The sequence below is a fragment of the Sphingobium terrigena genome (genome assembly GCF_003591655.1).
In the GTDB taxonomy this organism is placed as follows: domain Bacteria; phylum Pseudomonadota; class Alphaproteobacteria; order Sphingomonadales; family Sphingomonadaceae; genus Sphingobium; species Sphingobium terrigena.
The window spans coordinates 1-56,922 of record NZ_QVRA01000016.1; the positions used below are offsets into that span (position 1 = coordinate 1).

The following is a 56,922-nucleotide window of genomic DNA, read 5'->3' on the forward strand; positions in this document are numbered from 1 at the left end:
ATTACTGGCAAGCGTGGGCGAACGGAGCGATCTTTCCAACGTCTTCCGCCCGGCGCGCGGCGATGGCGCGAAGAGTGGCGGCGGACCTGATCCCCGGGACCCGGACAGCAAATTGCTCGGTCGAAAAGCGCGTGAGATATACATCCCTGACCTGCGGCTGGGATCAGGCATCATGCCCGGGAAGCCGACCGAGGGCATCGAGGTGAAGCCAAGAAATTTTCGGTGAGAATGTCAACATCGACATCGGCTCAGACAAAAATCGGAGGGCGTGATAGAGCAGTTTTGCGAGATTTCTCGTCGCCAGATCTGCTTGATTAGCCTTTTGTAGCTGCCGACCCGCGCGATCTAATCAGAACCCGATACGGAAGCCTACCGGTGTCGACCCATGCCGGACGCTCAGCGCCCGATTTTCTATCTCCAGCAGCAGACGTTCCGCTTTTCCGACGGATGTCGACCAACATACGCCGTTCACTTATGCGGGACGCTGCGATCACGATCGCTCTCGACCATGAGGATCGCGTTGATTGTCCGTAGCTGCTCGGCCAGCACGCCGGCGCCATCAGCGAGCGCGTGATTATGGTGCGCGCAGTAGATGCGCTTGTTAACGCGGCGGCCACCCAATGCGGCGGGGAAGAGATGCTCGCGCGATCCGGCGGGCTCGGCACAGATGATGCATGTTCGTCGTGCCATGGTGTTCGCCTAGAGACAGCCCTCGACATATTCGATGCTGGGCGAACCAACTGAGATCCCACTGACTTTCCCGCCGTTTATCGAGAATTTGATGCCGCGTTCTCCGCCCGGTTCATAATAGAAGAGCTTTTTATCGGGCGGCTCGGAGTAGATGTCCGGCAGCTGCTTGAGCCCGGCATAGGCCTGGCGCACCGCCGCCTCAGAATCGCCGAGCTTCACTCCACGGTCAGTCATGAAGGTCGGTGCGGGAGGATCGAGATAGGCCTCGACCGTCGTCACCACCCCGCTTTCGACCAGCATCTGCAGATTCTTGGGTCCTCCGATTACCTCATAGGCAAGGCACGTCCCGTCGCCAGCCTCGGTGTAATGGCCATCGTCGCCGATTTTAAGGCCCGATGCCGCCTGCGCGCTGTCCGTCGTTACACCGGCCTCGATCCCGCCCCAGCCAAACGGCGTCAGCACTCGGCAAGTCATGCCTTTGCAGGCTGCGAGCGTCGTAGACGATGCCGACGGCGACGGCGCTGTCTTCGCAACTGGCGAGGGCGCGGGCTTGGGGAAGGCCGTTGGCGTGCTGGCGGTGGCTATGGGAGCCGGTGGCGCCTGTCGGTTCGCATAAGCGACAACCGTGATGACGGCTGCTATCGCCAATCCACCGATGAGCAAGCCCCGGTGCCGAGCCGAGGGCGGGTTCGGATTTGCCAAGGCCTCTCGAACCGGCGCGGTCTTTGGGGCTGCCGGCCCGAGCGTCTCGTCGTAGGCGCGGCGACGCTCAGCATCGCGCAAGGTGGCATAAGCTTCGTTGAGTTGCTTTGCGCGGCGCTCACCCTCGGCTTTCAGTCCGGTGAAGGTGTCAGGATGATATCGCCGCATCATCGCCCGGTAGGCGGCGTCGATGACCTCCTGCTCGGCGCTCCGATCGACCCCTAGAATCTCGTAATAGTTTGGCACGCGCACCCCCATTCAGGCAGATGAAACGAGAGGCACGGTCGAAGCAAGGCAAAGCTCAATCATGCGGTGCTATTCCGACCGAGAAGTCGATGACGCTAGCACCCGGCGCAGGCTTCTTGGGAGCCGCCGTTCCGGAACTGGCCCTTCGTAGTGATTCTGCGATGCCGTTCAGTAAGGCACTGGATGGCAGGATTGTCTCACTACACGGCGTTTGGCACTTAGGAAAACCGACCCATTCCGGCCACTCAGTCGCCGACTTTCCATACCCAGGTGCGGTCAGTCTGCTTTCCCATTCTGGACGCGCAAGACAGGCCTTTAGACGACTGTGTGGTAGGGGACGTAAGCCGAAGCTGCCGCTGGCTTTATTAAAAAGCCGGTGCCCGGTCATTAGCGCATTCGCCGATGCAGGGTCGCGTCGCCTTGAATGGTATCCTATGTGTCATGATCCAATCGAAATTCTATGCGTCATCGGTCGTCGGTTTGGTTGATCAGCGGCTGTCCGCGAGAACTCTGGACCCCTAGACGGCCTCGTTCGCTCCAAGCGTCGGTCTGCTCTCGGTCCTATGCGCCGTTCAGAACCGGCTTAGAGGAAGATTTCTCACGTTTGGCCGTCACCAGTTTATCAAGCAGATCGCCGACAGCTTGAAACGGACAAGGGTATTGGGCTACCGACGCCAGCGCTGGCTACAGATCATTATCCCCGAAGCCGATAGCGGGCACTTCGCGTTCAACCGGAACGGGACCATGCGCGAAGGGTTGTTGCCATAGACCGACAGGAGATGATCATGGTTGCACGACCCTATTGGAAAGGCCAGATCCGGCTCGCGCTCGTCTCCATCCCTGTCGAGATCTATTCCGCCACCAGAAGCGGTGCTACGATCGCTTTCAACCAGATCCATGAGCCTTCGGGTAAGCGTATTAAATATGAGAAGATCGTGCCTGGCATCGGGCCGATCGACCTGGACGACATCGTCAAAGGCTTTGAATATGCCAAAGGCGAATATGTGCTGCTGGACGAGAAAGAGATCGAAGGCGTCAAGCTGGAGAGCAAGAAGACGCTGGAGCTGACCCAGTTCGTCGATGCGCATGACATCGACATGATCTATTTCGAAAAGCCCTATTATGTCGTGCCCGCCGACGACCTGGCGGAGGAAGCCTTCATCGTCCTACGCGAAGCGTTGCGGCGCAGCCGGAAGGTTGGCCTTGGCCAACTCGCGATGCGCGGCCGGGAATATGTCGTCAGCATCAAGGCATGCGGGCGCGGCATGGTGATGGAGACGTTGCGGTATGCCGATGAAGTCAACAAAGCTGCGCGCTATTTCCACGAGATCGGCGATGGCGAGCCGGATGACGAATTGCTCGATCTCGCCACGACCTTGATCGACAAGAAGACCGGTAAGTTCCACGCGAGTGATTTTCACGATCGCTACGTCGATGCGCTGAAGGAGCTTATCGAGCATAAGAAGAAGGGCAAGACGCTTAACATCGACAGCGACGATGAAGGCGGTGCTGATCCACGTGGGAATAACGTCGTCGATCTGATGGCGGCACTCAAGAAATCCATCGGCCCGGCCAGCAAGGCCAAGGCGACGGCGAAGAAGCCAGCGGGCAAGGTAGCGGCCAAGAGCGACGCGAAGTCGGCAGGCAAGACATCCGCCAAAAAGCGGGCGTGACGGGGACGTCCCTGGATCATGAGTGACGCGACCAGGGATCAGACGCTGCGTGAAATGGCCGCCCATCGTGGTTTCAAGCTGGTAAAGTCCCGCAGGCGCAAGGTTGGTGCGGGTGATTATGGCAAATATGGGCTCACCGATGCGGGCGGGAAGCCTTTGCTCGGGGTTGGCGATGATGGGCTGACCGCCTCGCTGGAGGATATCGAAGCGTTTCTGCGCAAGGGCGCGACAAGCAGCTGGAAGGCATCGGCTCACGCCATGCCTGTATGTGCCGCACCGACAAGGAAAGCGACAACAGCGACGCATGAAAACGTCGAGCCCGCCCTCCGACCGCGCGCGAGGCGTTCCATCGGGCAGACGCCAACGCCCGCGAAGAAAATAGCGGCCAAGCCTGCGCCCACGCCCGAACCGGCCCCGCTCCGCATTCGCGCCGCCAAGCGGACCGATGCGGCAGGCATGGCGGTGCTGCTGCGCCAGCTTGCCCAAACGACCATCGATGAACACGGTGTCGCGCATAATCTTGAGCGGGTCAGGAAGGCTAGAGGCGGCGCGATCGTCGCTGTTCTGGAGGGGATCGTCGGTTGTTGCGGCTGGACGCTGATACCCACGCTTCACCATGGCCTGATCGGCCGGATTACTGTGTTGCTGGTGGATGGGGCGCATCGCCGCCGAGGCATCGCGACTGCCATGCTGGATGCTGCGACAACGGCGCTGCGCGAAGCAGGATGCACGCGGATCGAAGCGATGAGCGACATCGACATCAAAAATGCGCATAATTTCTTTCGGGCTTCGACGTTCGAGCAGACCAGCTACCGCTTCGCGCGCGCCATCGATGCGGAGGCGTGATCGTTTGCGATACCCCCGGAACGAGTTGGCACGCTTGCGGATTGAGGGGCAAAGCAACGGACCGAACCAACATGGCAAAGGCGCAGGACAAAAGCCCTAAAGACAGTCTCGACCTCTATCGGGCAAAGCGTGACTTCGCACGCACGGCCGAGCCTGCTGGTGCGGAGTTTCCGACGGCCGGCAACGGCTTTGTCGTCCAGAAACATGCAGCGTCGCGGTTGCATTATGACTTCCGGTTGGAACTGGACGGCGTGCTGGTTAGCTGGGCCGTCACCCGTGGGCCGAGCGCCAATCCCGACGACAAACGCCTGGCGGTGCGAACCGAGGATCACCCGCTTGATTATGCACGGTTCGAAGGCCTGATCCCCAAAGGGGAATATGGCGGCGGCACCGTCATGCTGTGGGACAATGGCACATGGGAACCGATAGCAGGTAAAGACCCGTGCAAGACACTGGCCGAAGGGCATCTCCATTTCATCCTGCATGGCCGCCGGATGCAGGGAGAGTGGGTCTTGTTCCGGCTCAAGCCACGCGGAAAGGAGCGCGGCGAAAACTGGATATTGCGCAAAGTCAGCGACGCTTTTGCCGGCGGGTCGGACGATCTGGTCAGTCACCATCTCACCAGCATCGACAGTGGCCGCACGATGGAGGAAATCGCCGCTGGCAAACCCATTTCCCAGCGCAAAGTCGCAAAGGCGAAGGCGACTGCGCGCGGGAATGCCAAGGGCGATGTCCCGCCGCCTTTTCAGCCTGTGCAACTGGCGACACTTGTCGACCATGTGCCTGCAGGCAGTCATTGGCTCCATGAGCTAAAATATGATGGCTATCGCACGTTGCTGGCCATCGGCGGCGGCAATGGCCGCGCCTATACACGATCCGGCCTCGACTGGTCCGATCGCTGTGCCGGGTTGATCGCCGACGCGACAAAGCTGGATGCATCAAGCGCCCTGATTGACGGCGAGGCCGTGGTGATCCTAGCCGATGGCCGCACCAGCTTTCAGGGTTTGCAGGCGGCGCTCAAGGACGATCCCGGAAAAATCGACTATATGGCCTTCGACTTGCTGGCATTGAATGGCGAGGATTTGACCGGGCGGCCCTTGCTTGAACGCAAGGCGATGCTCGCCACGCTGCTCGGCGATGGCGCGGGCCATATCCGCTATTCCGACCATATCATCGGGCGCGGCGAGCAGTTGTTCGAGCGCTTTTGCGGCGCGGGACTTGAAGGCGTCATCTCCAAGCGGGGGGATGCCCGCTATTCCGGATCGCGATCGAGCGGCTGGGTCAAGACCAAATGCACCCGCCGTCAGGAGTTCGTGATTGTGGGCTGGTTGCCCTCGGACAAGCAGCGCGGGTTCCGTTCGCTGCTGCTGGCCGTCCATGACAAAGGCACGCTTCGGTTCGCCGGGAAAGTCGGCACCGGCTTTTCAGCGGACGAGATGGAGCGGCTGCTGGCCTTGATGGCACCGCTAGCCCGGAAGACGCCGACGGTCGAGGCCCCGCGCGCGGCAGTACGCAACGCACACTGGATCAAACCGAAACTGGTCGCCGAGGTCGCCTTTGCGGAATTTACCGACGAAGGCGTGCTGCGCCATTCAAGCTATCTCGGATTACGCGAAGACAAGAAGCCGGAAGCGGTGGTGCTGGAGGTCGAAGCGCCCGTCGAACAGGCGACGCAGCCCGCCGCGACCAACGGCGTTAAGATCAGCAATCGCGACCGGGTAATCTTCCCGGAGGGCAAGCTCACCAAGGGCGAGCTAGCCGACTATTATGAAGCGGTAGCGGATATCATGCTGCCTTGGGCAGGCAGTCGGCCGATCAGCCTCGTGCGCTGCCCGCAAGGCCGCGACAAGAAATGCTTCTTCCAAAAACATGATGCTGGCAGTTTCGGCGACGACGTCAAACAGGTGGGCATCCTGGAAAAGGACGGCCATGAAGAACCCTATCTGTTCGTCGATACGCCCGCAGGGCTGCTGACCTGCGTTCAGATGGGGACGATCGAATTTCACGGCTGGGGTGCCCGGATCGAGGATGTCGAGAAGCCCGACCGGCTGGTGTTCGATCTTGATCCCGACGAGGGGCTGGCGTTCAAGGATGTGGTGTCGGCGGCCTTCCATCTGCAGGATATGCTGGTGCAGATGGGGCTCGTCACCTTTCCGATGATGACCGGTGGCAAGGGCGTGCATGTGATCGCGCCGCTGACCCCCAGCGCCGAGTGGCCGCAGGTCAAGGATTTCGCGCATCGTTTCGCCACCGCGCTGTCACAGGCCGACCCCGACCGATTTACGGCTGCGCTCGCCAAGGCGAAGCGGACGGGCAAGATCTTCATCGACTATCTGCGCAACCAGCGCGGCGCGACCGCCGTCATGCCCTATAGCGCACGGTCGCGGCCGTTCGCACCGATCGCGGTGCCGCTCAGCTGGGAGGAACTGCGCACGCTGGACGGCCCGGACCAATGGCATATCGGGGACGCAGGCGAAATGCTGAAGCGCGCCGCTTCCAAGGATCTGGCCCATTGGGGCAGAGCCGACCAGATCCTGCCCGATCTTTAGTCTGTTGCGGCCAAAGACGTCGTCATTCGGTGAACCGGGGCATGGCCAAGCCTAACGCAGGAACTGGCGGCCGGGGTGGCTCGTAATTCGACCTTCAGCCTTCGGAGCGACGGCGAAATGTCCGCTCGCCATTCATCAGCAAGGAGCCATCATGGCCGATCGCCTCACCCTGCAAGATCCACGCGACCAATATCCCAAACCGCCTTTCCCCAAGCAGCCCCAGCCAGCCCCAGGCATAGCGGCGCAGATGGACCCGACACCGGACCATGGCGAAGAGAGCTATGTGGGGTCGGGCAAGCTTAAGGGGCGCAAGGCGCTCGTCACGGGTGGCGATTCCGGCATTGGTCGGGCAGCGGCTATCGCTTACGCACGGGAAGGGGCCGATGTCGCCATTGCCTATCTGCCCAGCGAAGAGAGCGATGCGCAGGCCGTGATAGCTCTGATCGAAGCGGAGGGGCGCAAAGCCGTCGCGCTTCCCGGCGACGTGATGGATGAAGCCTGGTGCCGCCAGTTGGTCGACGATGCCGTCGCCGGTCTTGGCGGGTTGGACATATTGGTCATCAATGCGGGCCGTCAGCAGTTCCGGGACGATGTGCAGGTGCTGAGCTCAGATGATTTCGACCGCACGATGAAGACCAACCTCTATGCGTTGCACTGGATCGTGCAGGCGGCGGTGCCGCATCTGCCTGCCGGTGCCTCGGTCATCACGACCGCGTCGATCCAGGCCTATGATCCATCGGCCATCCTCCTCGACTATGCGACGACCAAGGCGGGGATAGTGGCCTATACCAAGGCGCTGGCCAAGCAACTGATCGAGAAAGGCATCCGCGCCAATGTCGTGGCGCCCGGCCCCTTCTGGACGGTTATGCAATCCACTGGGGGTCAGCCGCAGGAAAAGGTCACGAAATTCGGCGAGCAGAGCCAGTTCGGCCGCCCCGGCCAACCCGTCGAGATCGCGCCCATCTATGTGCTGCTGGCGTCGCAGGAGGGCAGTTATATCACCGNCGTCACCGGTGGTGCGGGTATTGCCTGAACGGTGCGGTGTTGCCGACGTGCCCAAATCACCAAACATTGTCTGACAGCTGGTTGGCCACCGGCGCGTGCGATCCGTGTTAACAGGTGATCTCTGCCCTCGACCCGAATCAGCCGTTTGGCGACCAAATTTCTCATCGCAACAGCAGACCGTCCGCAATTCTATTTGTAAGCTCGCAAACTGCTGCAAAGCCGGACTGGCAGCTGCTCCGATTCATGCTGCAACGAAGCTGCTTTCTGGCTGACATTGAACCAGCGGCATCTCACTACAATCTCGCAATCAAAGATATTTCAGCCACCAGATATCCTTGCGGCGCTGCTTGAGCCGGGCGAACCATCTCGTTGGAAAATAGAGAACCGGGATCAATATAAACACCCAGATCCATACCCACCTCAGATTATCGACACCGAACACGGCGCCCTTCGTCGGGCCGTAAAGCAGCATCGCGATATTGTAGAGCAGCTTGAGCGTGTAGAGATGGAGGATGTAGTAGAACATCGGCGCGCCGCCCAGCATGGCGAGCGTCGGCATCATCTTGCTATCCTCGAACTTCTCGCACAGCGCCAGCAACAGGCATCCGGTGCCCACGGTCAGCATCAGGAAGAGCAGCGATGGCGGATATTTGGTGAGCGCGAGGAAGCTCATGACGGTTCGCAACGACGTGTCCGCGATGAACCAGGGCTTGTCGCCATAGAAATTGAGCGTGCGGATGAGCAGGAAGCCGACAAGCAGGCCCAGGCCAAGCATAGCCAGCCGCTTGATCCTTGGCTTGGGATCGGTGCCCCGCGCGAACCACGGACCGCAGGCATAGCCTAACAGGATGATGCCGATCCAGGGCAGCGCCGGATACGTCGTCTTGAACAGGATCCCGGCGATCTCGAATTTGTCGCGCTGATGGAGCATCGCCCATGGAATGAAGAAGGGAGAATCCGGGCTCAAGCGAATCGGATCGAGCAGATTGTGAAGGCAGACGATCGCCAAACCCAGAGCGAACTGCGCAGGGCGCGGCAGATGGAGCAGCGCCGCCAGCGCGATCATGCTGATGCCGATCGTATAGATCACCTGGAACCAGATGGTGGGGGGCGGGAATGTGTTGGCCTGTGTTGGCCAAGCGTAGCAGACAATCGTGAATTCCAGGAAGATCAGAAAAAGCCCGCGCTTCAGCAGGAACTCAGACACCTGAGCCCGACTATGCGACTGGCCGTAGAGCCATGCCGAAAGGCCGGTCAGCGCGACGAAAGTCGGCGCGCAGAAGGTGGAGAGCAGGCGCGTGAAGAAGAGTCCCGGATCGGTTATATTCGCGTCAACGGGATCTGTGACCTGCAAATGCAGGAACCATGTTTCGCGGACATGATCGACCAGCATGAACAGCATCACCAAACCACGCAGCGCGTCGATGGCGATCAAACGCGTGCGCGCCTTTGCAGCGGCGACAGGCGATGTCATGCCGGGGTTTAGGGCTGTAAGGGGCGCCTGGCCCGCAATGCTGTTCATCTGATTATCCCTCGCCTGGCTCTTCACTCACCCTTGGGCAGGAAGAGATCCTTGTAGAAGCCGACCGTCTTGACGGTGACGGTGATCGGCGTTTCGCCCTTGTTGCGGAAATACCAGCCATGGGTGCCATCGAAGGGCGCAGTGAAGTCGCCCTGACCGCCGGTAAGTTCGAGTTCCTTCCAATAGTCGGTGAAGGAGCCGTCGGTGACGCCGGTTTTTTCGCCGTGCATTTCGGCCTTCACCGGACCACCTGTCGACTTCCACTGGAAGATGAAGCTGTCACCCTTGACCATGTGCGCCTTCACCTCTTGCCCGCTATGAGGTGCCAGAGTGATGGTCATCTCGTCCTGTCGCCATGCGGCCGACTTGGCGATGGTCGCCTTGGTCGGAATCGCGATGTCGGTTGGGCCGGCAGCTTCCGGCGCGGGCGCGGGGGCTGTTTCGGCCGCTTCGCCGGTGACCATGCCGTTGAGGCCAAGCGCCGTGCCGACGCCGGTGGGGTCGATGCCATATTCGGCCGGCAGCACGAACAAGGTGAGAATAGCAACGGCCGCGATGGCCGCGCCGCCGGTCGCCTTGGCAAGCGTGGAAGGCGAGGGCTTGATCGAGGTCGGAAGTGCGGAAGCAGTTTGCATGGTCATGTCAGGCACCCTGGGTAAAATAGCCGGCCAACTGGAAGCCGATGAGGACGAAGCCGGCGGTCATGAGCGCGGCGTTGGCGACGGTGGCCGTTCGGTTGAAACTGGACGACATGCGCCACAGGTTCATCAGCAGGAGGATCACGGTCAGCGCCATGAACTGGCCCATCTCAACGCCCACGTTGAAGCTGATGAGGTTGGGGATCAGCCCGTCCTTGGCCAGCGTCAGTTCCTGGATCTTGGTGGCCAGGCCAAAGCCATGGAAGAAACCAAAGATCAGCACCGCCGCCTTGGGATTGGGCGATACGCCGAACCAGGTCTTGAACCCGTCCAGATTATCGATCGCCTTGTAGACGACCGACAGGCCGATGATCGCGTCGATGATGTAAGGGTTGGCGCGAATGTCGAAGATCACGCCCAACAGCAGCGTGGTGCTGTGGCCGATCGCGAACAGCGTCACATAGGCGCCGACGTCCTTCAACCGATAGAGGAAGAAGATGACCCCGGCCAGGAACAGCAGATGGTCGTAGCCGGTGACCATGTGCTTGGCCCCCAGATACATATAGGGGATGATGTTGACGCCTGACGCACCTTCGATGAAGGCCTTGTCATTCTCGTTGACGCCATGCGCCCAGAGCGTCGCGCTCATGAACGCCATGGCCAAGCCCAAAAGCAGCAGCACGATCCGCCGCAATATCTGGGGTTGGAGCGGAAACCGGATCGCGCTGTGCATGTCGGCGCCTTTACTTGGTCTGGAACGTCGCGAAGATTTTCGCGCCGCTCTTGTCGATCAGGGCCACAACGAGTTTCGCGCCCTTGGCCGCCTTGAAGCCGGCAGCAGTCAGCTTGTTGCCCCCGGCAGGCTTGAGCGCCGCTTCGGTCTTGGCGCTCCCTGCCGTCTGGGTGAGCTTGGCGGTGTAACCGGCGGCAGGCACCGGCTCATCTTCTTCGCTCAGATAGACGTCGACACCCTTGGGGCCGGTCACCAGTTCGATCAGGGTTTCACCCGACATATGTACGAGGCCGCCATGTTGCGGCTTCATGCTGCCATGCGCGAAGGCGGAAGCGGGCAGCGCGGCAAGTGCCAGGGCAGCAAGCCCCGTGCGGAAAAGATCGATCTTCATAATGCATGTCTCCAATGGATTGGCCGAAAGGCTTATTCGGGCAGGTGAGGGAGGACGAAGGACAGCGAGGCGCGATATTCCTCATGATCGACCTTCTTGTCGGTCGCCTGGCCAACATAGATCGCCATCAGCACGTTGATGCCCTGGTTGCGCAGCTTGATCGTGGCGGTGCCATCAGCGCCGGTCTTGGCCGGGGCGACTTCGTCGGGATCGTTGACATAATCCTGCATCACGGTGGCACCGGCGACAGGCTTGCCCTTGTAATAGACGCGCACCTTCATCGGCTCGCCCATTTTCTAGGGAATGGCAAGGTCGGCGGGCACGACCTGAAGCGTGTGGCCCTCGAACAGCGGCACCGGCTTGGTCGGCACTTGCGTCAGATGGACCGCATATTTGAAATTATGCTCGGCAAGCGTCGCGTTGGGGACTTCGTCGCGGCCCTTGTTATGCCACTCTCCGTCCGGGGTCTTGCTCCAATAGCCATAATCCATGGTGGCCGCGACGGCCGCGACCGGTTCGTCGCTGTCGACGACCGGGATTGCACCGGCGGCGCGAAGAGAGGTGGTGACGGGTGCCCAATCGCTGTCATAGCCGGTGACCGTCTTGACCAATGGCAAGCGCTTGACGGCGTCCAGATCGTCGGCGCCAACGCCATAGACCAGCGCCAGTTGGCGCGCCCGCTGCGCGAACCAGATGCCGTGCGCACCGACCGGCGCGGTTGCCGCCAGCAACGTGCTTACACCCAGTGCGACGGATAATGTTCGAACCAGTCTCATACGAGTCTCCAACCTATTCAATTTTCCAATTCTTCAGCCATCATGCGGCACAAGGCCAAGTGATCACTGAAATGCGTTAGGTCATATTGGTAATGATGCGCGACTTTTAGGGCGTTTCCGCACGATTTTTCAAATGCCTGGGAAGTAGAAAGCCCCGGATATTTCTTATTGATCTTCTCCCATAGTCTCGCATTTGTTCGGTCTGCATAGGCACGACATTGCCCCCTGACTGCGTCCCGGTGCAGGCCGTAATAATAGCGAAGGCTATGCTGCGGGCCTCGTCGCTCGCGCACATGGCCTTCACCAGCCGTTTTCCAGCATGCCGCAAAGACGCTCTGAGCATGCGTTGTCGATCCAACGACGGGAGCAGCTTTCTCCTGTATCCCGCCACAACCGCTGATCATGAGCGCAGCGATCAACAGTCCCGCGGCTTGCAATCCGGGGCCATTGCGCCGCTGGTCACGTTGCGTTTCCATCTCGCGTGCAGCCATTGTCTTGGCTCCCCAAATTCGTATCGACATTGAGAGGCGTAGGATGTGGTTTGAATGCCATTTCGCGGAATAATCCTCCGAATTCCTCGCATATTCCGTATCAAATCGAATGTTTTCGGCGTTCGCTCACAGGCTTTGTAAAAGACATGGAATCGGGCGTTACAAGCGTCCGATTCCAGATCATTTTCACGGCTCAAGCGGCTGCGAACGGGCCTTTTTCCGAGAACTTCGCCACCTTGCCGCGAGCGCCGTTATTGCGGGAAGCACAAGCAATGTGAGCGCGGTCGAGGTGATAAGTCCGCCGATGACCACTGTCGCCAAGGGCCGCTGAACCTCCGCCCCCGTGCCGGTGGCGAGCGCCATCGGCACGAAGCCAAGACTGGCGACCAACGCCGTCATCAGGACCGGCCGGACACGCTCCATTGCCCCCCCGATAATGGCGTCATCCTCGCTTGCGCCATCTTCGCGATGCTTGCCGATGGCGCTCATCATGACCAGACCATTCAGCACCGCGACGCCGGACAGCGCGATGAAGCCGACCGCTGCCGTGATGGAGAAGGGGATGCCGCGCAGCAGAAGTGCGAACACCCCGCCCGCCAGCGCCATCGGCACCGCGCTGAACACGATCGCCGCCGGAATGAAGCCGCCCAGCGCCATATAAAGCAACGCATAGATGGCGAGGAAGCAGATCGGCACGACCAGCATCAACCGCAAACGCGCCGACTGCAGGCTTTCGAACGTCCCGCCCCATTCGGTATACATGCCTGACGGGAGTTGCATCTGGCCGATCGCCTTTTGGGCTTCCTCGACGAAGCCGCCAAGGTCGCGACCACGGACGTTGACCTGAACGACCACCATCCGTTTGCCATTTTCGCGGCTGATCTGGTTCAACCCCTGCGTATAGCTGAACCGGGCCACCTCCCTTAGCGGAATGGAGCCTGCCACCTGACCATCGGCCGCAGGCAGCATGACCGGGATCGATCCCAGCGTTTCGACATCGTCCCGCTGCGCATCGGGCAAGCGCACCACCACCGCGAAGCGGCGATCGCCCTCGAACAACAGCCCCGCTTCCCGGCCACCCAGCGCGGCAGAGACAGTGTTGGCCACTTCCTCCACCGAGAGGCCGTAACGTGCTGCAGCCTGCCGATCGATCTTGACATCGAACGTCGGCGCGCCGTCGGTCTGTTCGGCGCTGACATCGCCTGCGCCCGGAATCCCGCGCAGTACGCCAGCGATGCGACGAGCCTGCTCGCTCATCGCCTCCAGATCGTCACCATAAAGTTTGACCGCGACGTCGGCGCGCACGCCGGCGATCAGTTCGTTGAAACGCATCTGGATGGGTTGCTGGATCTCCGTCCGATTGCCGATGAGCGGCTTCATGCGCTCTTCGATACGTCGCAGGATATCTTCCTTCGACGTCACCTCGGCCGGCCATTCGCTTTCCGGCTTGGGAATGACATAGGTGTCCGACGAGTTTGGCGGCATCGGGTCGGTGCCAAGGTCGGCATTGCCGTTCTTGGAAAATACCAGTTCCACCTCGGGCAGCGTCTTGAGCGCATTCTCGATCTGAAGCTGCATTTGCGTCGATTGGTCGATCGAGGCGGATGGCACCCGGAAGTTGGTGACCGTGATGTCCTTCTCGTCGAGCTGGGGCATGAACTCCTCTCCCAGCAGGCCGAACGCCAGAACGGCAGCGAAGAAGATGCCCGCACCGGCCGCGACGAACGGCACCGGCCGCGCCACTGCCTTGTCGAGGAGCGGCGCATATTTCTCCTTAAACCAGCGGATCGGCTTGACTTCGGTTTCACTGACCTTGCCGCTGACGACGATCGCGATCATCGCCGGCACGAAGGTGATCGACAGGACGAACGCCGATGCAAGCGCCAGCATCAAGGTTGTCGCCATGGGCGCGAAGGTCTTGCCCTCCACCCCCTGGAAGGTCAGCAACGGCACGAAGACGAGAAAGATGATGAGCTGGCCAAAGACGGTAGGCCGGACCATTTCCTTGGCCGCATCGATCGTTTCGCTCATCCGCTCGTCCAGCGTCAGCAGACGACCTTCATGTTCCTGTCGCTCGGCCAGACGACGCAGCGCATTTTCCACGATGATGACCGCGCCATCGACGATAAGTCCGAAGTCGAGCGCGCCCAGGCTCATCAGATTACCCGATACGCCAAGGGCGTTCATGCCGGATGCCGTCATCAACATGGTGATCGGGATCACTGCAGCCGTGATCAGCGCCGCGCGGATATTGCCGAGCAGCAGAAACAGTATGACGATGACCAGAAGCGCGCCTTCGATCAGATTCTTTTCGACGGTGGCAATGGTGGCGTTGACCAGCTTGGACCGGTTGTAGACCGCCTCGGCAAAAACATCTGGCGGCAGCGATTTGTTGATATCGACCAATTTGTCGGCGACGCGGGTAGCCACGACCCGGCTGTTTTCGCCGACCAGCATCAAGATGGTGGAAATGACCGCTTCGGAACCCATGCGACTGCCCGACCCGGTGCGCACGGCGCCGCCGATCACGACGTCGCCTACATCGCGCACCCGCACCGGAACACCTGCCCGGGTGGCCACGACCGCGTCCTGAATATCCTCGATCGACTTCAGCCGCGCGTCGGCGCGGACGAGGAAACTTTCCCCGGCGCGGCGCACATAGTTGGAGCCAGCCGACACATTCGCCCGCTCCAAGGCGTCTGCCAGTTCGGTAATCGACAGACCATAGGTGGCAAGCGCGTTCAGCTTGGGCTCGACCAGATATTGTTTCACATAACCGCCGTTGGAATCGACGCCGGCAACGCCCAGAACATTGCGCATTTGCGGGCGAATGATCCAATCCTGCACCGTGCGCAGATAGGCGGCCTTGGCCAGTTCGGTCGTCAGCCGCTCGCCCTCGGGCGTCAGATAGCTGCCGTCCGACTGCCAGCCTGGTTTTCCATCTATGGCCTTTACGCCTTTGCCGTCGGGATGGCGGAAGGCGACCGAGTAGAAAAAGATCTCGCCAAGGCCGGTGCTGAGCGGCGCGAGGTTGGGTTGGACGCCGTCGGGCAGGCTGTCCTTGGCCTGGGCCAGGCGCTCTGTGACCTGCTGACGGGCAAAATAGACGTCGGTGCTGTCGGTGAATACAGCCGTGACTTGGCTGAAGCCGTTCCGCGAGAAGGACCGCGTCATTTCAAGGCCGGGAATGCCGGCCAATGCCGTTTCGACGGGGAAAGTGACCTGTTTCTCGACGTCGACCGGCCCCAGCGAGGGCACGAATGTACTGATCTGCACCTGTCGATTGGTGACGTCTGGCACGGCATCGATCGGCAGCTTAGTGATCTGCCATCCGCCAAAGGCCACGACCAGTAGCGTGAGAAACGCCACCAGCCATCGCATCCTGACGGACAGGCTGAGAATGCGCCCGATCATTCTGCCGTTTCCTTCTCAAGTTCGGCTTTGAGGAGGAAGGCATTGGTTGTGGCGATCGGCGTCCCCGCCTTGAGGCCCGCGGCGATCGACACCATGCCGCCGCTGCGACTGCCGATCTGGACCGGCTGCGCCTTGAACCCGGATCGGGTGCGGACGAAGACGACATCATGGTCGCCGATCGTCTGCACCGCGTCCTGCGGCACGGTGACCCCGCCGCCAGCGACGCCGACGTCGCCCGTGGCGAAGATGCGCGCCTGCACCAGTTGACCCGGCGCGACCATGCTTGCGCCACTGCCGGGCGTGATGATGATGGTGGCTTGCCGCGTCTGGGCGTCGACGACCCCGGTGGCCGACCGGACCCGGCCTTCAAGCGTGCGGCCATCATTGGTCGCCAATTCAACCCGATCGCCGGCCTTCACCCGGCCAGCATCGCTGGGCGGGACGCTTGCTTCGATCTGGATGCGCCGCGGATCGGCGACCCTGAACAATTCCGTCTCTGCCTGCACATAGGCCCCAAGGCTTGCAGGGGCCGATGTGATCGTGCCGGACACGGCGCTGACCACGGCGACGGATCGCCCGTCGCCGGTAACGCGCGCCGCACGCGCTGCGGCCTCTGCCTGGCGCGCCTCGGCTTGGGCAACGGCAAGATTGGCCTGGGCGGTTTCGAAGTCCGCACGCGGTGAAACGCCCTGGTTGAGCAGGGTTCGTTCGCGGGCGAGTTGACGGGACGCCAGCGTCACCCGGGCGGAGGCGGTTCCCCTGTCCGCCGCGATGGTCGATGCGTCCCGGCTTTCGACCAGGGCAATCGTCTCCCCCGCCTGGACGCTATCGCCGATCCGCTTGAAGATGCGGGTGATGGTGCCGGGCGCCCTTGCGGTCAGCACGGCTTCCGCATCGGGGGTCGCCTCTACCCTCGCGCTGGACATTATGATGCCTGACAGCGCCGTACCCGCTGCGGGCGCGATAGTGATGGCCGACATCCTGATCCCTGCCGCATCGATATCGACGGTATCGGCTGAAGCCTCAGGCGCTGCCGCCTGGGTCTGCACGACCGGCGCGTCGGGCGCGGTCATGCGCGCCAGCCCGAAGCCTGCAAGAGCGGCAAGGATAAGACCGACCGCGGCGCCGGCATAAAGTCTGTTGTCAGGCGTCATTGGATCGGATCTCCGGAAATGGTGCTGCCCGTCAGACGGGCAAGGCGCGCGCGCGCTTCGAAAGCGGCTAGGCGCGCGTCGAGGACGCCGCCGCGCGTGATCGCAAGACCATGGCGCGCGGCGAGCAGTTCGATGATCGACGACTTGCCGGCTTCATAGGCGATGCGGGCCAGTCGATAGGTCTCGTCGGCGGTCGCCTGCGCGCCCAGCGCGGCGGTCACGCGCGCCATGGCGGCATGGAATTGGGCAGCCGACGCCTGCGCTTCCGCCCGCGCATCATTCTGCGCCATGGCAAGCCGCGCCTGCGCGGCGTCGGCTTCCGCGCGGGAGGCCGCTATGTTGCCGCGATTGCGATCGAAGATCGGGAGCGGCAAGGACAGGCTGCCCAGCAGCGCCGTGGCATTATCATATTCGAGGCGACGAACGCCGATACTGGCGGTGACGTCCGGCACGGCCCGCCGCTGCTCGGCTTTCAGCCGTCGATTGGCGGCTTCGCGCTCCGCCTGCGCGGCCAGATAATAAGGGCTGGCAAGAGGATCGACCGGTCCGACGGCAGGTGTCTTTGCCCCCAAGTCCAGCACGGATTGGGCCAGGCTCGCAAAAGGGGTTTGCGACCCCGTCAGGGCGGACAGGCGGGCAAAGGCCGCGATGCGATTGGCGTTCGCAAGGTGCAGCGCGGCCTTGGCTTCGTTGAGTGAGGTTTCTGCCTGGAGCGCCCGAAGCCTGGCTTCCTTGCCGGCATCGACGAGCGCCCTTGCGGCGCCCAGATCGGCCTCGCCCTCTTCGACCTCGTCCTGGGCCAGTGCGTTTCGGCTGTCTGCGGCTTCGGCCGCCGCGTAGGCCAGGGCCAGATCATAGGCATAGGCAGCGCGGGCGTCCTGATCGCGCGCCTTCGACGCGGTCACACCCGCCTCGCCAGCCTCGATCCGGGCGCCACGTTTGCCCCCCAGTTCCAGCGTGTGATTATATTGCAGCGTCGTTTCGGCCCGATCAAAGCCACGATAGGGCGAGGACCCTGTGACATTCTCGGTCATCAAACTGACGCTGGGATTGGGCCGCGCCCGCGCTTGCTCCGACAAGCCTTCGGCGCGCCGGATTTCAGCTTCGCTGAGCGCAAGGCGCGGCGCGTCAGCGCTCTGCCGCAATAGCGTTGCATAGGGCGGCGCGACTTGCGCGCACGCCGTCCCGGCAGCCGCCAGAAGGCACGTCGCCACGACCACGCCGGATACCGCGCAATGCGGCAGCCGGCCTCTAAAGGCTTTCATCAAATATTCCCCTGAACGAATGCGTAAAAACGGGCGCGACGAAACGCGCTCGCAATTAGATTCGTGGGGGGCGAAGCAAGGATTGCGGCCTGACCGACCCGATGTCATCGACCGGGACCACGCCCCAGGACATCGCAGACGAAATCATGGCCTGCGCGACGACAGGCGCCGCAGGCACGGCAACGGTTTGAGCCACCACATGGGCGGCGACATGGACAAGGTCGGAGAAATCGTCCTGATCCGAAGAGGCGTGGTCATCCACGTCGTCATGGTCATGATGGTCGATACCGACGCTCACCGTCTGCGCTGAGGCATGAACATGCGGCAAGGCATCGTGCCAGGTCGACAATATGATCATGCCAAGCAGCGCCAGCACGCCCAGAAGCGCAAAGCTGCGCCTTGGGTTGTGGGGCGTTGCATAAGCACGCTGCCGGATTGGCGCGACCGTCATGCGGCAAGGAGTATAGGCAGCGCAGGCAGTTCACAAGATGCTGCGGCGGTCAGACGATATTTTCCCTTCATTGGCGGGGCCAATGCTGGTGCAGGTCGTCGATAATGAATATATGGTGGCGATCATCGCCATGCGCCTCTCGGACATGGGGATGATCGCGTTCAAGCTCGGGGTGATCGTGCGCCACAATGTCCGGATCGCCGGCAGGCCACAGGAAAACGGCTAATCCCGTTCCGACACTGGCGATCACCGCCATCATGAGAAAAGCGACACCCTGGCCCACATTGGCGCCAAGCTGCCCGACCAATGGATAGCATAAAAGCCAGCAGCAATGGCTCAGGGTAAATTGCGCGGCGAACAATGCAGGGCGGTCGCTGGCCGTTGCCGATCGCTTGAGCAATCGACCCGATGGGGTGATGCTCATCGCATAGGCGATCCCAAGCAGGAACCATCCGCCCAGGATGACCCACCAGAAGCCCGGCGCAGCGCCGTACCGGAAAGTCGCGACGGCCAGCAATGCGAGCAGCGACGCCATCGCCGTCCCTGCGCTCAGCATGATGGTGCGATCCGCGATCCGATCGAGCAGTCGGGGTAATGTCAGTGCTGCCAGAATAGACCCTGCGCCATAGGCGGCGAGGGTCAGCGCCACATCGCTCTGGGCAAGGCCCAGCCTGTCACGCACGATGACGATCGTGTTGACGATCACCATGGAACTGGCCGCCGCCGATGCCAGCGTGAGGGCAAGCAACCCGCGCAAACGCGGGGTCTTGAGATAGATGCGTGTGCCGCACGTGGTCCTGGCGTAGATATCGCGCTGTCCTGGCCCGGCGCTTGCCACCCTGGGCAGGACGGTCGTGGCGACAAGCATCGCCGATCCAAGGAAGCCGATCGCCGTTCCCGAGAACAGCCAGTGGAAATTGATGACCGAAAGCAGCGCAGCGGCAAGGATCGGGCTGGTCAGGCTTTCCATGTCGTAGGCGAGCCGCGATAGGGAGAGCGCGCGGGTATAGTCGCGTTCCTCGGGCAGGACATCGGGAATGGTCGCCTGGAAGGTCGGGGTGAAAGCCGCCGATGCCGATTGCAGGACGAATATCAGAATATAGATCTGCCACGTCTGATCGACGAATGGCAAGCAGAGGGCAACCGCGGCGCGCACGATATCCATCGCCACCAGAAAGGCGCGGCGCGGCAGGCGATCGGCAAAAGCGCCGACAATGGGCGCTACGCCGATATAGGCGATCATCTTGATCGCGAGCGCCGTCCCCAACACCGCCCCGGCATTGCCGCCGGCTATGTCATAGGCCAGCAGACCGAGCGCCACGGTCGCAAGGCCCGTGCCCACCAATGCGATGACCTGCGCACAGAAAAGATGGCGATAGGTGCGATTGGCGAGCACGGAAAGCAAGGGCGACTCCAGCGAATCCATATCCTCCAGGGGGGATATACAGATCGTTGCAATATCCTCCCCAGGGGGATAGGTAAAGGCTGTGACACTGAGGAATTTTCACGAGTGACCATCGAGCATCGGCATGACAGCCATCCCGCGATCGTAAAGCGGCTGAACCGTGCGGGTGGCCATCTGCGCAGCATCGTCGAGATGATCGAAAGCCAACGCCCCTGCGCAGACATCGCCCAGCAACTCCAGGCGGTCGAAAAGGCTATCGTCAGCGCCAAGAAGGCACTGATCCACGATCATCTCGACCATTGCCTCAGCCACACCCAGGCGACGGAAGGCATGGGTTCGGCCGTCGAAGAATTCCGCACGATCTCGAAATATCTATAGGCGCTGCCGACCTCAGCTGGCCCCGACCGCTATCGCCTGCGCATAGCGCCGGTCGGCCGCCTGCCAGTCGAGATTGCGGAACCAGGCGTCGATATATTTGGCGGCCTGCGTGCCATAATCCATGTGGAAACTATGCTCGTACATGTCGAGGGCGAGGATCGGGATGCCGGCGGCCGCACCATGCATATGGTCCCAGGCCCAATGATTGTGCAGCGAACGGGTATGGAGATTATAGGCGAGGATCACCCAGCCCGATCCGCCGGCCAGCGACAGGCCCGTGCGCCGGAAATCCTTCTCCCATGTCTCGAACGATCCCCAGGCTTTGGCGAGCGCCGCGCGAATGGAGCCAGCGGCCTCGCCATTACCGCCGAGTCCATCGAAATATATCTCATGGAGAATGACCGATCCGGTCCGGTGCAATTCCTCGCGCTTGAGGCCGCCATAGAGGACCGGCGGCATGTCCACATCGGCCAGCGCGGCGGCGAGCCGGGTTTCGACCATGTTGAGGGTTTTTACCGACCCGATATAATTATTCTCCCAATGCGACCGGATGAGGCGCTCCGACAGCCCGTCCAGCTTCGCCGGATCGAAGCGCAGCGGCTTGGGCTGGTGCGTGCCGGCAAAGGCTGGCGGCAAGGCGGCGGGCGGCGCGGCGACTTGTCCGCTTGCCGTATCGGTGGCGGCCATGGCCAGAGCGCCTGCTCCCAGGGTTTGAAAGGCGGTACGACGAGAGACATCAACCATTTTTACAGATCCTGTCAGACGGTAAGGGTGTAGATCGCGCCCAGCGTCGCGCAGCCGGCGAGAACCGTCAATACGCCCAGCTTGAACCTGAAGATGGCGACGGCGGCGGCGGCCGCCAGCACGACCGCTGCTATATTGATGGAAACGGGAATGGGAACGTCGAAGCTGCCGGTCGGCGAACGGACTGCCATCGTCTGGCCGAACAAGGTGTGGATCGCGAACCAGATGGCGAGGTTGAAGATGACGCCCACGACCGCTGCGGTGATGGCGGTCAGGGCCGCCGAGAGCGCCTTGTTGCCCCGCAGCCGCTCGATGAAGGGCGCGCCGGCGAAGATCCACAGGAAGCAGGGCACGAACGTCACCCAGGTCGTGAGGATCGCGCCCAGCGTCGCCGCCAGTAGGGGCGCCATCGTGCCCGCATCGCGAAAGGCGGCCAGAAATCCCACGAATTGCGTCACCATGATGAGCGGGCCAGGCGTCGTTTCCGCCATGCCCAGGCCATCGAGCATTTCGCCGGGGCGCAGCCAGCCGAACGTGCCGACCGCTTTCTGCGCCACATAAGCAAGAACGGCATAGGCGCCGCCAAAGGTCACGACCGCCATCTGGCTGAAGAAGGTGGCGATGTGGGTGAACACATTGTCCGGCCCCAGGATCAGGAACAGCCCGGCAACGGGCGCCAGCCAGAGGAATGACAGGATCGCGCATATCCGCAGCGACCACCCCAGATCGGGTCGCGCATGGTCGGGCAAGGCTTCACCCAGCGCGGTGTCCCGGTCATGGACGACCTCACCACCTGTTGAGCCATGACCGCCGCCGCCCTTGAACTGGGGCAGCCCGCTGCGCCCGCCGATATAGCCGCCGAGACCGGCCGCCAGTATGATCAGGGGAAAGGGTGCGTCGAGAAAGAAGATCGCGACAAAGGCTGCAACCGCGATGCCGCGCATGACATTATTCCTAAGCGCGCGTGATCCCACGCGCACGACCGCCTGGACCACCACGGCCAGCACAGCGGCCTTCAGCCCGAAGAATATGCCCTCGATCAGCGGCAACTGACCCAGCAGCACATAGAGGTAGCTCAAGGCCAATATGGCGAGAAAACCGGGCAGAACGAAGAGCGCGCCCGCGATCAGCCCACCGCGCGTCTTGTGCAGCAGCCAGCCGATATAGATGGCCAACTGCTGCGCCTCCGGGCCGGGCAGCAACATGCAATAGTTGAGCGCATGGAGAAACCGCTCCTCGCCGATCCAGCGTTTCTCCTCGACCAAAATGCGGTGCATCACCGCGATCTGGCCGGCCGGTCCGCCAAAACTCAATGCGGCGATGCGCGCCCAGATGCGGGTCGCCTCCCCAAGCGGGATGCCATGATCGCTCGCTTTCGGCCCAGATGGATCGGCGAGCATGGAGCCGGTTGCGGTCATCGGTCTGCCTTTCGGTTCGAAAAATAGGCGTGGAACTGGTTCAGCGCGTCGCTGGCCGTCGCGATGCGCTGCAGGTCGTCGTCGGTGGAGGCGCAGACGCCCGACAGCATCGCACCAAGGCCCGCCGTCTCGGGCCGCGCGAACTTGCCGTCGGCAATATCCAGGTCGTGAATAATCTCCGCTATGGCGATGAGCGCCGGATCATCGGTCAGGCCGCCGCGCGCGACCAGGGTTTCGAAGCTGCAATTCTCGCCCTCATGGGTGAATTCGGCATCCGCCATGTCGAAACGCAATTCGTCCTTTTGCGGCGCGTAGCTACGGCCATCGACGAAACGGAAGGTCGCATCCGGGTCTATGAAGCGGCGGATCAGCCAGGCGCAGGCGATACGATCGACATGGACGCCGCTGCGCGTCACCCATGTCCTGCCCCTCAGATCGCGCGGCAGGTCGGCGGCCGGTTCATCGCGACTGACATCGGGATGCTGATAGCGTTGCCTGTCGAGATCCGCCAACGCGGCTTGCGCTTGCTGCCGCCCGTGCGCGCCGAAAAAGTCGAGTTGGACGACATCCGCCATCCGCTTCTGGAGCTTGGCGATATCGGTGCCGCTGGCAGGGCCGGTGTCGATCAGCCGCCGCGCGGCCTGGGCTATGTCGTCATAGTCGGAGTCGCGTGCGGCGTCGAACATCGCGCGGATATCACCGTCGCTCTGGCCGCCCAGCATCCGGGCTTCGATGAGGGTCGCCTCGCCGCCGCCTTCGATGATCTCGGCCATCAGACCGCGAAACGCCGCTTCATGCTCGTCGCGGAGAGGCAGGACATGCACCGCATTTTTGAGCGGCACCGCACCGATCGCCTGCAGGCGACGCCAGATTTTCACGCGCAGATAGGGCGGCTTGACGGGAAGCTGGTGCAGCAGGGCCAGCCAGATGGAGGGTTCGCTTGTCGTCATGATAGAACATATATATCATCTGATTCGGATTAAAGGAATATATATATCTTATGCCGCTTGCGCCTGTCCGATTGTCTGCTGCCCTGACTTGCTGCCTCGCGCTCAGCCTGCCGTCCGTCGCAATGGCCGATGATGCGCCTGACGGTCTCACCGTGAGCGGGGCGATCCGCGTCCGCTACGAAGCGATCGAAAGACAGGCGCGCACGGGCTTCAACGCTAGCGACGACCTGCTCAATGTCCGCACAAACATTCTCGCCGAATATAGGACGGGCGATGTGCGGTTGGGGGTCGAACTCTATGACAGTCGCGTGTTCGGTGACGATGCCGGCACGCCTGTTACGGTTGGGGAGGTGAATGCGCTGGAGCCGGTCCAGGCCTATGTGGCGGCCGACATCCTGGCACCCTTCGGCAAGGGGTCGAAACTGACCCTGACGGCAGGGCGGATGATGCTGAACCTGGGATCGCGGCGTCTCGTCGCGGCCGATGATTATCGCAACACCACCAATGGCTATACGGGCGGGCGCGCCGATCTGGTCATGCCGAAGGGGATCAAGGCGACGCTGATCTACACCCTGCCGCAGGTCCGGCTGCCGGACGATCCAAAGGATCTTCGCGACGCCAGGGTCAAGCTCGACAGGGAGAGTTTCGATCTCGTCCTATGGGGAGGCCTGATGACGAAGAGCAATATCCTGGGATCGGCAACAGGCGAAATCAGCTATTATCATCTTGGCGAACGCGATGCGCCCGGGCGGCCGACGCGCGACCGATCGCTCGATACGTTCGGGGTTCGCATCATCGCAGAGCCGCGCGTTGGAAAATTCGATTATGAAATCGAAGCCCTTTTCCAGACCGGCGCCATCAGTGCGTCGCTTGCGTCTGCTGCATCGCGCCAGTCGGTCAGCGCCAACTTCATCCATGCCGATATCGGCTATAGTTTTGCAGCTGTATGGAAGCCCCGCCTCTCTGTGGAACTCGACCGCGCCAGCGGTGACCGGCGTGGCGGACGCTATGGGCGTTTCGACACACTATTCGGCATGCGCCGGGCGGATCTGGCTCCAGCGGGTCTTTACAATGCGATCGCTCGCACGAACATCATGACGCCTGGCATCAGGCTGGAGGTCACGCCCAGCAAGCGCCTCGACGCCTTTGCGGTGTATCGGGCGATGTGGCTGGCCGCCAGCGAGGACAGTTTTGCAGGGACCGGGGTGCGCGATGCATCGGGTCGGTCAGGGGATTTTGCCGGCCACCAACTGGAAGCACGGCTGCGTTACTGGCTCATCCCGGCGCGATTGCGCTTCGAATTTGACGGACTGCTGTTGGCCAAGGGCCGCTTCTTGCGCGACGCACCCAACGCGCCGGCGGGGCGCTGGACCAAATATGGTTCGTTCAATCTGACCGCCAGTTTCTGAGCTGCTCTGGCTCTAACTGATGGATGTTGCGAAGGCTGGCTGACGAGGGTCGACCCTTCTCGGGCATTCAACTATGCCACCTCCACATTCTAAAAGCGGACATTAGGTTAACGAACACGGGCTTCTGCCAGGCGTTGCATCAACCGGATTTGCGCTTGGTCCTGACCTTGGGAGCAGGTACTTCCTGAGAAGTGATACGAACGATCTCGGCAAGCCACTCACGGTCATCCCACTTTTCCGCGTCGATCAGGAGAAAGGGCTTTGCACCGGGATATGGAGGGGCTTCTTCCGCACCGGCAGCGAATGCCCGCCCTCCAATCGTGGGCTTTAAGAATAGGTGGTCGTCGCAGACCAATGCGACCATTTTCCCATCGCAATAAATGCCGAATTCGCCAAACATCGCCTTGGCTGAAACGGTACCGCCGCCTGCCATCTGCTCAACAAGGAATTCAACGGTTTTACGATCGGACGCCATAAGGCGATATTGCCAGTCCTGATGAAAAGGTCGAGGGTCAATCGACCCTTCCAAGACGTTCAGCCGCCGAATTTCGGTGCCCAAGTGCGGCCGGTCCGGTTTGATACCCTCTCAGAGAACGAGCGGCGCGAATTGAAGTTGTTTGGAACGCACTGCAGGGCCAAGCCGATGGCCGATCGACGCGGCGTTATGATGTCACTGCGCCACGATCTTCAGCGCATCCAACACTTCTGGTGTGATCGTTCCAGTCACCTTCAGATTGAAGTCACCCTGGAATTTCTCCAATGCGGTCCGGGTTTCCTTGCCGACAACGCCATCGATTACGCCCTGATAATAGCCGTAGGATTGGAGCCCAAGTTGCACCCTCTTGGTGATCGTAGTGAAGAGTTCCGTCCGACCGCTAAGCGGAATGGGAGCCTGAGAAGGCGGAGTGGCAGGTGCATCCAAGAGCGATGACGCCCCATTCGTCGTCGATCGAGAGCGCGATGGCGCCGGAGTAGGAGTGGGTGCCGAGGTGGGATAGCTTGGCGTATATATAGGCGCGCGATAAATGCTGCCGCCCGAACCAGACCTATGGCTGCTGTGAGACGAATGGCTGCGGTGGGATCTGTGGCTGGCCAAGGTGAATTTATGCTCTTGGCGAAATTGCTGGATCAGCGGTTGCTTGCCGGGCTCGTCGACCTTGAGGACCGCCTGCATGAATTGCGCCTGCGCGGCTTCTGCCGCGCCCAGTCCCGCAAAAGTCAGACCCGAGATAAGGAACCGCGATTTCTTCATAAGGGAACCACCTTGAGATCGGCATCCTTGGGATGCCATTCGAAAAATCCACCGCATTGGTCACGTTCATGGCATGGGGCACATGCTGGCGCATATCGCCGCTTCCAATCCGAGATCGACGCCATTGCGTGCCGCCGATATTCCTGTGGCACACTGCATCGTGGAATGTTGAAGAGGCGCACGTCGAGGCCCAAGAGTATCGCATGGTCAAGAGCCTGACCCAGGGGCGCGAAATCCTGCTGATGATCGACGTAGAGAGCATCCCAGCGGTTCTTGGCGAAGCCAGCGTTTTCGAGCTGCATTAACGACCAGTGCTCGATGAACGGCAGGCGCGTTGCCACATACCGCGCTAACCGCGGCAGATCATGATAGTTATCGGATAACATTACGGTCCGCAATTCGATGCGGGCACCCGCTGCCAGCAAATGGCAGAAGCTCTTTTCGAGACGAGCCAATGCCCCTTCTTTCGCCACGATCTGGTCGTGGGATATATGATCGGCTGAATAAACCGGAATTCCCCATTGCACCCGTTGGTAGCAGGGCTGCCGTAATCGTTCGACATCGTCTTGCTCGAAATGTTGCCCATTGGAGAGGATATGAAAAGCCAGATCCGGCCGCTTGCCGAGGACTGTTTCCAGCAACTCGAGCAGTTCAGCTTTGAACAATGTTGGCTCGCCGCCTGATATACCGATGACCGAACGTTCCGGAGCGAGCAAGCAGGCGTCTGTAAATGCGGCGAAGCGATCATCATGGGTCTTTTTGGGCGGCTGTGAACACATGATGCAGAGCTGGTCACATCGCTCGGTGACCAGGAGCGTGTTATGGTCGGATCCCGCGCGTATCAGGCGTTCGGCCCTGCCAGCGCATGGATCGACGAGGACTATGTCACCTTCAAGGTTTATGCCTTCCGGGCGATCGATGGTGAAAAGACCAACGTCGCCGCTGTAAAGCGCGATGCCACCTGCATCGCTCAACAGCCTCGCATCCCGATTATCGCCACCCCTTACCGCGCCTAGACGCGTTACGAATGGCGTGGCAGCATCCGATGTCGAAGGAAGAACGAGAGGGATCATTGCAAGTGCGCGCCAATCGGTCCGAGTAATCCGGGCAAGTCGAGCCAGCGGCGAACGGAATAATTGGTAGCCTCATCCTCCGAGAAGATCAGCGAGAATGCCAAATCGAATATGTGCAGGTGGCGCTGACAAAAGGCCGTCTCATGCCGTGGCATATCGACCCGACCATAACGTGAAAGATCATCAATGAGATCTCGACCGCAGAAAGGCTGATAGGCGCAACGCTGGCAGGCCGGATCGAAGCTATTGGTTGCATGAGCGTTCAGAGCATCACGCGCTCTGAGGTCCATCCCGGTTGAGACGTGACCAATGCCCAGATCAATCACCCTCGATCGGGTGAGCATGCGCGCCTCATCGGTCGGGTAGAGGCCGCCGTCATAATCCACGACGACATAGTCATGGCCAGCTGGATTAGGGTTGCGAAGATCGACATGGCGATCAAGTCCAGGCTTAAAGATGCGCCTTAAGCACAGGCTCAGATAGCTCTCCTCGACAACCTGGCTGCGATCTGACCAGTTTCGTCGAATAATTTCGCTGACAAAAGACTCATAGAATGTGCGCCATTGCTCGTCGAAGCTGCGCGAGCCTGGATGACGCTTGCGCGCAAAACCCTGGAAATTGACCGGGCGGAGGAAGATGCTGGTCAACCCAAAGTCGGTATATGCTTGTATCAGATCGGCGGGACCGGGCAGATCATTCGGGTCCAGCGTTGGCAACGCCGAAACTTTTCCGGGACCATAACGATCCGTTATTTCCGTCAAATTGGCATGGAAACGGTGGGTCGCCTCCGTACTCCTGGTGCGGTTCTTCCGATGCAGGTCTGACGGCCCGTCCAGAGACGTGCTGATCTGCACGTCAGGCCGGTCAATCAGTGCCCAGGAGGGCCCATCGAGGGTCATCAAATTCGTACAGATGACAAAGCTGGCTTCGGTGAACCGCGCGCATCGCTCGATGACTGCATGGATGAGATCGGGTCGGAGCAAAGGCTCTCCGCCCTGAAACTCAATTTTGATGCTCTGCGTGTCGAGCTTATCGATCATCGCGAGAACGGCTTCCAGCGTATCTTGAGACCAATCAAAGCCGGCTGCATGCTCAGGTGCGCGAGACACCTGGCAATAGCTGCAATCAAGGTTGCAACGCAGGGTCGGAACGAGGATGAGATAATCCAGCGGGCCAACTTTGGCCAAGCGCTGCGCTACCCCATAGGCGTGTGTAATCCACCCCAGATCGCCCCGATCTGAGGTAGCATGGCCTTCCTGAGCCAAAAATCGCATGTCAGCGTCGGTGAGCGCGTCGCTCTGCAAGCGGTCAAGAAATGCTGTTGGAGCCGAAAAGAAATGCCCCCCGTCTCCGACGAACGTCAAAGATTGTGACGACCGTGCGCGAGCGCGGAGTGGGAAGCGGATCATTGGAGCAGGAGATCCCATATCGCCTGCCGGTGAGCCGCCATTCTTGCATGCTCGACGCCGTTATAGGCGGCGACGGAGGCTCGGAGAGTATCGAACGCTTCGACGCTCGTCATTTGATCGCATCGTGCCCTATTGTCGCTCGGGATTCCATTGCCGGCGGCGGCTCGTGACAGCTCTTCAGTCCTCCCAGTCGCATCAGGTGCCAAACCTTCGGTCACAACGCTGCGCTGTCTGTGAGGGCATGAAAATCATCCAGCGTTGCTTCGAAATAATGCAGCCGAGGTGCATCGAAGGTTGCCATATAAAGTTGCCCCTTGATCAAGGCAGCCCGTGCCTCTCCCTTCCTTGGAAGATTGTCCGCATCGACATATTCATATGTAAAGCGGATACCATCCTGTCCCAAAAACCGGTCCGGTTTCGAGTTTGTAACGGAAAATGACCCGATCCCCTTCTCCGTCCGGTAAGTGCCTTCCAGCAGCTCGGGTATCTCAACCAGCAATGTGTCGCTGGTGAATTTGGGCAAGGGTTTATGCTTCTTGCTCGTTTCGCGAATCAACGGTTCGCCCGGCACTATACCGCCGTAAAAGGTGACGTCGTTTAGCTGTTCTCCGTCCAGCGTCCAGGTCTCGGCCTTTTTGCCCGGACGGATCGACAGGCTGTTCCAGTCACGAACGGGCGTGACCTTCATGGCCGATTTCGCGACTTCGACCTGCATATTCTTCTCGCGATAGCCGTTGGCGCAGGCCACCGACACCGACAGCATGGTGACTACGCCAACGAGAGCCGCACGTGTCCACATCGTTTTTTTCATCATTGCCCCCCGGCGGCGGGTGCCAGCATGTTGATCATGGCGGCATCCGATGCATTTGGTTTGAGTTCGAGATAGCGGCGCAAGGCGGCCTGCCCTTCCGTGCGACGGCCAGTCTTGAAAAGGGATAAGCCTAGTCCGCGCTGCGCTTCGGGTAGTCCGGCATCCATCTCGACCGCTTTGCCATAAAATTCTGCAGCTTGCGCCAGATCACGCGGGTTGCCGCGCGCCCGGTAAAGATCACCGCGAGCCACCAGGAGTGCTGCGGTCCAGCCATTTTGCGCCAGCGACGATATGATATAGTCGCTGGCGCCAAAATCATTCAGCTTGATCTGATCGTCCAGAAAGGTGGGTAGCCAGGGCGCCAAAGCTGCTGCGTAGCGTGCAACGCCATCGTCCCGTTCAGCGCCCGCCGGATCGGCGAACGCCGCCAGGGTAGCGGCGCGTTCGCCACTAGGAGGATGGGATGCAAAGAAGGCAACTTTATTGAAGTCAGGCTTCCTGACGCCCTTTGCCAGCGACGAGGCTTCCTGTTCTGCCATCAGATTTTGCCAGACCACAGATGCAGATTGAGGGCGCAAGGCGCTGTGATTGAGATAACCCAGTCCGAGCGCATCAGCCTCACGCTCCTGATCGCGGTTGAAATGAGAAAGGCGGCCATAAACCGACAGCTGCAAACTATCGAAATTGGAATATGACTGATATGTGTTGCCCAGCAGCGCCAGGACTGCCGCCCAGCTCAGCAGATCGGTGCTGGATCTTCGTGCTTTCCAATCGGTTAATGTGTGCCGTTCTTCGAAGTGACCAAACTCATGGCCTAACACCGTGGCGAGCTCGGCCTCGTTGCGGACGCGAAGCAGCAGGCCGCTATACACCCGCATCGTGCCATTGGGCGTCATCGACGCGTTGAACAGCGGAACCCGCAATATATAGAGACGGACGGATCGGCATCGATCGTCCCCAACAGTCGCGCACAGGACGCCTTTGACATAGGCGTTGAGCGCTTCGTCCCGAAGCAGGATCGGAGAATTGGCAAGGATGCGTTCGTCCTCATCTCCTTCGCCCCAGAGCCCTATCTCATCTACACCCTGCGGCTGATAGGCGCCCGCATAAGGGGGAGGGGGTGGCGCAATCTTGCTCTGCCCGATCGCCGCAGGTGCCATGAGCGCTGCAGCCATCGCAACCAACCCGGCCGGTCGTTGCATCATTGTTGCGCAGTCGCCAGCTTAGGCTGCGCGCTTCCTGGAAACTCCTCCAGCAACTGACCAACCCGCTTGTCGGCACCGTCTACTTCTCGCACATCCCCGCCCATCGCGCCGTCCGCATTAAGCCATAGAAGGTTGCCGGTCTTGAGATCTATAAGGCCTGCATAGCCGGCATGTTCGCCCGATTTAACTCCTACGCCTCCCAGCGCTGCGGCAAATTGCAGCATCTTCCGGCCGGTAGAGCCATAGGCATCCTTGTTATAGATGAACAAAGCATAGTCGGCGTCCTTGGCGCCGGGCAGCGCGCCAACGCCGCTGCCGAGCGACCATTCGAATATATCTGCCTTATTGTCGCGCTTTTTCGTGGGAAGACGATTGCCCACGAAAAACTGATACTGGATCACCGACTGTGAAACCGCCGCAAACAAGGCCGAATATTCTTCGACCAGTTGCGCATCCTCGCCATAGGAAACCGGCGCAGAAATCACCTCGTTGCCCAAGGCCTGCTGACGTTTCGCCAGAGCGTCGTCGATATTCTTACGCGCCTGATCCGTCCAGTCTGCGTTGGGCTCGAACATGCCGCCTGTGGATTGGGCGCCGACGCGTACCGTTGGGCGAAACACTAGGATGGTCTTGCCGCTGTGTGGCGCAAGACTGAATCCGCCCTTGGTTGCGGTGCGCTCTTGGCCTGCTGCTGGCGCGACTATATACGCTGCGATCAACAGAGCCGCGATTGCGCGACGTAAAAAATTCATATTTCCCCCCTGCTGATTCCCCGTAGCAGAAGGATAGTGCTAATCTTACCAACAACTTCTGACAAGCTGCGAAGGTCGTTGATTCATGTCGATTGCTGTCATCTTTTATGACAGCGATAGCCATTGGCCTGGCAAGTTGACCTTTGATGTAGGCTGAAAACATAATCGACACGGAGCAATATAGCGCCCCGTGTCGATCATGACGCTTTACCCTTAAGTCGGCTTCGCACCGGGTGAGCCGCACTTGGCGAACTTGCCCTTTGCATCCTTGCAACGCTTGGGAGCGACCTTCTTTTCAGGGCATTTGGTGAATTTGCCCTTGGCGTCCTTGCATGGGGCGGCGGTAGCGACAACGGGCAGGGCCGCGATCGAGGCGGCGGCCAGAAACGAGAACAGGATCTTCATCGGCTTCATCCCTTGAAACGGCTCTTACATGAGTCGCTAGCGCAGGATAAACGCCTGTCTCAGGCAGGCTCAATGCGTTTGACGTCCAGCATGTCGAATTCCGACCTCGTGCCCGAAACCCGGACGCGTCGTCCAAGCAGATGATGATAGCGGCCGCTCACATCGAGACGCCATTCCCCGCCATCATCCACGCGCAGAACAGGATAAGGCCCGTCACCGAGCAGAATGCCGGTCAGGTCATGCTGTGAGCCTCTAGGCACCTCATTTCGCCTTGGCAGCTATGGCGTTGGTGGGCTCGAACACCCAGTTGAGATAGGCAGCGATACGAATGCCGGCATGTTTGAGCCTGTCGTCCAGCTCGGCGCGATGCTGATAGGCATAGTCCCAGGAGAGATTGGGATCGGTCGGATAGATCGTCTTGCGCAAAGCGATGCTTTCATGGAGCCAGACTGAAGGATCACGGTCATTCCAAGCGATGACTTGAGCAGGCGTGATCGAACGCGAGAGCCAGCCTGCCAGTTCGGAATAGGACAGGGATCGCTGCTCGATCATCACAGAGTCCCACACCGAATGTAGATTGGTCGACCGGCCGAACCAGGTCACTTTCACATCGTTGCCACCCCGGTCATTGCCGCCGCCTGCATGGAGCGGCTGGTGCAGATCGCCAATGATATGGACGATAAAGCGGAAGGCGAGACGTTTGTCGTCGGGCGACGCTTTTGGATCGCGCAGAGTTGCCGTAAACCGCGTGAGGGCTGTCATCGCGTCGCCTTCGGCGTGCGCATCTGAACCCTTATAGTCATCCCCTTCGCGGACGGTCACATAATGCCAAGGGCTCGCCGTCTTCTGCCAGAAATTGGCGGGATCGGATTTCATGTCGTCTGGCCAGGTCGCCGCTTCAGCCAGATCTTCTGTCCCCAGCAGGATCTTCACATTGGCGCGGGCAACACCGCCGAGGTTCTCATCGGCGATGGCGCCGGTGACCCGGTGGCCTATTGGCCCCCAGGCTTGAGCCGTTGAGGTGACGGCCCCGAAACACAGGGCGATGGCGAGAGAGATTCCGATAGTCCGCATGGGCTCTCCATGGCCCGATTACATGGGTAAGTGAAGTCATGTTCGGTCATTCGGCCGGGTCAGGAATTGGTGAATATGCTATGGGGTGCGAGTCATCCTGATTTACAGTCAGGGTCAGACACATAGAGGTGAAAGGGGAAGCCGATATGCGATTATGGATAGGCACCATTCTTCTGGGCTGCACGGCCGCTCCTGCGATGGCGCAGAGCTTCCCCTGCAGCAACGCATCCGTGTCACCCTATCTAGCGCTTGTCACAACCGATCATGACCACCAGCGTGTCGCGCCGGCCGGCAGCAGCCTGACCAAAAGATTCACGGCTTATTACTCTTCATTCGATGACGGCAAAGACAGGAATGGAGAGGCCAGGCATATCCCGCGGCTCAATCCGCAATTTGTCGCCTATGAGCTTCGTGGCGTAGGTCCCGATACCAATGGCGACTATGCCGAGCCGCCGGTGTCGATCGGACGGCCCAATCGCTGGTATAGCTCGCCCGAGCTGGTGCCGCTGGTCGACAATATTCAGGGAGTGACGAACCGCCGCATCGATGACAGCTATCGGGGCGCGGGCGAGGTCTGGAACCGGGGCCATCTAGCGATGAGCGATCATGCCCAGCGGATCAACGCACAGGCGAGTTGCAACACGCACAATTTCTGGAATGCCTCCCCCCAGGCCAAGGACCTTAACCAGGGGCCATGGCAACATCTGGAAAATTACTCGGCCGCAGCCTCCAACAAATATCGCAGCATCTGGTTGATAACCGGTCCTATCTTCGACCCTGCCACTCGCGGACTGACGATCGGCGATCCTGGCGAGTTGCCGGTCGAGATACCCGACGCTTTCTTCAAGATCCTGATCCACGAGAGCCCATCAGGCATCGACACGCTGGCCTTCGTCTTCGAGCAACCCAACCAGCTGAACGAAGAGGGAGAGCCTGTTCCGGGCGCGGCCTGGGTCAACTGCAATCAGGCACGGGCTCGCGATCATATCTATGACCACCGGCCGCAACTTGTGTCGATCGCCCGGATCGAAGCGCGAACCGGTCTGCGCTTCTTTCCGGATAGGCCGGACAGAGACACCCTGATCAATGCGCAGGCCACCGCGCTCTGGCCGGTGGAAACCCGTTATTGGGATTCTGGTAACGCCGTTTGCGCGCGGCAGCGCAGCCATCCCTGAGCCAATTGGACGAAACTCTGAGAAAGGATGCCCTGCATGCCCAAAAGCATTGTCATCCTGCTCGACGGCACCTCGAACGAGATAGAGAGTGACCGGACCAATATCCTGCGTCTCTACGGGATATTGACCAAGGATGCCCAGCAGCTCGTCTATTATGATCCAGGCGTTGGCACATTTGGCGCTGAAGGCGCATGGTCGCGGGCCTGGCGCAAGGTGCATGAGATATGGGGGCTCGCCACCGGCTGGGGGCTCGATCACAATGTGAAGGAAGCCTATCGCTTTCTCGTTGAGAATTATGACGATAGAAAAGGACCAGGCGGAAGCGGCGAGCGCGACCGTATCTATATTTTCGGCTTCAGCCGCGGCGCCTATAGCGCCCGAGTTCTGGCAGGTTTCATCCATGCAGCAGGATTGATCGAGCGACGAAACCTCAATCTGCTGGATTATGTCTACCGGGCGTACAAGCGCATCGGAGAAGGCGCAAAGCAGGAAGCCTTTGCAGAAATGCGTCTCTACGAGCGCATCCTTGATACAGACCGTCCGCCGATCCGCATGCTGGGTCTTTTTGACACCGTTGCATCCGTTATCGAGAGCGGCGGTCTGGGCATCAGGCTCAAGTCCCATGCCTTCACCAGCCGCAACAGCAGCGTGGAAACGGTTGCGCACGCCGTCGCGATCGATGAGAGACGCACCATGTTCCGACCAAAGCTCTGGCCAGCCGATCAGGAATATTGGGGCAACTCATTTAACAAAGGGGCTGCCAGACCGCAGGACGTGAGCGAAGTCTGGTTTGCTGGCGGGCATGGCGATGTGGGCGGAGGTTATCGCGAGACGCAAAGCGCCTTCGGCAAGGTGCCGCTGGTCTGGATGATCGAGCAGGCGAGGCGCTGTGGCCTGAAGTTCAGGCAGCAAAGTATAAACTCGGTGGTGATGGGTGAGCCAGCCGGTTCCAAATATGTACGCCCCGATCCCCTTGGGCCAGCCCATGAAACGATGACCCTGGGGTGGGCGCTTCTGGAATTTATACCACGGCGCAAAGCGAAAAGCTCATCTCGTCCTTCCATTTTTGGGCTGAGCCTCCCACTATTTGAACGCCGCACCATTCCCGCGACAGCACGCCTGCATGGATCTGTCATCGAACGTCGTGACCGCCTGGGCCACTGGAGCAGGAACATACCTGCCGACTATCTCGTAGAAGAATGAGCGACTGCGCCAGTTAGATAGCGTCTTCAACCCTTTGTCGCCATTCAGCCATTAAGTTTCGAATCCTAGGTTCGGACGTTCCGTTTTAACATTGCGGACGCCCAAGTCGCGAAACACTCTGGTTACTCGGCTTGTGAGGGTCGGATCGGGATTAGCGCACGTATCGCTGAGGGCGCCGAAATAGACCAGGGGCACCGGATGGTCAGCCACCCTCAGCCTTTCCGGCAAGAGCTGTCGCTGCGGCCACGACATCCAGCCAGTGGCGGTGTTCGTCCAGAGCATCCGCGAGCGCGCGGTGTGTCGGCTCCCCCTCTTCGCGCCTGACGTCGACCAGGTTTAGCAGATCGTCGATCTCTATATGCAGACGTTCGGGCGAAACGACCGGCGCGAGTATCCGCCTGGCGGCTTCAGCGCGCGCCTCTTCGGGGTCGCGGATACGTAAGGCGTGGCGCGGGAGCTTGGCGGCACGAAGAAGGGCGCTCATCCATTTTCCGTCCCAGGACGGCGCGCTTGCAAAAAGGGTGTGACCGGACAACTGCTCAACCATGCGCCACGCAACGACGTCGTGCGGGAGGCCGTCTTCTTGCAGCATTTCTTGTGAAATGTGATGGACAGCCTCTGCTTCGACATCCCAGTCCGTCCATTGCTGCGCGGGCCGGATCAGGTAGGATTCGCTCCTGCCATCCTCAAACACCCAGGCAACTTCGATCGGGTAGCTCAGCTTGGAGAGGGATGACGCCTCGAAGTCGAGAAAGGCGAACATAGGGGAAGAAACGATGGACGGGGTGATAAGCTTCATCCTTCAGGAGCGGGAGAGGACGCCACGTGCGAACGCAATCGCGGCAGAAAGGCCGTCCGGCCCTACACTATGGCCGAGACCTGACGAAGCAAGAGTCTCCCAACGGCGGCGAGTGCCGAAGATGCCAACTCCATCGAACGGAATGGTACAACATCGTCTTGCGTGCCATGGATAAGCAGAACCGGAGGACGGCTGCGTATGTCTGCCTCCAGGCTTTCCGGGGCAACCAGCATGCCTGAGATACCGACAATACCCGCAACAGTCTCCGGCCGGCGAAGTCCGACATGGAGCGCCATCATCGTACCTTGACTGAACCCCACCAGCAGCAGGCGATCACTGGTCAGGCCGGCCTTCTTAAGTTCTACAGAGATAAAATCATCAAGGGCTGGCGCCGCGGCAGCTGCGCCAGCGGCGCGCTCGGCCATGGAGAAAGTCTCGATAGGCCACCATTGGTGGGCCGCTGCCATTTGAGGAAGCAGCGAAGGCGCATTGGGCGCCACGAAAACAGCGTATGGCAGCCAGGGCTGCATCATCGCTGCCAGCGAGATCAAATCCTCGCCATTCGAACCGTAGCCGTGGATCAGTTTGACCGTTGCTTCAGGTTTCGAGCCTGAAAGCGGATTCAGGCGTGGGCCTTCGAGCAAGAGTGCATCCTTATCGGTATGTTCTGCGGTAAAAATTCTCTCGCTGTTCCACCGATACTAGACGCGAATGCCAATCGGCGCCAACTCTCCACCTATTGGCGCAGAGCCGATCGCACTGATGCGACAATGGCGGGCAGTTTCAGCGGCATGTGAATCGACCCTTCGTCGCCATTCGCGCGCCAATTCTCATCCCTCCAGTCCAGACCGACAGCTTTCCTATCTCTAACGCCAAGGTCTGCGCAGTGAGCCGCCCAGCAAGTTCTGGGGACTAACCCGCCAAAAAGGGCATCGCGCAAAGCCTTAAAATAGCGGAAGCTAGCTGTAAGCGCCTAACAGCTAAAGCAGGGGATATGAGTCTTCGTTTTTATATCGACGATAGCGGGAAAAATGATCCACCGGTCTTCGTGCTCGGCGGCGTTGCGTTTCAAGCCGAACAGGTTGCGACCTTCGAAGCCGAATGGATAGCGGAACTGGCCTCACCGCCCGCGATCCCATTCTTAAAGATGAAGGACGCCAATGCCGGGCGCGGCGCTTTCAAGGGCGTTCCGCGCAGCGAGCGGGACGCCAAGCTTGCCCGGCTCGGAGAAATCCTCCGCACACACGCCACGGCCACTGTCGCGGTGATCGTCCGCCACGACGATTACGAACGCATCTTTGCGGGTAAGATGATGGCTTGGATGGACCGCCCGTACCAGATGATGTTCCACCTCACGATTGCCACCGCTTACAAACTGGTGGCGGAGCATGGGTTTGGTAAGACCGCAGAATTCGTGTTCGACCGCCAGATCGAGCACGAAACGGCGCTTCGGGAATCCTATCCCGCGCTGAGGCAGGGTATGGAACCGGCCCTTGCCGCATTCCTTCTCGAAAATCCGCGCCACGCCGACGATCAGATCGAGGTCGCATTGCAGGCAGCCGACATGATCGCCTGGCATGTTCGCAGGACGTGGCGTGACGGGACCGACGCAATGGCCCGCGCATCGGGCGCCGGTCCGTCGATCGTGGCTATTCCCGGCAAGCACGATCTTTTTACCGAGAAGACACTCGCGTTTCTGGCGAGCGTCGCGACCGGCACGGTTCGGCGCCTTAACACCGTCTTTCCCTATGAGGCGAAGCAGATTGGCGAGGATTTCGAGGCAATGGCGACCTACGCCAATCTTCAGCTGATCGCGGAGGCCCGTCCCCTTCAGCCGGTCGAGCTCATTTCCTTCCCGGCCACCGGAACCGGCACATATCAGCTTGTCCGTAGCTGTGCTGCGCTAGGCAGGCCCCATCTCCACAGGCAATCTGGAACGCGGTGCCTAGGAGAGGCGTCGGCGGCGTAACGCCATCGATCCGGGCGAGCACGATCGGGCCGCCGCAGCTCTTGCAGGCGACGCCGAGGTAGAGGCTTCCCGGCTTGAGGTCGAATTCGATCGCGCGCCCGATCGGCTCCATCACTCGACCACCGATATTTGATCCGGCTCGAGCAACTTGCGCTCGAGAAGCTCAGTCCGAGCGGCTGCTGGGTTGGGTGTGAACAGCAAGACACGCAGATCCTCCAGCGCACGGGAGAACGAGACATAGGCGAGTTTCCGCCCGCGCTCTCTTTGGCCGTCGGTGGGCTCTCCTGCGGTCGCGGGGGTGAGGATCTTGGTGAAATTGTAGTTGTTCCAGTTCGCCTCGACATCATCATAAACTACCAGCACCTTGGGATACTCCTCGCCCTTCACGCCGTGCTGGGTGCTGAACGCCGTATTGCGGGAGATGAAGGTCGCGTAAGGCGCGATCTGGTCCACGCCCATCTGGAAAAATGCATCGGCGAGCCAGTCACCCTTGTCGAGGCTATGGGCATCGGCGTCATACTCCTCGGCGCGCGGGGCTCGGGTGAGATGCTCGCGCAATTTGTCGGATGTGCGAATAATCTGCCTTTCGTGACAAAAGCGAAGGAGGTCGCCGAGCGTGCCAGTTGTCCAGAGGTCAGCCAGCTGACCAACCAGCGCATTGGAAGTGTCGATCATCATTTTCAGCGTGTTCGGCGCGTTCGGCCCGTCCGCTGCAAAGGCGGGACTATCGCGTCTCAAAATATCGATGATCGCACGGCTGTCGCCATCGCCCCGCGCTGTGATCAATGGCAGGATCGTTTGTGTGAGCGGAACAAGCAGAAAATGCTCGCCGGCTTCGAAGTCGTCTTCGGCGCGCGATGAGGCATACGAGCCGTTGAACAAGCGATTGAGCTCGGCAAACCCCATTCGACGCGCGATCATCTGTCGAACGAGGAAGAGCTTGATCACATCATCGCGATCCTGCCAGTCCCAGTCCGCAACCGCCGCATCCATCCGGACCAGCGCCCGTTCGATCTGAGCGTCAGAATATCGGTTTCTGGGAAGCTCAGGCACCTCAGACTGGACTAGCCTGAATTCTACACTGCCCTCCCGTCCTTTATTGTCACCCGCAGCATATTGTTCGACGTCACTTCGATATGCGTTGAGGAGCCGGATGACGCTCTCGGAGCACCGGAAATTTTCGGTTTTCGTGATCGTCTCAGCGCCTTCGGGCGGCGCGAAGGAATGGGCGGTTTCATCATAGATCTGCTGCCACGGATCGCCGAAATAGCCGACGATCGGCAGGCCCTCCCCGACACCAACGAGATTGAGGCCCGTGACAATGCCTTCGAACGTGTCTTGGGCTTCGTCAACGAAGATGTAGGGAAATCTGAGGCCAGTGATCCGCCGAAAGGTGGCATTATGAGCCAGAAGATACGATGCGATCGCGATCACATCGTCATGGCTCAAGCGGCCTTTCGGATAGTCGCTGAACCGGACATCCCGATACTGAAACTCCTTCACCTCATCGAGGCCGGCAAGTTCCCCGTCCAGACGCTCAGCCTTGGCACGCGCATCGCGCGCGGTTCGGCTATTGCCGCCATTGTCCTTGTCCCGCTCCTTCTGAATCAGGGCCGGCAGCCGGTCAAGGCGCAACGCATCCCGAATGTCGTCCTGAAAACGCCCAATCTGTTCCCAGAGAAATCCGTGCAGCGTAGAGACGAGATAGAGATCGTCGAAACCCAGCCGCGATTTGATCACCTCGACCGCACGCTTCGTGAACGTGATGCAGGCGATGCGTTGGCCATTCTGCCGTAGCGCGCGGCCTTCACGATCACGGACACGGTCCAATGCCTCGACTAGCGAACTCGTCTTGCCGGAGCCCGCGCCCGCAATCAGTGCGAAACTGCGGTGGCCATCGAGGCAATCGCGCACCCTGGCGTCGGCTTCGCTCTCGACCCATGTCGCCATCGTCAAACTCCCGCTGGGGCATTCGGTGCCGGCGCTGGCCCGCACAGGCGTGTTTCAAGCCAGCCGAGCCCCTCACCGATGTAGAGCGGCACCTTCCAGGCCGTGGCACCGGCCAACAGACTCATGGCAAAGTCGGTCTTCTTGAAATTGTCCGACCGGATGCGATCATAGATCGCCTGATAAGCGTCGGGAAGCACCTCTGGAATGTCGATGCCGACGGAAAGCGTGCCCGCGCGTAGGAGCGCGAAATTCTCGTAAGCTATCGCCTCCTCCAGCGTTCGGGGGCGCAATGCTTGCTGCACGGCGCCGTCGGTGACGGTGATATCCGTCTGGAAGGCGATACAGCGATCCTGCGCGACATTGATCTTGTCGGCGGATGCCATCCCCATCAGGCCGCCGATAGTTGTCTGCACGCAGAGCTTTTTCAGTGTTGCGTTCGATGTCCGTGCATCGGGCACGTCGGCTCTGCAAGCACTCGGATAACCGGTCGGCGCGACGGAATCGATGTCGGTCACGACCAGATATGGGATCCGCAAAAACGCCAGTAGCCCCTCGAAGCGGTGCGCGAACGCGCCGCCTACCTCCAGAACGGTCAGGTATGTCGCCCGCAGTCGGGACGCCGAGGCTTCGATCATCGACGGCATGAGCAATTTCTCGACGGCACCTTCCACGAGAATAGCGGCATCCGCGAAGAACAGATCGCAGTGAGTGAGGCGGAGATAGCGTTTCAGGAATGCCAGTGATTCAGCGGGTGATACGAGTATGCCGTCGATGACCTCTGCCTCGGGCTGAAAGGCCCGCAGGCTTCGAACGTCCGAAGCGTTGCGAATACCGCCATTGGCGACCTCACCGCTCAGATGGCAACGCTGGAAATAGCGAACTTTCTCGAAGTCGACCGCATCCAGAATGTGGGACGAGTGCGTTGTGACCACCAGTTGCGGTACGAGGTCTGCCTGCCCCGCCGCCTTCGCGGATTGATCGATCACGCTCCACACGTTCGCAATGAAGGTCTGCTGGACCTGAGCGTGGAGATGCACCTCGGGCTCCTCGATGAAGATGAGGTGACAGAGCGGGCGATTCTCGGCGGTAAGGAGCCACTGCGAGTGAAAATGTCTGGCCTGAATGGCCATATATATGAGGTTCTTGAACCCCAGCCCGTTGTAGAGTTCCGGCAGTTCATGCGCGCGGCCGGGATCGACGTAGAGCAACTCGGTATTGCCGCGTAGCGCGGTCTCCGGACTGAGCGACGATATGATTCGCAGCTCGCGATCGTTGATCGACGGCACGCCAAGATCTTTGATCAGGCTGATCAGCGGATCGAACTGCTTCGCGTAATGCTCGGTGAGCTTCTGATTGTTCTCGTCGATGACCCGATGCGCTTCCGCAGCATGGTCTGTCTGCTCCAGATTCTTTCGATAGTAAGAGGCGAAGGCGGACGAGAGCCGATTGCTACGGCTGCTGTCATCGTCATTGATATTCCGCTGCGCATCGACAAAATCGACTCGAATGAGATGCTTAAGTAGGCGACGGCCCTCGTCGGGATCCAGCTGGTTAGCATGCACCTCCAGTCCGCCGCCTTCGACGGCCCTTTCCTCCAGCGATGCATATCGCACGGCGGAATGTCGGCTCAGATTGTTATCAGTCGACAGATACTGGGAAAGCGTTTTCGCCCGACTCCCGTCGGCATCGGCGGGGTAAGCGGCGAAATATTGATCTCGCAGCTTTTTTGGCTCCTCGACGCCGTATGACAGCCGGATGCCGACCCGAGTGAAGTCCGACAATTTTGGAAGCAAAGTGAAAACCCGCCCGAAGGCGATCGTGTTCGGATCGATCGTGAACCAGAGGTCGAGTGATATTTCCGGCAGCGAGGTGGCTTCGTCATCAGCCCCGAAGGCGTCGAAATCCGCCATCCTAGCAACCGCGAAATCGTGGATTTTAAAGTCTCGGTCGCCGAGAAATGAGCGAAAGATCGCGGTCGCCGATGTCTTTCCGCTGTTGTTGGGTCCGACGAAGATAGTCTCCTTGTCCTCAATGTCGATTGCGACGGCTTCCAAGCGTCGGAAATTACGTATCGAAACGGCGCTCAGCTTCATAATCCCCCCGCGTGCTGCGCCCCGATATTAGCAGTTCGACCGCCTGTTAAACAGCGATCGCTCCTACCGGCCCGCGCCTAGATTGTTGCCCGCTTATCATTGTCTAACAAGGAGGCAAATGTCATCATTCTGGAGCTATCTGCGGTGAGTGTTAGTCTGATCTCCAATCGACAAGGCGATTAGCCGCCACGATACATATCTCCTTTTAACGACAGCCACCCTCAGCCGGGCTGTCTCCAATTGCCCGACGCTCTTCCTCAAAAATGCGCACGACGGGATCCCTGAACGGCAGCTTATTCCGATGGAGCGCTCCGAAGCGGACAGCCCGGAAAGTCCCAGTCCTTGCCGTCTAGCTGCTCAACAGGCGGGCCAGCGATTTACCTCACACCGTTCGCCTCGCAACGCGCCGCCACCTCGCCCACGGCTGCCCGGTAATGTCGACACACCCGCTCCTCGCGCATTCCAAAACGCCGTGATACTTCGGCCACGCTCATTTTTCGTCCGACGACAAGAATGAGTATGCCGCGCGTCAGCGGCTCCATTCCGGCGACAACTTGCCTGATCCGCGCAGCTTCCTCGCTGCCCCCAGGGCCAATCGGTTCGGCTATCATCTGCAGGTCAACAGTATCGAGATAGCGGTCGATCCGCGCGCAGCAACGGTCATCGTCCGCCAGGTTTTGAAGGCACAAAATCAATTTCGCCAATGCCTGGCGCAGGACAGTTAGATAGGTCACATCAGGACACTCCGCAAATCGGGTTCAGTCCCTCCAGGGACACCCAACCCACTCTCCCTCCCCTTCTAACCCCTGGAAATGCTGTTTCCCGTGCGGGAGGCATCACGCGTCCTGCCTGTCCCCTACCCTCTTTCTCCTCGCCACCTCCCAGCTTCACACCCCGCCCTCACCGCTGCGACAGCGATCACCGCCCGTAGGGCCGGGATCGGCGCAGCCGAGCCCGGTCGGCGCGGCGGCACGCCGTGCCGACACGAGCGCGATGCCCGCGCAGCGGGCAGTCGCCCACCCCCTGCTTCAGCTGCTAATTCGCTTCGTAAAAACGTCATAATGGGTTTCTTAGGGGGTTGCGCTGCCCCGCCAATCCGGCAAGGTAGCCCCGCTTCTGTTGAAAGCGCAGAAGTGGGGCTTAGTAACCCCTGCATATACAGCTCGGTCGCAGTTTCACTGGGGCCGGGTGGCATGCGCGTATGTCCAGCCGGCAACGGTAAAGGCGCATGCGCCTGTGTGTATGCCAGGTTACTAACATCCGGCTTTGGCCGTCGCCCCGAGAGGACATAGGTGCGACGAATGAGCCAGGGCAGAAGCGAGGATCGCCTGCGCGATCCGGTCATAACCAGAGATTCCGGCAGGTTCAGCTTCCCGGAATTCTACACAAGGGAGAAGCCCCGCCTCATGCGCTTCTTCGCGCGCCAGCTTGGCAATCAGGCCGATGCCGACGAACTCGCCCAGGAAAGCTTCACCCGATTCGTGCGCGCAGCGCCCGCACAAGCGCTTGCCAGCCCGCAGGCTTACCTCACGCGCATCGCGACGAACCTGCTGCGCGATTTCGTCGAGCGCGGATCGACCCTGTTGTCGAAACGCACCAAGCCGCTCGACGATGGCCTGCATGCAATTGCCCCATCCGACACCCATCGCGAGTTGCAGGCAAAGCAAGATCTGGCGCGCTGGACGCTGATCCTCAACCAACTTCCGCCACAAACGCTCGATATCTTCATGCGCAATCGGGTCGAAGGTCAGACCTATGTCGCGATTGCAGCGGAGCTCGATCTTCCGCTCTGGGTCGTGCAGAAACAGATGCTCAAAGCCATTCGCCATGTTACCGCCTATCGCGAGGCGAATGATGACTGACCTGCCTGCCGATCATGATCCCCACGAAGGATCGCGCGATGCCCATGAATGGGCCATGCTGATCATGGCCGACGCGGACGCTGTGCCAGATCCCAGGAATCTCGACAGGCTGGGTCCACATCAGCGTGCCTTCGACGTCTGGATCGCCGAAAACCCTTCCCGTAAGCTCGCCTATCTGCGCGTGGTAGACACCGTGCAGCAGGCAAGCCAAGCCGCCGTACAAACGCATTCGCGCAGGCCTCTCCTGCACCAGACGCGAAAAGTGGAAAGCCGTCCACCACGGCTTCTCCTCGCCGCATCAGTGGCGCTTTGCCTCCTTGCGGCAACGGGTCTGCTTTGGCGTTCAACCGATGCACCGCCCTCGCTGATCGGGCAGAGCGAGGCGCGCACGCCGCTGGAGACACGGGTCGGCGAGGTGCGCACGGAGCGCCTTGAAGATGGCAGCTCTATCTTATTGGATACCGACACGTTGGTTCTGATTGGATATACTGCCGAGCGCCGCACGATCGAACTCAAGCGTGGACGTGCCCGCTTCACCGTTGCCAGCCAGACGGCAAGACCCTTTTTGGTACATGGGGGCGGCATTGAGGTGACGGCAGGCGTCGGCCAGTTCGACATGACGATCCGTAAGGGCGCACGCGTTCATGCCATCGAGGGCGAGGTCAATGTCACACTACCCCGCACTGACCCGCGCCAGCTGCCCAAAGCCCTTACATTGCATTCCGGCCAGCTATTGACGCTCAAGGCTGGACAAATCCCGGATTTTTCCGTCAATCCTGCCAAACGGTCAGAGCAGCAATGGGTGAGCGGCGTGAAGAGCTATGATTATGTCCCGGTCAGCGACGTCATCGCCGAAGCAAACAGCTATAGCGAGACCAAGATCGTCCTGGCTCAGCCAATGCTAGGCGCGCGCGAGATTTTCGCTGACATCGAAATCCGCAATATTGAGCGCGTTGCCCAAGCCCTGAGCAGCTTTCTCAACCTCAAGATCGAACGAACCCAGAAAGACATATTGCTGCTCACCGCCGAAAAATAATGACGCATTGCAGCTTTAGATAGGCACGCGCCCGTCTTCCGTTCTGAGCCTCAATAAGAGGCCCTGCGGAACAAGGGGGCAATTTTCATGCGTATCGGTAAAATTGGGCTTCTCAGCGGCGTTGCACTGTCCATGTGCATTCTGGTTCCCCAGATCCATGCCCAGGAAGCACCCAAAAGCTACGATCTGCCTGAGCAGGATCTTGGCGATGCGCTGCGCGCCATAGCCAGGATGAGCGATTATCAACTCGTTGCCGATGGCCGGTCGCTCAAGGGTCGTCGCGCCCCGCCTCTTGCCGGGGCCTACACGCTCGAAGACGCCGTGGCTGCCCTCCTCGCGCCTTCGGGCCTCACCGCTGACATCAGGGAGCGCACCATCACCCTGCGGGGGCGAGAAGCGCCGTCGCGCGAGGCGGTAACAAGCGCGACGGACATCGAACTGTCGGTCACCGGATCCCGCATTCGCGGCGCGAAGCCAACATCTCCGGTAATATCGGCCAGCCGCGAAAAAATCGTCGAGCTCGGCCATAGCGACCTTGGATCATTCGCACGGAGCATCCCGCAAAATTATAATGGCGGCCAGAACCCCGGCGTGGTGTCCGCTCGGCAGAATGGTTCGGAAAATGTCACGTCGTCGTCCGCCCTTAACCTCAGAGGACTGGGCGCAGACGCTACGCTCACTTTGCTAAACGGACATCGGCTTGCCTATGACGCGGTGAGCCAGGGCATCGATATCTCGGCTATCCCGCTGGCAGCGGTCGAGCGGGTCGAAATTGTCGCTGACGGCGCATCGGCGCTTTATGGTTCCGATGCGGTCGGCGGCGTCGCCAACATCATCCTCCGCCGCGATTTCGACGGCCTCGAAACCAGCGCGAGAATTGGCGGCGCGACCGATGGCGGGGCGTTCCAGCAGCAATATAGCGGGGTGACGGGTCGCCGATGGAAGAGCGGCGGCATCATGATCGCTGCTGATTTCGCCAAGGCGACCGACGTCTCTGCCGGCCAGCGTTCCTACACGCATGGCGCCGTGAACCCTGAAATGACCATATTTCCGTCAAACAAGCAATTGAGCGCTGTAGTTGCAGGCCATCAATCCTTGGGCGACGTTATGGAGTTCGGGCTCGATGCCCATTATATCCGCCGTAAATCCAGTTTCTCACTGCCCAATGGCAGCGGCACCAATATTCAGTCCGGCGCCATCGCCTCCCCGGACGTCGAGAGCTGGTCCATCAGCCCGTCCCTCACCTTCCACCTGCCTACCGACTGGGAAATGACCGCCCGCTTCACGCGCGCTATCAGCGATAGCGGTGTCAAGGCGGAAGTCTTCTCAGGCAACAGCCGGTTGTTCGTCAACGATGTGCGCTACAAGAATGATCTTTGGTCAGCAGAGTTCAGCAGTGAAGGCCCTCTCATTTCCTTACCAGGTGGAGAGGCACGTGTCGCGCTGGGGGCCGGACTGCGTGCCAATGGCCTGGATGGCTCGATCTTCAGAACGACGTCCGCTGCAACCTTTGCCATCCAAAATTATACAGACTCGCAGACCGCTCTATTCGCTTATGGCGAGATGTTTCTGCCGCTCATCGCTGGCGCAAATGCATTGCCCCTCATTCACGCGCTGGAGATGACCGGCGCGTTGCGATATGAACGCTATGACCAGATGGGCAGCCTTGCGACACCCAAACTCGGCATTGCCTATCAGCCGATCGCCGATCTGACGCTCAAGGCTGCGTGGGGGAAATCATTCAAGGCGCCGACGCTCAGCCAATTGAATATCGCTCCGCAGGCAACGCTTTACGCTTCAAGCCGTTACCTGCCAGCGCCCCCAACCAACGAAAATGTTCTGCAGATCGACGGAAGCCGAAAAGCGCTGGAGCCTGAAAAGGCCAGGACCCTTACATTCACCGTCCAGTTGGAGCCTTCATCGATAGCTGGTCTGAAACTCGAGGCCAGTTTCTTCGACGTCCGTTACAAAAACCGCGTAACTTATCCCATAGCGTCCAGTTCGCAGGCATTCAGGGACGAATATGCCGACCTCATCATTCTCAATCCGACCCTCGATCAGGTATTGGCGGCAACTGCCAGCCTGCCGCTCGGCGTTCAAAATCTAAGTGGCACCGCTTATGATCCTGCAAACCTTGCTGCGATCGTCTACACCGGATATCAAAATGTCGCCCGTCAACATATTCAGGGGGTGGATAGTTCGATCGCCTATGCCTTCTTTTCCGGCAGCAGCGATTTTAAGCTTGAAGCCAATGCCAGCTACCTCAAAAGCGATCAGCAGCTAAGCGCGGGGCAACCCGTCTTCGAACAGGCCGGCACCCTATTCCGACCACCGCACTGGCGCGGGAGCGCGAACGCTAGCTGGAAGCGCGGCGAGATAAGTATGGCGATCGCCTATAATTATCTTGGCGGCACCGAAGACAGCCGAACCAGCACGACCTACCGGGTCAAAGCCTTTCATTCCGCTGACGCCACCCTCGGTTGGAAGCCTCAAGGTAGCGGCGTCTGGGATGGTTGGTCATTCCTGCTTGCGAGCCAGAACATCCTGAATCGGAAGCCGTCGCTTATTCGCACGACAAGCGTCGCCCTGCCCAATTATGATGCGACAAATTATCCCGCGATCGGGCGCACCATCAGTCTTACCCTTTCCAAGGCCTGGTGATGCTCATCTTCCTCGCGATGAGCCTTGCTGGCGCAGCTACGGTCGCCCTGCCGGTCGTAGCTGCGGATCTGGATTGCGCGAAGATGTTAGAGGTTCGCCGGCCAGCGGGAGCCACTCGCCCCATAGAGGCCACCGATCTCATCGAGACTCTGGATATCGGCTCCAATGGCGGGATGGAAAGCGATCCTGTTTTCACCCTCTCGCCCGATCGATCACGCCTCGCTGTGGCCGTGCGAAGGGCTGACGGGAAGTCGAACAGCTATTGCTCCGGCATCTATATCGTCAGCCAGGATGGGCAAGCATCGCTGATCGACGCGGGACCCGGCGTCGCCTTCTGGCGCTATGATAATTTCTTTGGCACGCGAGGATTTCCCACTGGCGTCACCAAGGTCATAACGCCCCTTTGGACTTCGAACGGCGAGAGCCTGGCTTTCCTGAAGCTCGTCAATGATCGGTTGCAATTGTGGCGTTGGGATGTGGGGGGCCATAGTCGCCCCGTCGCAGCACCAGAAGATGACATCGTTGATTTTCGCTTCGGGGCCGACGGCAAAAGCCTGGTGTACAAGCAGCGCGCGGATGGTCCGTCGACGGAAGAGCTGAACGAGGAAGCGCTGCGGGGCTATCGGCTCGATGAGCGCTTCTTTCCATTCGCGTCGCGCACGCCCTTTCCGCGCGGCGGCGCTGCCTATCGTTTTTACAGAGTGGATCTGGACGGCAGCGCTCGCGGGCCAGCAACTGAGGCGGAGATCGCCGCCTTCACCAACGATCGATCGGGGGCTCTGCGCAACGGCGCGACAATGGTCGATGTCAAAGCGGATGCCGAGGGTATGAGCCGGATCCATATGGTAATCGGGACGGCGGAGCAGTTTTGTCGCAGCGCCAGCTGCACCGACATCGAAGGTCAGCCATGGGTCACGCAGGCCGGACATATCCGGTTCGTACGGCGAGAAGGATGGGGCCGAAGCCTCGCTGCCATTTACGAATGGAAGGGCGGCGACACAGAGCCTGCCCGCCTTTTCCAGACGAGCGACCTGCTCAGGGGATGCGTACCCCTCGACGATGATGTCCTGTGCGTGCGCGAAAACGCGATCCGGCCCCGATATATAGACAGGATCTTTCTGCAGGACGGCAAGAGCAGAACTATCTTCGAGCCCAATCCCGATCATGCAAAGATCGTCCACGGCAGAGTTGAGCGCCTGCAATGGACCAATGCGATGGGAATCCGCAGCTTTGGCGATCTTGTCTATCCACCGACATTCCAGCCGGGCCGCTACTATCCGCTGATCATCACCCAATATGAAAGTCGGGGTTTTCTGCGTGGGGGCACTGGCGATGAATTCCCCATCCAGCTTTTCGCACAGGCAGGTTATCTGGTCCTCAACATCGAGCGCCCCCAATCGCCCGTCTCCGCCAAGCATCTTGCGCCACTTGAACGGCAGAGGCGCGAAAATGCCGACTTTTCCGCACGACGCAATATCCTATCGACCATAGAGACCAAGGTCTTGGAGCTGATCGACGCAGGCCTGGTCGATCCGGACAGGATCGGGATCACCGGGCTGAGTGACGGCTCGACAACAACGCAATTTGCGGCGCTGCACAGCCAAATGTTCAAGGCTGCATCGATCAGCGGCTGCTGCTGGGAGCCCTCCCAGACCTGGCTTCTGGGCACCGCCATCCAGCAACATTATCAAAGCATAGGCTGGCCCGCTTCGCCAGAAGCCGGTTCAGCCATCTGGTCACAAATGTCGCTTTCCCGCAATGCCAGCCGCGTTGCTTTCCCCATTCTCATGCAAGTGGCTGATGGTGAGCTTTACCCCACGCTGGAAGCTGTCCGCGCGCTGCGCGCTGCCAAGAGTCCGGTTGATGTCTATGTTTTCCCTGACGAACTCCATATCAAGCGCCAGCCAACCCACCGCCTGAATGTCTATCGCCGCAATCTACGATGGTTCGATTTTTGGCTGATGGACAAGATGCCCGCCGATGGCATCGAGAGTGAGGAAGCGTCGCGCTGGGCGCAGATGAGAAGAGATTGGAAACAAGGCCCGATACATTTGCCAATATCGGATTAGATGCTCAGCGCGCTACGTAGCTGCTACATCATCCGCGCCAATGTTCGATCCAGGCTTCTATGTCGAGCAGAGCCAGTAGCCGCATATAGCTCAGCTCGATCCCCGGATCGGACGCCAGGGCGACAGCGAGAGAATCGGCATCGACTAGGCCCCGCGCGACCAGCTGGCCGTCCATCAGGCGGTCGCGGACTTCCTTCCGTTTGCTGCGGAGAAGAGCGATTGCAAAACTGCTTGGACTGCCCTTGCGCCGTCGGTCCCGGATGATCGGCGGCAATGCATCATGATAGGCCTTGCGTGCGACGGCGCGGTCTCGGCCGCCCTCGACCATGTGCCAGCCTGGTATTGCAACCGCCAGTTCGACAATGGGCTGGGAGATGAGTGGATTTATAAGCGGCATGTCGAAGGCGCGCAGATAGCCCTCAAGGTGATTCTGGATGCGCAGCAGAAAAGCGATATGCCCTACCTTGCCCGCGCGCGAGGCATTCTGCGCTTCAAGCCACGGATGGGATAGCGGCCTGGACATTATGTCTTGCCGGGCCTCGCGCGTCATGAACTGGAGATTATACTGCCAGGCATAGGGGCGTGTTAGCTGACGATATTGACGCACGGCCTGCCACAAAACCGTCCATGCCGATATCTCCAATTTTCCGGCAATATCGCGCAATGTTCGCAAGGCGTCGGCACCAAGGCCTCGTGCTCTCATGCAATCAAGCAGCGGGCGCAGCGAATTACTATTATAAAAAACATTGTCGCCGCCACTGCCGGTGTAGATTGCGTCAGCTCCCACTACCCCTGCCACACGCATCGCGGCGGCGTGAAAAGCGGTTTCATGGATCAGACCGATCGGCTTGGGAAAATGTCTGGCAGTCGAAATGGACAGATCGATGTCAGCCAGATCATAGTCCTCCTCTATCAGAGAAGCACCGACAGCGCTGGCCATAGCATGGGCGTAGTCCCGTTCATTCCCAAGCCCATCCCCGGTGCTGATGGTGACGCAGCTAAAGGGCCTTTTGCTCGTTCCCAAAGCCGAGGCGACAATTGAAGAATCAAGGCCTCCCGAGAGGGTCAAAAGCGCCGAGCCTGTCGTTGACGCCCATGATGCAACGCAATGATCCACAGTCCGCTTTAGGCGCTCCTCGATCGCTGCCGCGCCACGCCGCTCTACCGGCGATATATGGTCCCAGGGTGACCAGAAGCTAGTTACACTGCTCCGCCCCTCCGTAAGGCGCTCATAAGTTCCCGGCAAAATTTCTCGAACATGTTGGATCGCCGTCGTTGCAGCGGGCAAATCTTTCGCGGCGAGATAGCGCGGTATTGCATCCCACGCGATTGTCGGCTTCAAAAGACCGGCAGACACGAAGAGAGATATGTCGGACGCCGCTGCCCAGCCACCCGATAGCGGGATAATATAGCAGGGCATCGCGCCGGAGGGATCCCGCATCATTGTCAAACCGCCGCCATCGGCAAGCATGGCGACATATCCACCCCAAAAGCGGTCACGCAGCGGGAAGATAGGGTCAGGTTGCGCCAAAGACTCGATCGCTAGCGCATCGTCTGGTGCTATTCTGCGGGCAGGCCCATATTTTGCAAACAGGGTGCCAAGGACATATCCACTGCCACCCGGTATGGTCAGAACATCCTCGATCGACCGGACAAGGATCGCGAGCCCTTGCTGCTGGATGGCGTGACGCAAACCGGTCGCGCTCTGCGCTCTTTGGATCAACCCTTCTAGCGCGACCTGAGCCGAACTCGAAAATATGAGAAACTGACGCAGCATCAGACGCAAAAAATTGGCTGGAAGGGTCGAATATTCTCAAGTCGGTCATTGAGGACGGTATCGCCCGACTGCACCCAGCAATGCGCAGAGAAAGGCTGGACACTTACGCCCATCACCAATGTCGCTTCCATGCCAGACGCACGGACCATATAGACATAGGCGATCGAACTTGAGAGGCAATGACGATGCCGGGGGCGCAACGGCGCGGTGGCAGCAAATGCCTGGCTAAAGCCTACCAAATCCTCCGCATGGCTGGCGGTAGTGGCCGGATGGCGCGTCCCAAGTCGGTTGATGATCGCCTCAAAACTGGACAGGCGCAGCCACACAATTGCACGAAGCTGGCAGAGGATGCTTCGCATCGCGTACCGAACAAAGGGCGATGACGGTTTAAGACTGAAATCCCTGGTTGCCCTATCGATAGCAGCCGGGCGGATTGGCGCGCAGGTGCCATCGCAGCGGATGAGAATGCGCGCGCGCTCCAGCTCCGCGAGTTCAGGCACGGGCTTTTCATCTTGCGAGAATTTTTGAAAGGCGCGGTCCCATTCCGGTTTGAGCGCGAAATAGCGGTCGCCGGGCACATCAAAGAATATCGTGCGGTTTTCGGACACGCAAAAATGTAGACCATCGCGAAGCCTGTAAGCCATGCTCGCACCTATTGCTGAGTGGCGAGAAGAAAGGCGCGCATCGCCAGGGATGCGCGCCTTTCCGCGATCAGTCGTCCGCAATGCCCATTTGCCGGATTTCGGTGCCCAGGCTGTCGGCGTTGCCGACGCCGGCACCCTTGGTCTCCACCGAGGCAGCGCCCAGATCGACGACCAGTTCGTCATGTTCGATGATGTTCGTCATGTTCATCTCCATCACAAAGCCGCACTATTTGCGGCGTCCATAATGGTAGGCGGCATTGGGCATATATCCGATCTTATAAGCTCCCATTCTGACAGCTTATAAGCTTGATTAGTCAATCGTCTCTCAGTCGTTTATTCTCCGGTTTGTTAAGTCGTTCATTTAGCGCCGCTGCTAAATGCTCACTGCTCTGGTGGCAGCCAATGAAATCTCATCAGCGTGTAACAGACGTCGACGGTGATATTGCCACATCGCGACACGCGTCGCATTTCTATTGCCCGAGCGGGTGACGTTCCAGAGGGTCGCGAGTTCTTCACCCTGCCGTCCGATCCCCCCCTCATGGAGCCGCAGGACGGCGAGTCGCTCTCCCGCCTGGATGATGGCGTCGAGATGCTCGCCATTGGGCGAACAGCCTGCCAGCAACGCGAAGAACTCGGCCGCAGCGTCGGCGATGGCAGCACCATCGGCGCTCTTGTTGACAAGGGCAACCGGCGGAGCGCCAATCTCCTCGAAACGGATCATCACCTTCACGATCAGGCGCACAATGTCGGCATGCCAACTATACAGATGAAAGGCGCTGCGCCGGGTTATGGTCGGAAGCGCGAAGCCGCCACCCCCCTGCATGTCGACAAGTCTCTCGCCGACCAGGCGGTTCAAGGCATCGCGGACCGGAGAAATACTGGTCCCGAACCTCTCGGCAAGGGTGTGGACGATCAATGGCAGGCCCGGCTGAAACTTGCCTGCCATGATCAGCTGCTTGATCTCCCGGTGAACCCGGGCGGCCGTATAGGCGTCAGGCGCCATGGCGCCACCTATGCTGCAGAGCCTGAGTCTGCCGGACCATTTTGCCCACCACCAGTCGGGCGGAGAAAGGTCCTCAAGCTCAGGTTGGATATAAATTCTATGCAGCGGGCTTCGAGTTCATACATGTCATCGAGAAAAAAATGGCGTGGAAAGTGCATATGATGCTCCAGAAACAGCATGGGAATGAGGAGATGCGCCGCCGAAAGGCCAAGGGCGTGCGTGCAGGCGACATGATCGTCGAAACGGGACTTCGGGTTGCCCGCTTCGATTTCGCGCAGCCAGCGCACGCCGATCCCGACGTCGGCTGCCAGTTGCTGTTGGGTTATACGATGGCGCCTGCGCCGTTCTTCAATGCGGCGACCAGAGATCGACTTGACCTCGGCCAGTATCGACGCCCCCTCTTCAAAGGCGCCACCTTGAGATGAGATCATCAGGTCCTCCCTGATCGCGTCTCAAAGCGTCCATGCACGTTCCAACGACCGCAGATTCGCGTGGATGACGCAATGCGTCAAATATATTCGTTTCCATTTTGAGACTATCGATTTCCCCCTTAGCGCCGTTGCGCTTGGGATAGGCAGACATGGCGTTCCAGTGCCGCAACTGTCCTGATCGGATCAGATCTTTCGTTGTCGTTCGACCCTGCTATTTCTTTGCGTTGCCCGCCTGCACGCGCTGCCACGCCTTTGCCAGCTCATGATCTTCACAGCTTTCCATCAGCGCGATCGCCAGATTGTGCAATGCTCCGACAGGAGGACGGACACCGATCAAATCCGATTCATCGAGCCGATTGAGGATGGATCCCGTCGCGCTATTGAGCACAGCGGTTGCCCCGACAAAATGCTCGCATTTGCCTGCCAGGCGCTTGAGCGATGGCATTGCCAGCTCTGCTACGAGCGCGTCGGTTTCCACCTTTTCCATGAGCATCACAGCAACGCCCAGGGTTGCGCCATAGGGAATGAAGCTCCTGGCGATCCGGGCGAGACGGTGGTGCTGGGCAAGGAACAGGTCTGTCCCCTCTTGCGACAAGCGCAGCCGGTACGTCCGCGAACGATGCCCTGTCATGCCCCAAGCCCTTTGCGATTCGCGTGTATGCCCCCCTGATCAAGACGACCGAGCATGAATTTGAAGTCGCTCACGGCCGATTTTTTCTGAAGTCAGCGCAAAAAGCGGCACTGAGATGCCGATTTCGGCACTTCAGTGCCGCTTTCGGCATCTCAGTGCCCTCCCCATTGCGACCCTTAAAAAGCTGACGCAACTGATTGCCATCGCGATGCGGACGACGAATTTCAGGCTGCTGCGGCAGAGAAAAGCCCAAGCCTGGCCGTCATCTTGCGCCGCACCGGAGGGCTAAACGCCTTCGCAACAGGAGACCTATATGAGACTGGCAATTGGGCCTGCCGTTGCGGCAGGGATGGTATCGGCTGCCTTGCTGGCACCATCAATAGGATGGTCACGCCCGGCGAAAATGCCGGTGACCCTTACGCCCCTGGCGCAACTCGATATCAGAGAGGCGAACGGGCAATTTGTGATCCGTCCCATACCGGCTGCATCCCAAACCTCGTCTAATCTTCTGCCGATCGGCGCATCGATCAGGATCGATGCACGCCTCCTTCGGGCCCAGGCCCGGCGTTACGGGGAACTGGCGCGATGAGATACGCCCCTGCGCTCACCGCCCTCGCCTCCATTTTCGCGCTTGCCGGTCCCAGCCAAGCGGAGGACGCGACGTCGGAACCCAGCCTTGCCATTGTTGCAGAAGCCGCTGAGAAACAGCTGCGCCAGACCTTCACCAATCTCCAGTTCGAGGATTTCGGGCCATCGCCGGTCGCAGGGCCGATTTATCAGGCAAGTGCCGGTGGCCGGCTTATCTATTATGCCCCGCAAAGCGAGCATATCCTCTTTGCGACCATCTATGATCGCAATGGTCTCAACCTCACTGCGCTGGATCAGGAAAACCGGGCGCGCAAGCAATTATCCGCGATCGATCCGGCGCAGGCGCTGGCGATCGGCCCGGAGAATGCGCCCACTATCATCGAGTTTACCGATCCCGACTGTCCCTATTGCCGCGCGCTCGACCGCTTTTGGGCGACGAAGGCTGCCGAAGGGAAGCCGGTGCGCCGCCTCATCTTCTTCGTGTCGGGCATTCACCCGGACGCCGCATCAAAGGCCGAGCATATCCTTTGCTCGCCTGAACCGGCAGCTGCGTTCAAAGCCCTATATGATGGCGCGAAACCGGCAAAGCTGGAGACCTGTCCCAAAGGACGCGCGAAGGTTGAAGCCGATAGCGCGCTGGTCCGCAAGATCGGCGTGAGCGGAACCCCCACCCTGATCGCCAATGGCACGATCATTTCGGGGTTCCAGCAGGCGCAGCTGGAGGCGTTTCTCGATACGCCACAAAGTAGGCCACTGGGAAAGCCCCCTTCGAAGGCATTGCCCGATGCACACCGGTGATGCCTCTCATCCTGCCATGGCTCCCTTGTCTCCTGCACGTGCGGGAACAGGCGGACCGGAATGCCGGCGGTCGCGCGCTCATGGAGCTGTCCCATGCGACCTTCGGCATGCCAGCGAGATCATTCGCGGGCGAGGCATAGCTGCGGACGGCTCCCTTTTCGATGGAGACCAAAGATGATGACCCTAACGCGCAACCGCGCGCTTGCCCTTGCCGACCATGGCACCACTGCCCTTGTGGCGCTGCTCGCCATGACCGGTATCGCCCATGCTTTTTCCGCGCCCGCCGCCGGCGACCTTGGCTACGATATCTACGACATCGTGGTGAACCAGGGCGTCAAGGGACCGCTGGGCTTTGTTGGCGGCGTTGCGGCATTCCTGTTTGGCGTGTCCCGCCTGTTTTCCAATATCATGATCGGTATCCCGACCATCGTGGCGGCGGTCTGCCTTATCAAGGCCGACAGCATCCTCCAGTCCTTCGGGATGACCATCTGACCTGATTGGCACGGATTTCGGGCGTCCGCCCGAACGCCATGCCTTCCGAGCTGGAAAGCCAATGGTGGCTTTTCAGAACGCCCCGCCGTGCGGGTAGCGAAGCCTGAGGAGAAGGGTATCATGGACGAACGTCTACCCCAGTATCTGCATCGGCCTGTCCAGATTCTATGGTTTGGGTCGGACGAGTTCATACTGGTCATGTCGACCATCTTCGTCGGACTAATCGTTGGCGGACTGATCGGCTGGTCGCTCGTTGGTGCCCTTCTCCTTTTCATCCCCTGGAAGCGGTCCAAACCCCGCGGCTTCCTGCCGCATCTCGCCTGGCGCTGGGGACTGCTGGCCTTTCCCCATTATCCAGGGCCCACCCAGACCCGCTTCTACGAGTGAGGGAGAAGGCAAATGTCGCTCTTTAGCCGCAAGGCCGGTGCTCCGGCCGATCCGCTGATCGGCAAGCCTGCCAGCTTTGGCATTCACCGCTATCTACAGGGTTCCTCGAACCTCTTTGAAGAAAACCGCCTGCTCAAATTTGCGATTGTCGGCTTGTTCGGTATCACCGCGGTATTGGGCGCAGTTGTCTATTCCAGCGACCAGAACAGGCGCACGGTCGTCGTGCCCTTCGGTGCCAGCGGCGATCTCTATGTAACCGGTTCCACGCCATCGAGCGGCTATTTGCGGGCGATGACGCGTAACATCGTCACTCTGTCGGGCACCTATTCGGCCTATTCCGCTGATCGCCAGTTCCAGGAACTGCTCTCGATCGTGCACCCGTCCGCCTATGAAAGCATGCGCGACACGCTGAACGGTGTGCTCGACGAACTTTCGACCAATCCGACCCTGTCGATCGCCACCTATATCCGGCCCGACCAGCCCGTCAGCTGGACCGACAGCCAGATCATGGTCCCGGTCGAGA

At 60.0% G+C, this 56,922-nt stretch carries 56 protein-coding genes (1 of these 56 only partly in view); 18 read left to right on the forward strand and 38 right to left on the reverse strand.

Translation table 11 applies throughout. The annotated features are described in order from the left end of the window. Positions 1-226, forward strand: a 226-nt coding sequence (locus D0Z70_RS25205; protein ID WP_220475657.1) for a hypothetical protein, incomplete at its 5' end; no start/stop codon positions are given. A gap of 242 nt (positions 227-468) precedes the next feature. On the opposite strand, the gene D0Z70_RS16210 is transcribed toward D0Z70_RS25205, so the two are convergent. Then, the gene (locus D0Z70_RS16210; RefSeq protein ID WP_043150372.1) at positions 469-690 is read right to left on the reverse strand and encodes a hypothetical protein; all 222 of its coding nucleotides are present in this window, start codon (positions 688-690) and stop codon (positions 469-471) included. Positions 691-699: 9 nt separating this feature from the next. Further along, a complete protein-coding gene (locus D0Z70_RS16215; RefSeq protein ID WP_051519885.1) occupies positions 700-1,650 on the reverse strand; it encodes a DnaJ domain-containing protein in 951 nt (316 codons plus the stop codon). A 773-nt stretch (positions 1,651-2,423) separates the two neighbouring features. Here D0Z70_RS16215 and ku point away from each other — a divergent pair. The 4 genes from ku to D0Z70_RS16235 all read left to right on the forward strand — a co-directional run bounded on the left by ku (position 2,424) and on the right by D0Z70_RS16235 (position 7,739). Beyond that, entirely contained in the window at positions 2,424-3,311 is an 888-nt protein-coding gene (gene ku, locus D0Z70_RS16220) for a non-homologous end joining protein Ku (RefSeq protein WP_043150451.1), read from the forward strand. An 18-nt stretch (positions 3,312-3,329) separates the two neighbouring features. Then, complete coding sequence (locus tag D0Z70_RS16225) at positions 3,330-4,157, forward strand: GNAT family N-acetyltransferase (protein WP_086486053.1); 828 nt, start codon at positions 3,330-3,332, stop codon at positions 4,155-4,157. A 71-nt stretch (positions 4,158-4,228) separates the two neighbouring features. Continuing rightward, a complete protein-coding gene (gene ligD / locus D0Z70_RS16230) occupies positions 4,229-6,706 on the forward strand; it encodes a DNA ligase D (RefSeq protein ID WP_086486054.1) in 2,478 nt (825 codons plus the stop codon). Between the two features lie 151 nt (positions 6,707-6,857). Beyond that, on the forward strand, positions 6,858-7,739 hold the full coding sequence (locus tag D0Z70_RS16235; protein WP_119748302.1) for an SDR family oxidoreductase: 882 nt from the start codon (positions 6,858-6,860) through the stop codon (positions 7,737-7,739). Between the two features lie 279 nt (positions 7,740-8,018). Here the strand turns inward: D0Z70_RS16235 and D0Z70_RS16240 are convergent, their stop codons facing one another. From D0Z70_RS16240 to D0Z70_RS16285, 12 genes are all read right to left on the reverse strand, one after another. Further along, positions 8,019-9,185: an acetyltransferase domain-containing protein gene (locus D0Z70_RS16240; protein ID WP_051519896.1), complete on the reverse strand. Its 1,167-nt coding sequence runs from the start codon at positions 9,183-9,185 to the stop codon at positions 8,019-8,021. Between the two features lie 71 nt (positions 9,186-9,256). Continuing rightward, positions 9,257-9,874, reverse strand: coding sequence for a hypothetical protein (locus D0Z70_RS16245; RefSeq protein ID WP_043150366.1), 618 nt, complete (start codon positions 9,872-9,874; stop codon positions 9,257-9,259). Position 9,875: 1 nt separating this feature from the next. Further along, positions 9,876-10,604, reverse strand: coding sequence for a HupE/UreJ family protein (locus D0Z70_RS16250; protein ID WP_043150364.1), 729 nt, complete (start codon positions 10,602-10,604; stop codon positions 9,876-9,878). A gap of 10 nt (positions 10,605-10,614) precedes the next feature. Then, entirely contained in the window at positions 10,615-10,995 is a 381-nt protein-coding gene (locus D0Z70_RS16255) for a hypothetical protein (RefSeq protein ID WP_043150362.1), read from the reverse strand. 32 nt (positions 10,996-11,027) lie between these two features. Then, positions 11,028-11,288 (reverse strand): DUF4198 domain-containing protein, encoded by a 261-nt coding sequence (locus tag D0Z70_RS25440; protein ID WP_239018956.1) that lies wholly within the window; start codon positions 11,286-11,288, stop codon positions 11,028-11,030. Positions 11,289-11,291: 3 nt separating this feature from the next. Continuing rightward, positions 11,292-11,771: a hypothetical protein gene (locus tag D0Z70_RS25445; protein WP_239018957.1), complete on the reverse strand. Its 480-nt coding sequence runs from the start codon at positions 11,769-11,771 to the stop codon at positions 11,292-11,294. Between the two features lie 17 nt (positions 11,772-11,788). Beyond that, the gene (locus tag D0Z70_RS24655) at positions 11,789-12,262 is read right to left on the reverse strand and encodes a hypothetical protein (RefSeq protein WP_130752820.1); all 474 of its coding nucleotides are present in this window, start codon (positions 12,260-12,262) and stop codon (positions 11,789-11,791) included. A 186-nt stretch (positions 12,263-12,448) separates the two neighbouring features. Then, on the reverse strand, positions 12,449-15,676 hold the full coding sequence (locus D0Z70_RS16265) for an efflux RND transporter permease subunit (RefSeq protein WP_086486056.1): 3,228 nt from the start codon (positions 15,674-15,676) through the stop codon (positions 12,449-12,451). Continuing rightward, positions 15,673-16,830, reverse strand: a complete 1,158-nt coding sequence (locus tag D0Z70_RS16270) for an efflux RND transporter periplasmic adaptor subunit (protein WP_043150359.1) — start codon at positions 16,828-16,830, stop codon at positions 15,673-15,675. The genes D0Z70_RS16265 and D0Z70_RS16270 overlap by 4 nt, the downstream gene beginning before the upstream one ends. Then, entirely contained in the window at positions 16,827-18,095 is a 1,269-nt protein-coding gene (locus D0Z70_RS16275; RefSeq protein WP_086486057.1) for a TolC family protein, read from the reverse strand. Before D0Z70_RS16275 ends, D0Z70_RS16270 begins: the two co-directional genes overlap by 4 nt. Before the next feature lie 55 nt (positions 18,096-18,150). Continuing rightward, a complete protein-coding gene (locus tag D0Z70_RS16280) occupies positions 18,151-18,546 on the reverse strand; it encodes a hypothetical protein (RefSeq protein ID WP_043150358.1) in 396 nt (131 codons plus the stop codon). A gap of 67 nt (positions 18,547-18,613) precedes the next feature. Beyond that, complete coding sequence (locus D0Z70_RS16285) at positions 18,614-19,972, reverse strand: MFS transporter (RefSeq protein ID WP_441347669.1); 1,359 nt, start codon at positions 19,970-19,972, stop codon at positions 18,614-18,616. A gap of 84 nt (positions 19,973-20,056) precedes the next feature. On the opposite strand from D0Z70_RS16285, the gene D0Z70_RS16290 reads away from it, so the two are divergent. Continuing rightward, positions 20,057-20,329 (forward strand): metal-sensing transcriptional repressor, encoded by a 273-nt coding sequence (locus D0Z70_RS16290; protein ID WP_130752821.1) that lies wholly within the window; start codon positions 20,057-20,059, stop codon positions 20,327-20,329. Between the two features lie 12 nt (positions 20,330-20,341). Here D0Z70_RS16290 and D0Z70_RS16295 read toward each other — a convergent pair whose 3' ends face one another. The 3 genes from D0Z70_RS16295 to D0Z70_RS16305 form a co-directional block, all read right to left on the reverse strand. Beyond that, positions 20,342-21,016, reverse strand: a complete 675-nt coding sequence (locus tag D0Z70_RS16295) for a superoxide dismutase (protein WP_043150357.1) — start codon at positions 21,014-21,016, stop codon at positions 20,342-20,344. 71 nt (positions 21,017-21,087) lie between these two features. After that, on the reverse strand, positions 21,088-22,491 hold the full coding sequence (gene chrA / locus D0Z70_RS16300) for a chromate efflux transporter (protein ID WP_174827277.1): 1,404 nt from the start codon (positions 22,489-22,491) through the stop codon (positions 21,088-21,090). After that, positions 22,488-23,441 (reverse strand): chromate resistance protein ChrB domain-containing protein, encoded by a 954-nt coding sequence (locus D0Z70_RS16305; RefSeq protein ID WP_081764061.1) that lies wholly within the window; start codon positions 23,439-23,441, stop codon positions 22,488-22,490. The genes chrA and D0Z70_RS16305 overlap by 4 nt, the downstream gene beginning before the upstream one ends. 122 nt (positions 23,442-23,563) lie before the next feature. Here D0Z70_RS16305 and D0Z70_RS16310 point away from each other — a divergent pair, with 122 nt between their 5' ends. After that, complete coding sequence (locus tag D0Z70_RS16310; RefSeq protein ID WP_414711431.1) at positions 23,564-24,850, forward strand: alginate export family protein; 1,287 nt, start codon at positions 23,564-23,566, stop codon at positions 24,848-24,850. A gap of 139 nt (positions 24,851-24,989) precedes the next feature. Here the strand turns inward: D0Z70_RS16310 and D0Z70_RS16315 are convergent, their stop codons facing one another. From D0Z70_RS16315 to D0Z70_RS16360, 10 genes are all read right to left on the reverse strand, one after another. Continuing rightward, positions 24,990-25,409, reverse strand: coding sequence for a TfoX/Sxy family protein (locus D0Z70_RS16315; RefSeq protein ID WP_235209612.1), 420 nt, complete (start codon positions 25,407-25,409; stop codon positions 24,990-24,992). 111 nt (positions 25,410-25,520) lie between these two features. Next, the gene (hxsA, locus tag D0Z70_RS16320; protein ID WP_165418739.1) at positions 25,521-26,102 is read right to left on the reverse strand and encodes a His-Xaa-Ser repeat protein HxsA; all 582 of its coding nucleotides are present in this window, start codon (positions 26,100-26,102) and stop codon (positions 25,521-25,523) included. Further along, on the reverse strand, positions 26,099-27,076 hold the full coding sequence (gene hxsC, locus D0Z70_RS16325) for a His-Xaa-Ser system radical SAM maturase HxsC (RefSeq protein ID WP_239018959.1): 978 nt from the start codon (positions 27,074-27,076) through the stop codon (positions 26,099-26,101). Before hxsC ends, hxsA begins: the two co-directional genes overlap by 4 nt. Positions 27,077-27,171: 95 nt before the next feature. Next, positions 27,172-28,602: a His-Xaa-Ser system radical SAM maturase HxsB gene (gene hxsB, locus D0Z70_RS16330; RefSeq protein ID WP_338054908.1), complete on the reverse strand. Its 1,431-nt coding sequence runs from the start codon at positions 28,600-28,602 to the stop codon at positions 27,172-27,174. A gap of 196 nt (positions 28,603-28,798) precedes the next feature. Then, on the reverse strand, positions 28,799-29,383 hold the full coding sequence (locus D0Z70_RS16335) for a hypothetical protein (protein ID WP_239018961.1): 585 nt from the start codon (positions 29,381-29,383) through the stop codon (positions 28,799-28,801). 11 nt (positions 29,384-29,394) lie between these two features. Further along, on the reverse strand, positions 29,395-30,600 hold the full coding sequence (locus D0Z70_RS16340) for a M48 family metallopeptidase (protein WP_086486066.1): 1,206 nt from the start codon (positions 30,598-30,600) through the stop codon (positions 29,395-29,397). Then, positions 30,597-31,352, reverse strand: coding sequence for a hypothetical protein (locus tag D0Z70_RS16345; protein ID WP_086486067.1), 756 nt, complete (start codon positions 31,350-31,352; stop codon positions 30,597-30,599). Before D0Z70_RS16345 ends, D0Z70_RS16340 begins: the two co-directional genes overlap by 4 nt. 213 nt (positions 31,353-31,565) lie before the next feature. Further along, on the reverse strand, positions 31,566-31,757 hold the full coding sequence (locus tag D0Z70_RS16350; protein WP_086486399.1) for a hypothetical protein: 192 nt from the start codon (positions 31,755-31,757) through the stop codon (positions 31,566-31,568). Positions 31,758-31,816: 59 nt separating this feature from the next. After that, positions 31,817-32,017, reverse strand: a complete 201-nt coding sequence (locus D0Z70_RS16355; protein ID WP_086486068.1) for a DUF5818 domain-containing protein — start codon at positions 32,015-32,017, stop codon at positions 31,817-31,819. 1 nt (position 32,018) lies between these two features. Continuing rightward, positions 32,019-32,831, reverse strand: coding sequence for a S1/P1 nuclease (locus D0Z70_RS16360; protein WP_086486069.1), 813 nt, complete (start codon positions 32,829-32,831; stop codon positions 32,019-32,021). Between the two features lie 146 nt (positions 32,832-32,977). On the opposite strand from D0Z70_RS16360, the gene D0Z70_RS16365 reads away from it, so the two are divergent. Then, positions 32,978-34,006 carry a DNA/RNA non-specific endonuclease gene (locus D0Z70_RS16365; protein WP_130752822.1) on the forward strand — a complete coding sequence of 343 codons (1,029 nt, stop codon included), beginning with the start codon at positions 32,978-32,980 and terminating at the stop codon, positions 34,004-34,006. A gap of 36 nt (positions 34,007-34,042) precedes the next feature. Continuing rightward, entirely contained in the window at positions 34,043-35,209 is a 1,167-nt protein-coding gene (locus D0Z70_RS16370) for a DUF2235 domain-containing protein (protein ID WP_086486071.1), read from the forward strand. A 202-nt stretch (positions 35,210-35,411) separates the two neighbouring features. On the opposite strand, the gene D0Z70_RS16375 is transcribed toward D0Z70_RS16370, so the two are convergent. Continuing rightward, positions 35,412-36,008, reverse strand: coding sequence for a 3'-5' exonuclease (locus D0Z70_RS16375; protein WP_239018962.1), 597 nt, complete (start codon positions 36,006-36,008; stop codon positions 35,412-35,414). 62 nt (positions 36,009-36,070) lie between these two features. Continuing rightward, positions 36,071-36,652, reverse strand: a complete 582-nt coding sequence (locus tag D0Z70_RS16380; protein ID WP_239018963.1) for an alpha/beta hydrolase — start codon at positions 36,650-36,652, stop codon at positions 36,071-36,073. 350 nt (positions 36,653-37,002) lie between these two features. Here D0Z70_RS16380 and D0Z70_RS16385 point away from each other — a divergent pair, with 350 nt between their 5' ends. Then, complete coding sequence (locus D0Z70_RS16385; RefSeq protein WP_086486072.1) at positions 37,003-37,977, forward strand: DUF3800 domain-containing protein; 975 nt, start codon at positions 37,003-37,005, stop codon at positions 37,975-37,977. A gap of 111 nt (positions 37,978-38,088) precedes the next feature. Here D0Z70_RS16385 and D0Z70_RS16390 read toward each other — a convergent pair whose 3' ends face one another. The 3 genes from D0Z70_RS16390 to D0Z70_RS16400 form a co-directional block, all read right to left on the reverse strand. Beyond that, positions 38,089-39,927: a UvrD-helicase domain-containing protein gene (locus D0Z70_RS16390; RefSeq protein ID WP_086486073.1), complete on the reverse strand. Its 1,839-nt coding sequence runs from the start codon at positions 39,925-39,927 to the stop codon at positions 38,089-38,091. A gap of 2 nt (positions 39,928-39,929) precedes the next feature. Beyond that, positions 39,930-42,020: an ATP-dependent nuclease gene (locus D0Z70_RS16395; protein WP_086486074.1), complete on the reverse strand. Its 2,091-nt coding sequence runs from the start codon at positions 42,018-42,020 to the stop codon at positions 39,930-39,932. Positions 42,021-42,397: 377 nt separating this feature from the next. Further along, positions 42,398-42,754: a hypothetical protein gene (locus tag D0Z70_RS16400; RefSeq protein ID WP_217884268.1), complete on the reverse strand. Its 357-nt coding sequence runs from the start codon at positions 42,752-42,754 to the stop codon at positions 42,398-42,400. A 567-nt stretch (positions 42,755-43,321) separates the two neighbouring features. Here D0Z70_RS16400 and D0Z70_RS16405 point away from each other — a divergent pair. From D0Z70_RS16405 to D0Z70_RS16420, 4 genes are all read left to right on the forward strand, one after another. After that, positions 43,322-43,882, forward strand: coding sequence for an RNA polymerase sigma factor (locus D0Z70_RS16405; protein WP_086486075.1), 561 nt, complete (start codon positions 43,322-43,324; stop codon positions 43,880-43,882). 55 nt (positions 43,883-43,937) lie between these two features. Beyond that, a complete protein-coding gene (locus D0Z70_RS16410; protein WP_239018965.1) occupies positions 43,938-44,918 on the forward strand; it encodes a FecR family protein in 981 nt (326 codons plus the stop codon). 132 nt (positions 44,919-45,050) lie between these two features. Beyond that, complete coding sequence (locus D0Z70_RS16415) at positions 45,051-47,579, forward strand: TonB-dependent receptor (protein WP_239018972.1); 2,529 nt, start codon at positions 45,051-45,053, stop codon at positions 47,577-47,579. Between the two features lie 83 nt (positions 47,580-47,662). Continuing rightward, entirely contained in the window at positions 47,663-49,648 is a 1,986-nt protein-coding gene (locus tag D0Z70_RS16420) for an Atxe2 family lasso peptide isopeptidase (protein ID WP_275402221.1), read from the forward strand. Between the two features lie 28 nt (positions 49,649-49,676). Here D0Z70_RS16420 and D0Z70_RS16425 read toward each other — a convergent pair whose 3' ends face one another. The 6 genes from D0Z70_RS16425 to D0Z70_RS16445 form a co-directional block, all read right to left on the reverse strand. Beyond that, positions 49,677-51,425, reverse strand: coding sequence for an asparagine synthase-related protein (locus tag D0Z70_RS16425; protein WP_119748310.1), 1,749 nt, complete (start codon positions 51,423-51,425; stop codon positions 49,677-49,679). Continuing rightward, on the reverse strand, positions 51,425-52,033 hold the full coding sequence (locus D0Z70_RS24960) for a lasso peptide biosynthesis B2 protein (RefSeq protein WP_182913994.1): 609 nt from the start codon (positions 52,031-52,033) through the stop codon (positions 51,425-51,427). Before D0Z70_RS24960 ends, D0Z70_RS16425 begins: the two co-directional genes overlap by 1 nt. Before the next feature lie 103 nt (positions 52,034-52,136). Further along, positions 52,137-52,271, reverse strand: coding sequence for a benenodin family lasso peptide (locus tag D0Z70_RS16430; protein ID WP_119748366.1), 135 nt, complete (start codon positions 52,269-52,271; stop codon positions 52,137-52,139). A 171-nt stretch (positions 52,272-52,442) separates the two neighbouring features. Further along, positions 52,443-53,072 carry a GntR family transcriptional regulator gene (locus D0Z70_RS16435; protein ID WP_119748312.1) on the reverse strand — a complete coding sequence of 210 codons (630 nt, stop codon included), beginning with the start codon at positions 53,070-53,072 and terminating at the stop codon, positions 52,443-52,445. 8 nt (positions 53,073-53,080) lie between these two features. Next, positions 53,081-53,503 carry a helix-turn-helix domain-containing protein gene (locus D0Z70_RS16440; protein ID WP_119748314.1) on the reverse strand — a complete coding sequence of 141 codons (423 nt, stop codon included), beginning with the start codon at positions 53,501-53,503 and terminating at the stop codon, positions 53,081-53,083. Positions 53,504-53,714: 211 nt separating this feature from the next. After that, the gene (locus D0Z70_RS16445; RefSeq protein ID WP_182913995.1) at positions 53,715-53,990 is read right to left on the reverse strand and encodes a hypothetical protein; all 276 of its coding nucleotides are present in this window, start codon (positions 53,988-53,990) and stop codon (positions 53,715-53,717) included. Between the two features lie 729 nt (positions 53,991-54,719). Here D0Z70_RS16445 and D0Z70_RS16450 point away from each other — a divergent pair. From D0Z70_RS16450 to D0Z70_RS16465, 4 genes are all read left to right on the forward strand, one after another. Beyond that, complete coding sequence (locus D0Z70_RS16450) at positions 54,720-55,520, forward strand: DsbC family protein (protein ID WP_119748318.1); 801 nt, start codon at positions 54,720-54,722, stop codon at positions 55,518-55,520. Positions 55,521-55,694: 174 nt separating this feature from the next. After that, a complete protein-coding gene (locus D0Z70_RS16455; protein WP_119748320.1) occupies positions 55,695-56,012 on the forward strand; it encodes a hypothetical protein in 318 nt (105 codons plus the stop codon). A gap of 120 nt (positions 56,013-56,132) precedes the next feature. Further along, positions 56,133-56,399, forward strand: coding sequence for a type IV conjugative transfer system protein TraL (locus D0Z70_RS16460; RefSeq protein WP_119748369.1), 267 nt, complete (start codon positions 56,133-56,135; stop codon positions 56,397-56,399). A 12-nt stretch (positions 56,400-56,411) separates the two neighbouring features. Then, positions 56,412-56,922, forward strand: partial view of a TraE/TraK family type IV conjugative transfer system protein gene (locus D0Z70_RS16465; RefSeq protein WP_119748322.1) — the 5' portion only. Its footprint extends 128 nt past the window's final position; only the first 511 of its 639 coding nucleotides appear in the window; the start codon lies at positions 56,412-56,414; its stop codon lies beyond the right edge, outside the window.

What these genes read in the sequence shown, in the direction of transcription:
- D0Z70_RS16370 (WP_086486071.1), top strand. Translation starts at nt 34,043, where the DNA reads ATGCCCAAAAGCATTGTCATCCTGCTCGACGGCACCTCGAACGAGATA.
- D0Z70_RS16215 (WP_051519885.1), bottom strand. Translation starts at nt 1,650, where the DNA reads ATGGGGGTGCGCGTGCCAAACTATTACGAGATTCTAGGGGTCGATCGG.
- D0Z70_RS16250 (WP_043150364.1), bottom strand. Translation starts at nt 10,604, where the DNA reads ATGCACAGCGCGATCCGGTTTCCGCTCCAACCCCAGATATTGCGGCGG.
- hxsB (WP_338054908.1), bottom strand. Translation starts at nt 28,602, where the DNA reads ATGGGATCTCCTGCTCCAATGATCCGCTTCCCACTCCGCGCTCGCGCA.
- D0Z70_RS16210 (WP_043150372.1), bottom strand. Translation starts at nt 690, where the DNA reads ATGGCACGACGAACATGCATCATCTGTGCCGAGCCCGCCGGATCGCGC.
- chrA (WP_174827277.1), bottom strand. Translation starts at nt 22,491, where the DNA reads ATGACCGCAACCGGCTCCATGCTCGCCGATCCATCTGGGCCGAAAGCG.
- D0Z70_RS16430 (WP_119748366.1), bottom strand. Translation starts at nt 52,271, where the DNA reads ATGACGAACATCATCGAACATGACGAACTGGTCGTCGATCTGGGCGCT.
- D0Z70_RS16440 (WP_119748314.1), bottom strand. Translation starts at nt 53,503, where the DNA reads ATGATCTCATCTCAAGGTGGCGCCTTTGAAGAGGGGGCGTCGATACTG.
- D0Z70_RS16445 (WP_182913995.1), bottom strand. Translation starts at nt 53,990, where the DNA reads ATGGAAAAGGTGGAAACCGACGCGCTCGTAGCAGAGCTGGCAATGCCA.
- D0Z70_RS16225 (WP_086486053.1), top strand. Translation starts at nt 3,330, where the DNA reads ATGAGTGACGCGACCAGGGATCAGACGCTGCGTGAAATGGCCGCCCAT.
- D0Z70_RS16415 (WP_239018972.1), top strand. Translation starts at nt 45,051, where the DNA reads ATGTGCATTCTGGTTCCCCAGATCCATGCCCAGGAAGCACCCAAAAGC.
- ku (WP_043150451.1), top strand. Translation starts at nt 2,424, where the DNA reads ATGGTTGCACGACCCTATTGGAAAGGCCAGATCCGGCTCGCGCTCGTC.
- D0Z70_RS16310 (WP_414711431.1), top strand. Translation starts at nt 23,564, where the DNA reads ATGGCCGATGATGCGCCTGACGGTCTCACCGTGAGCGGGGCGATCCGC.
- D0Z70_RS16350 (WP_086486399.1), bottom strand. Translation starts at nt 31,757, where the DNA reads ATGAAGATCCTGTTCTCGTTTCTGGCCGCCGCCTCGATCGCGGCCCTG.
- D0Z70_RS16360 (WP_086486069.1), bottom strand. Translation starts at nt 32,831, where the DNA reads ATGCGGACTATCGGAATCTCTCTCGCCATCGCCCTGTGTTTCGGGGCC.
- D0Z70_RS16265 (WP_086486056.1), bottom strand. Translation starts at nt 15,676, where the DNA reads ATGATCGGGCGCATTCTCAGCCTGTCCGTCAGGATGCGATGGCTGGTG.
- D0Z70_RS25440 (WP_239018956.1), bottom strand. Translation starts at nt 11,288, where the DNA reads ATGGGCGAGCCGATGAAGGTGCGCGTCTATTACAAGGGCAAGCCTGTC.
- D0Z70_RS24655 (WP_130752820.1), bottom strand. Translation starts at nt 12,262, where the DNA reads ATGGCTGCACGCGAGATGGAAACGCAACGTGACCAGCGGCGCAATGGC.
- D0Z70_RS16245 (WP_043150366.1), bottom strand. Translation starts at nt 9,874, where the DNA reads ATGACCATGCAAACTGCTTCCGCACTTCCGACCTCGATCAAGCCCTCG.
- D0Z70_RS25445 (WP_239018957.1), bottom strand. Translation starts at nt 11,771, where the DNA reads ATGAGACTGGTTCGAACATTATCCGTCGCACTGGGTGTAAGCACGTTG.
- D0Z70_RS16295 (WP_043150357.1), bottom strand. Translation starts at nt 21,016, where the DNA reads ATGGCCGCCACCGATACGGCAAGCGGACAAGTCGCCGCGCCGCCCGCC.
- D0Z70_RS16390 (WP_086486073.1), bottom strand. Translation starts at nt 39,927, where the DNA reads ATGGCGACATGGGTCGAGAGCGAAGCCGACGCCAGGGTGCGCGATTGC.
- ligD (WP_086486054.1), top strand. Translation starts at nt 4,229, where the DNA reads ATGGCAAAGGCGCAGGACAAAAGCCCTAAAGACAGTCTCGACCTCTAT.
- D0Z70_RS16460 (WP_119748369.1), top strand. Translation starts at nt 56,133, where the DNA reads ATGGACGAACGTCTACCCCAGTATCTGCATCGGCCTGTCCAGATTCTA.
- D0Z70_RS16455 (WP_119748320.1), top strand. Translation starts at nt 55,695, where the DNA reads ATGATGACCCTAACGCGCAACCGCGCGCTTGCCCTTGCCGACCATGGC.
- D0Z70_RS16285 (WP_441347669.1), bottom strand. Translation starts at nt 19,972, where the DNA reads ATGGATTCGCTGGAGTCGCCCTTGCTTTCCGTGCTCGCCAATCGCACC.
- D0Z70_RS16240 (WP_051519896.1), bottom strand. Translation starts at nt 9,185, where the DNA reads ATGACATCGCCTGTCGCCGCTGCAAAGGCGCGCACGCGTTTGATCGCC.
- D0Z70_RS16450 (WP_119748318.1), top strand. Translation starts at nt 54,720, where the DNA reads ATGAGATACGCCCCTGCGCTCACCGCCCTCGCCTCCATTTTCGCGCTT.
- D0Z70_RS16255 (WP_043150362.1), bottom strand. Translation starts at nt 10,995, where the DNA reads ATGAAGATCGATCTTTTCCGCACGGGGCTTGCTGCCCTGGCACTTGCC.
- D0Z70_RS16405 (WP_086486075.1), top strand. Translation starts at nt 43,322, where the DNA reads ATGAGCCAGGGCAGAAGCGAGGATCGCCTGCGCGATCCGGTCATAACC.
- D0Z70_RS16345 (WP_086486067.1), bottom strand. Translation starts at nt 31,352, where the DNA reads ATGAATTTTTTACGTCGCGCAATCGCGGCTCTGTTGATCGCAGCGTAT.
- D0Z70_RS16270 (WP_043150359.1), bottom strand. Translation starts at nt 16,830, where the DNA reads ATGACGCCTGACAACAGACTTTATGCCGGCGCCGCGGTCGGTCTTATC.
- D0Z70_RS16275 (WP_086486057.1), bottom strand. Translation starts at nt 18,095, where the DNA reads ATGAAAGCCTTTAGAGGCCGGCTGCCGCATTGCGCGGTATCCGGCGTG.
- D0Z70_RS16340 (WP_086486066.1), bottom strand. Translation starts at nt 30,600, where the DNA reads ATGATGCAACGACCGGCCGGGTTGGTTGCGATGGCTGCAGCGCTCATG.
- D0Z70_RS16375 (WP_239018962.1), bottom strand. Translation starts at nt 36,008, where the DNA reads ATGAAGCTTATCACCCCGTCCATCGTTTCTTCCCCTATGTTCGCCTTT.
- D0Z70_RS16425 (WP_119748310.1), bottom strand. Translation starts at nt 51,425, where the DNA reads ATGCTGCGTCAGTTTCTCATATTTTCGAGTTCGGCTCAGGTCGCGCTA.
- D0Z70_RS16410 (WP_239018965.1), top strand. Translation starts at nt 43,938, where the DNA reads ATGCTGATCATGGCCGACGCGGACGCTGTGCCAGATCCCAGGAATCTC.
- hxsA (WP_165418739.1), bottom strand. Translation starts at nt 26,102, where the DNA reads ATGAAGAAATCGCGGTTCCTTATCTCGGGTCTGACTTTTGCGGGACTG.
- D0Z70_RS16335 (WP_239018961.1), bottom strand. Translation starts at nt 29,383, where the DNA reads ATGTGGACACGTGCGGCTCTCGTTGGCGTAGTCACCATGCTGTCGGTG.
- D0Z70_RS16435 (WP_119748312.1), bottom strand. Translation starts at nt 53,072, where the DNA reads ATGGCGCCTGACGCCTATACGGCCGCCCGGGTTCACCGGGAGATCAAG.
- D0Z70_RS16420 (WP_275402221.1), top strand. Translation starts at nt 47,663, where the DNA reads ATGTTAGAGGTTCGCCGGCCAGCGGGAGCCACTCGCCCCATAGAGGCC.
- D0Z70_RS16365 (WP_130752822.1), top strand. Translation starts at nt 32,978, where the DNA reads ATGCGATTATGGATAGGCACCATTCTTCTGGGCTGCACGGCCGCTCCT.
- D0Z70_RS16280 (WP_043150358.1), bottom strand. Translation starts at nt 18,546, where the DNA reads ATGACGGTCGCGCCAATCCGGCAGCGTGCTTATGCAACGCCCCACAAC.
- D0Z70_RS16395 (WP_086486074.1), bottom strand. Translation starts at nt 42,020, where the DNA reads ATGAAGCTGAGCGCCGTTTCGATACGTAATTTCCGACGCTTGGAAGCC.
- D0Z70_RS16305 (WP_081764061.1), bottom strand. Translation starts at nt 23,441, where the DNA reads ATGACGACAAGCGAACCCTCCATCTGGCTGGCCCTGCTGCACCAGCTT.
- D0Z70_RS16385 (WP_086486072.1), top strand. Translation starts at nt 37,003, where the DNA reads ATGAGTCTTCGTTTTTATATCGACGATAGCGGGAAAAATGATCCACCG.